Annotated in this window: 58 protein-coding genes and 1 pseudogene (2 of these 59 only partly in view); 35 read left to right on the top strand and 24 right to left on the bottom strand. The window is 71.2% G+C overall.

Annotation, left to right across the window (positions count from 1 at the left end; genetic code table 11):
* From FKR81_RS19505 to FKR81_RS19480, 6 genes are all read left to right on the top strand, one after another.
* On the top strand, positions 1-233 hold the final stretch of the coding sequence (locus tag FKR81_RS19505; protein ID WP_146353507.1) for a hypothetical protein. The gene continues 349 nt to the left of window position 1, outside the view; only the last 233 of its 582 coding nucleotides appear in the window; its start codon lies beyond the left edge, outside the window; it ends in the stop codon at positions 231-233.
* Positions 234-313: 80 nt separating this feature from the next.
* Positions 314-1,228 (top strand): CPBP family intramembrane glutamic endopeptidase, encoded by a 915-nt coding sequence (locus FKR81_RS19500; RefSeq protein ID WP_146353506.1) that lies wholly within the window; start codon positions 314-316, stop codon positions 1,226-1,228.
* 32 nt (positions 1,229-1,260) lie between these two features.
* Positions 1,261-1,971 (top strand): ABC transporter ATP-binding protein, encoded by a 711-nt coding sequence (locus FKR81_RS19495; RefSeq protein WP_146353541.1) that lies wholly within the window; start codon positions 1,261-1,263, stop codon positions 1,969-1,971.
* Positions 1,972-1,974: 3 nt separating this feature from the next.
* Positions 1,975-4,467, top strand: coding sequence for an ABC transporter permease (locus FKR81_RS19490; RefSeq protein WP_146353505.1), 2,493 nt, complete (start codon positions 1,975-1,977; stop codon positions 4,465-4,467).
* A gap of 31 nt (positions 4,468-4,498) precedes the next feature.
* Positions 4,499-5,665 carry a sensor histidine kinase gene (locus FKR81_RS19485; RefSeq protein ID WP_146353504.1) on the top strand — a complete coding sequence of 389 codons (1,167 nt, stop codon included), beginning with the start codon at positions 4,499-4,501 and terminating at the stop codon, positions 5,663-5,665.
* A gap of 3 nt (positions 5,666-5,668) precedes the next feature.
* Entirely contained in the window at positions 5,669-6,313 is a 645-nt protein-coding gene (locus FKR81_RS19480) for a response regulator (RefSeq protein ID WP_146353503.1), read from the top strand.
* On the opposite strand, the gene FKR81_RS19475 is transcribed toward FKR81_RS19480, so the two are convergent.
* The gene (locus FKR81_RS19475; protein WP_146353502.1) at positions 6,303-6,920 is read right to left on the bottom strand and encodes an LppU/SCO3897 family protein; all 618 of its coding nucleotides are present in this window, start codon (positions 6,918-6,920) and stop codon (positions 6,303-6,305) included. The two genes, FKR81_RS19480 and FKR81_RS19475, sit on opposite strands and share 11 nt — an antisense overlap.
* 164 nt (positions 6,921-7,084) lie before the next feature.
* Between FKR81_RS19475 and FKR81_RS19470 the strand changes: the two genes are divergently transcribed.
* Positions 7,085-8,674, top strand: a complete 1,590-nt coding sequence (locus tag FKR81_RS19470; RefSeq protein ID WP_146353501.1) for an MFS transporter — start codon at positions 7,085-7,087, stop codon at positions 8,672-8,674.
* A 21-nt stretch (positions 8,675-8,695) separates the two neighbouring features.
* Here FKR81_RS19470 and FKR81_RS19465 read toward each other — a convergent pair whose 3' ends face one another.
* Positions 8,696-9,598, bottom strand: coding sequence for an AraC family transcriptional regulator (locus FKR81_RS19465; protein WP_146353500.1), 903 nt, complete (start codon positions 9,596-9,598; stop codon positions 8,696-8,698).
* 153 nt (positions 9,599-9,751) lie between these two features.
* Between FKR81_RS19465 and FKR81_RS19460 the strand changes: the two genes are divergently transcribed.
* The 10 genes from FKR81_RS19460 (at position 9,752) to FKR81_RS19415 (ending at position 19,876) form a co-directional block, all read left to right on the top strand.
* Positions 9,752-10,834, top strand: a complete 1,083-nt coding sequence (locus tag FKR81_RS19460; protein ID WP_146353499.1) for an aldo/keto reductase — start codon at positions 9,752-9,754, stop codon at positions 10,832-10,834.
* A gap of 105 nt (positions 10,835-10,939) precedes the next feature.
* On the top strand, positions 10,940-12,016 hold the full coding sequence (locus tag FKR81_RS19455) for a hypothetical protein (protein WP_146353498.1): 1,077 nt from the start codon (positions 10,940-10,942) through the stop codon (positions 12,014-12,016).
* Position 12,017: 1 nt separating this feature from the next.
* A complete protein-coding gene (locus tag FKR81_RS19450; protein WP_146353497.1) occupies positions 12,018-13,160 on the top strand; it encodes a toxic anion resistance protein in 1,143 nt (380 codons plus the stop codon).
* On the top strand, positions 13,160-14,770 hold the full coding sequence (locus FKR81_RS19445; protein WP_146353539.1) for a VWA domain-containing protein: 1,611 nt from the start codon (positions 13,160-13,162) through the stop codon (positions 14,768-14,770). Before FKR81_RS19450 ends, FKR81_RS19445 begins: the two co-directional genes overlap by 1 nt.
* Positions 14,757-15,341, top strand: a complete 585-nt coding sequence (locus FKR81_RS19440; protein ID WP_235921640.1) for a hypothetical protein — start codon at positions 14,757-14,759, stop codon at positions 15,339-15,341. Before FKR81_RS19445 ends, FKR81_RS19440 begins: the two co-directional genes overlap by 14 nt.
* 272 nt (positions 15,342-15,613) lie before the next feature.
* Entirely contained in the window at positions 15,614-16,447 is an 834-nt protein-coding gene (locus FKR81_RS19435) for a hypothetical protein (RefSeq protein ID WP_146353496.1), read from the top strand.
* Between the two features lie 93 nt (positions 16,448-16,540).
* A complete protein-coding gene (locus FKR81_RS19430; protein ID WP_146353495.1) occupies positions 16,541-17,455 on the top strand; it encodes an ABC transporter ATP-binding protein in 915 nt (304 codons plus the stop codon).
* On the top strand, positions 17,452-18,189 hold the full coding sequence (locus tag FKR81_RS19425; protein ID WP_146353494.1) for an ABC transporter permease: 738 nt from the start codon (positions 17,452-17,454) through the stop codon (positions 18,187-18,189). The genes FKR81_RS19430 and FKR81_RS19425 overlap by 4 nt, the downstream gene beginning before the upstream one ends.
* A 17-nt stretch (positions 18,190-18,206) precedes the next feature.
* Positions 18,207-19,274: a sensor histidine kinase gene (locus FKR81_RS19420; RefSeq protein WP_146353493.1), complete on the top strand. Its 1,068-nt coding sequence runs from the start codon at positions 18,207-18,209 to the stop codon at positions 19,272-19,274.
* A complete protein-coding gene (locus FKR81_RS19415; protein ID WP_146353492.1) occupies positions 19,271-19,876 on the top strand; it encodes a response regulator transcription factor in 606 nt (201 codons plus the stop codon). The genes FKR81_RS19420 and FKR81_RS19415 overlap by 4 nt, the downstream gene beginning before the upstream one ends.
* A gap of 17 nt (positions 19,877-19,893) precedes the next feature.
* Here FKR81_RS19415 and FKR81_RS19410 read toward each other — a convergent pair whose 3' ends face one another.
* Positions 19,894-20,142, bottom strand: coding sequence for a hypothetical protein (locus tag FKR81_RS19410; RefSeq protein WP_146353491.1), 249 nt, complete (start codon positions 20,140-20,142; stop codon positions 19,894-19,896).
* Positions 20,143-20,313: 171 nt separating this feature from the next.
* On the opposite strand from FKR81_RS19410, the gene FKR81_RS19405 reads away from it, so the two are divergent.
* Both FKR81_RS19405 and FKR81_RS19400 read left to right on the top strand, forming a co-directional pair.
* A complete protein-coding gene (locus FKR81_RS19405; RefSeq protein ID WP_146353490.1) occupies positions 20,314-20,910 on the top strand; it encodes a hypothetical protein in 597 nt (198 codons plus the stop codon).
* A gap of 40 nt (positions 20,911-20,950) precedes the next feature.
* Positions 20,951-21,316, top strand: coding sequence for a DUF2203 domain-containing protein (locus FKR81_RS19400; protein ID WP_146353489.1), 366 nt, complete (start codon positions 20,951-20,953; stop codon positions 21,314-21,316).
* Positions 21,317-21,319: 3 nt separating this feature from the next.
* Here the strand turns inward: FKR81_RS19400 and FKR81_RS19395 are convergent, their stop codons facing one another.
* Positions 21,320-21,610 (bottom strand): hypothetical protein, encoded by a 291-nt coding sequence (locus tag FKR81_RS19395; RefSeq protein WP_146353488.1) that lies wholly within the window; start codon positions 21,608-21,610, stop codon positions 21,320-21,322.
* Positions 21,611-21,746: 136 nt separating this feature from the next.
* On the opposite strand from FKR81_RS19395, the gene FKR81_RS19390 reads away from it, so the two are divergent.
* The 4 genes from FKR81_RS19390 to FKR81_RS19375 all read left to right on the top strand — a co-directional run bounded on the left by FKR81_RS19390 (position 21,747) and on the right by FKR81_RS19375 (position 26,128).
* Entirely contained in the window at positions 21,747-22,994 is a 1,248-nt protein-coding gene (locus tag FKR81_RS19390; protein ID WP_146353487.1) for a TRAFAC clade GTPase domain-containing protein, read from the top strand.
* A 1-nt stretch (position 22,995) separates the two neighbouring features.
* Entirely contained in the window at positions 22,996-23,634 is a 639-nt protein-coding gene (locus FKR81_RS19385; RefSeq protein ID WP_146353486.1) for a hypothetical protein, read from the top strand.
* A gap of 76 nt (positions 23,635-23,710) precedes the next feature.
* Positions 23,711-25,426: a sensor histidine kinase gene (locus FKR81_RS19380; RefSeq protein WP_235921639.1), complete on the top strand. Its 1,716-nt coding sequence runs from the start codon at positions 23,711-23,713 to the stop codon at positions 25,424-25,426.
* Positions 25,427-25,429: 3 nt separating this feature from the next.
* Complete coding sequence (locus FKR81_RS19375; RefSeq protein ID WP_146353485.1) at positions 25,430-26,128, top strand: response regulator transcription factor; 699 nt, start codon at positions 25,430-25,432, stop codon at positions 26,126-26,128.
* On the opposite strand, the gene FKR81_RS19370 is transcribed toward FKR81_RS19375, so the two are convergent.
* From FKR81_RS19370 to FKR81_RS19360, 3 genes are all read right to left on the bottom strand, one after another.
* On the bottom strand, positions 26,108-26,482 hold the full coding sequence (locus FKR81_RS19370; RefSeq protein WP_222598327.1) for a response regulator transcription factor: 375 nt from the start codon (positions 26,480-26,482) through the stop codon (positions 26,108-26,110). The two genes, FKR81_RS19375 and FKR81_RS19370, sit on opposite strands and share 21 nt — an antisense overlap.
* Before the next feature lie 20 nt (positions 26,483-26,502).
* On the bottom strand, positions 26,503-27,708 hold the full coding sequence (locus FKR81_RS19365) for a cytochrome P450 (protein WP_146353484.1): 1,206 nt from the start codon (positions 27,706-27,708) through the stop codon (positions 26,503-26,505).
* Positions 27,709-27,853: 145 nt separating this feature from the next.
* Positions 27,854-28,486 (bottom strand): MOSC domain-containing protein, encoded by a 633-nt coding sequence (locus tag FKR81_RS19360; protein WP_146353483.1) that lies wholly within the window; start codon positions 28,484-28,486, stop codon positions 27,854-27,856.
* Positions 28,487-28,546: 60 nt separating this feature from the next.
* On the opposite strand from FKR81_RS19360, the gene FKR81_RS19355 reads away from it, so the two are divergent.
* From FKR81_RS19355 to FKR81_RS19340, 4 genes are read left to right on the top strand one after another with little or no spacing between them, the layout of a single operon-like run.
* The gene (locus FKR81_RS19355) at positions 28,547-29,659 is read left to right on the top strand and encodes an alkaline phosphatase family protein (RefSeq protein ID WP_146353482.1); all 1,113 of its coding nucleotides are present in this window, start codon (positions 28,547-28,549) and stop codon (positions 29,657-29,659) included.
* A 21-nt stretch (positions 29,660-29,680) separates the two neighbouring features.
* Positions 29,681-30,625 (top strand): prolyl aminopeptidase, encoded by a 945-nt coding sequence (gene pip / locus FKR81_RS19350; protein ID WP_146353481.1) that lies wholly within the window; start codon positions 29,681-29,683, stop codon positions 30,623-30,625.
* A gap of 42 nt (positions 30,626-30,667) precedes the next feature.
* Positions 30,668-31,021 (top strand): YciI family protein, encoded by a 354-nt coding sequence (locus FKR81_RS19345; RefSeq protein ID WP_146353480.1) that lies wholly within the window; start codon positions 30,668-30,670, stop codon positions 31,019-31,021.
* Positions 31,022-31,023: 2 nt separating this feature from the next.
* Complete coding sequence (locus tag FKR81_RS19340) at positions 31,024-32,202, top strand: RNA polymerase sigma factor (RefSeq protein WP_146353479.1); 1,179 nt, start codon at positions 31,024-31,026, stop codon at positions 32,200-32,202.
* On the opposite strand, the pseudogene ligD reads toward FKR81_RS19340, so the two are convergent.
* Positions 32,190-33,079: pseudogene (gene ligD, locus FKR81_RS19335) on the bottom strand (non-homologous end-joining DNA ligase). The gene FKR81_RS19340 and the pseudogene ligD sit on opposite strands and share 13 nt — an antisense overlap.
* Before the next feature lie 57 nt (positions 33,080-33,136).
* Positions 33,137-34,129: a YdcF family protein gene (locus FKR81_RS19330; RefSeq protein ID WP_146353478.1), complete on the bottom strand. Its 993-nt coding sequence runs from the start codon at positions 34,127-34,129 to the stop codon at positions 33,137-33,139.
* 62 nt (positions 34,130-34,191) lie between these two features.
* Between FKR81_RS19330 and FKR81_RS19325 the strand changes: the two genes are divergently transcribed.
* Positions 34,192-34,644: a hypothetical protein gene (locus tag FKR81_RS19325; protein ID WP_146353477.1), complete on the top strand. Its 453-nt coding sequence runs from the start codon at positions 34,192-34,194 to the stop codon at positions 34,642-34,644.
* Here the strand turns inward: FKR81_RS19325 and FKR81_RS19320 are convergent.
* Both FKR81_RS19320 and FKR81_RS19315 read right to left on the bottom strand, forming a co-directional pair.
* Entirely contained in the window at positions 34,636-35,511 is an 876-nt protein-coding gene (locus tag FKR81_RS19320; protein WP_146353476.1) for an NAD-dependent protein deacetylase, read from the bottom strand. The two genes, FKR81_RS19325 and FKR81_RS19320, sit on opposite strands and share 9 nt — an antisense overlap.
* Before the next feature lie 25 nt (positions 35,512-35,536).
* Positions 35,537-35,890, bottom strand: a complete 354-nt coding sequence (locus FKR81_RS19315; protein ID WP_146353475.1) for a hypothetical protein — start codon at positions 35,888-35,890, stop codon at positions 35,537-35,539.
* Between the two features lie 166 nt (positions 35,891-36,056).
* Here FKR81_RS19315 and FKR81_RS19310 point away from each other — a divergent pair, with 166 nt between their 5' ends.
* From FKR81_RS19310 to FKR81_RS19300, 3 genes are all read left to right on the top strand, one after another.
* Positions 36,057-36,284: a hypothetical protein gene (locus FKR81_RS19310; protein ID WP_146353474.1), complete on the top strand. Its 228-nt coding sequence runs from the start codon at positions 36,057-36,059 to the stop codon at positions 36,282-36,284.
* 114 nt (positions 36,285-36,398) lie between these two features.
* A complete protein-coding gene (locus FKR81_RS19305; protein WP_146353473.1) occupies positions 36,399-37,019 on the top strand; it encodes a hypothetical protein in 621 nt (206 codons plus the stop codon).
* A 44-nt stretch (positions 37,020-37,063) separates the two neighbouring features.
* A complete protein-coding gene (locus tag FKR81_RS19300) occupies positions 37,064-39,076 on the top strand; it encodes an ATP-dependent Clp protease ATP-binding subunit (protein ID WP_146353472.1) in 2,013 nt (670 codons plus the stop codon).
* A 7-nt stretch (positions 39,077-39,083) separates the two neighbouring features.
* Here FKR81_RS19300 and FKR81_RS19295 read toward each other — a convergent pair whose 3' ends face one another.
* From FKR81_RS19295 to FKR81_RS19270, 6 genes are read right to left on the bottom strand one after another with little or no spacing between them, the layout of a single operon-like run.
* The gene (locus FKR81_RS19295; protein WP_146353471.1) at positions 39,084-39,905 is read right to left on the bottom strand and encodes a GNAT family N-acetyltransferase; all 822 of its coding nucleotides are present in this window, start codon (positions 39,903-39,905) and stop codon (positions 39,084-39,086) included.
* Positions 39,906-39,922: 17 nt separating this feature from the next.
* Entirely contained in the window at positions 39,923-40,378 is a 456-nt protein-coding gene (locus FKR81_RS19290) for a group II truncated hemoglobin (RefSeq protein ID WP_146353470.1), read from the bottom strand.
* A gap of 13 nt (positions 40,379-40,391) precedes the next feature.
* A complete protein-coding gene (locus FKR81_RS19285; protein ID WP_146353469.1) occupies positions 40,392-41,522 on the bottom strand; it encodes an acyl-CoA dehydrogenase family protein in 1,131 nt (376 codons plus the stop codon).
* 1 nt (position 41,523) lies between these two features.
* A complete protein-coding gene (locus tag FKR81_RS19280) occupies positions 41,524-42,210 on the bottom strand; it encodes a thioesterase II family protein (RefSeq protein WP_146353468.1) in 687 nt (228 codons plus the stop codon).
* A 3-nt stretch (positions 42,211-42,213) separates the two neighbouring features.
* Positions 42,214-43,677: a GMC family oxidoreductase gene (locus tag FKR81_RS19275; protein WP_146353467.1), complete on the bottom strand. Its 1,464-nt coding sequence runs from the start codon at positions 43,675-43,677 to the stop codon at positions 42,214-42,216.
* Positions 43,674-46,841 (bottom strand): non-ribosomal peptide synthetase, encoded by a 3,168-nt coding sequence (locus FKR81_RS19270; RefSeq protein WP_146353466.1) that lies wholly within the window; start codon positions 46,839-46,841, stop codon positions 43,674-43,676. The genes FKR81_RS19275 and FKR81_RS19270 overlap by 4 nt, the downstream gene beginning before the upstream one ends.
* Before the next feature lie 138 nt (positions 46,842-46,979).
* Between FKR81_RS19270 and FKR81_RS19265 the strand changes: the two genes are divergently transcribed.
* Positions 46,980-47,531, top strand: a complete 552-nt coding sequence (locus FKR81_RS19265; protein WP_222598326.1) for a flavoprotein — start codon at positions 46,980-46,982, stop codon at positions 47,529-47,531.
* A gap of 45 nt (positions 47,532-47,576) precedes the next feature.
* On the opposite strand, the gene FKR81_RS19260 is transcribed toward FKR81_RS19265, so the two are convergent.
* Both FKR81_RS19260 and FKR81_RS19255 read right to left on the bottom strand, forming a co-directional pair.
* Entirely contained in the window at positions 47,577-48,461 is an 885-nt protein-coding gene (locus FKR81_RS19260) for a ParB/RepB/Spo0J family partition protein (RefSeq protein ID WP_222598325.1), read from the bottom strand.
* Between the two features lie 205 nt (positions 48,462-48,666).
* Positions 48,667-49,566, bottom strand: a complete 900-nt coding sequence (locus tag FKR81_RS19255) for an NAD(P)/FAD-dependent oxidoreductase (protein ID WP_146353464.1) — start codon at positions 49,564-49,566, stop codon at positions 48,667-48,669.
* An 83-nt stretch (positions 49,567-49,649) separates the two neighbouring features.
* Between FKR81_RS19255 and FKR81_RS19250 the strand changes: the two genes are divergently transcribed.
* Positions 49,650-50,315, top strand: a complete 666-nt coding sequence (locus FKR81_RS19250) for an ArsR/SmtB family transcription factor (RefSeq protein ID WP_146353463.1) — start codon at positions 49,650-49,652, stop codon at positions 50,313-50,315.
* A gap of 98 nt (positions 50,316-50,413) precedes the next feature.
* The gene (locus tag FKR81_RS19245) at positions 50,414-51,664 is read left to right on the top strand and encodes a cytochrome P450 (protein WP_146353462.1); all 1,251 of its coding nucleotides are present in this window, start codon (positions 50,414-50,416) and stop codon (positions 51,662-51,664) included.
* Here the strand turns inward: FKR81_RS19245 and FKR81_RS19240 are convergent.
* The 4 genes from FKR81_RS19240 to FKR81_RS19225 all read right to left on the bottom strand — a co-directional run bounded on the left by FKR81_RS19240 (position 51,648) and on the right by FKR81_RS19225 (position 54,939).
* Positions 51,648-52,244, bottom strand: coding sequence for a TetR/AcrR family transcriptional regulator (locus FKR81_RS19240; RefSeq protein ID WP_146353461.1), 597 nt, complete (start codon positions 52,242-52,244; stop codon positions 51,648-51,650). The genes FKR81_RS19245 and FKR81_RS19240 overlap by 17 nt on opposite strands.
* Before the next feature lie 53 nt (positions 52,245-52,297).
* Positions 52,298-53,872 carry an MDR family MFS transporter gene (locus FKR81_RS19235; protein ID WP_146353460.1) on the bottom strand — a complete coding sequence of 525 codons (1,575 nt, stop codon included), beginning with the start codon at positions 53,870-53,872 and terminating at the stop codon, positions 52,298-52,300.
* A gap of 11 nt (positions 53,873-53,883) precedes the next feature.
* Positions 53,884-54,498 (bottom strand): TetR/AcrR family transcriptional regulator, encoded by a 615-nt coding sequence (locus FKR81_RS19230; protein WP_186763053.1) that lies wholly within the window; start codon positions 54,496-54,498, stop codon positions 53,884-53,886.
* Between the two features lie 63 nt (positions 54,499-54,561).
* On the bottom strand, positions 54,562-54,939 hold the full coding sequence (locus FKR81_RS19225; protein ID WP_146353458.1) for an SPW repeat domain-containing protein: 378 nt from the start codon (positions 54,937-54,939) through the stop codon (positions 54,562-54,564).
* Positions 54,940-55,057: 118 nt separating this feature from the next.
* On the opposite strand from FKR81_RS19225, the gene FKR81_RS19220 reads away from it, so the two are divergent.
* Entirely contained in the window at positions 55,058-55,930 is an 873-nt protein-coding gene (locus FKR81_RS19220; RefSeq protein WP_146353457.1) for a universal stress protein, read from the top strand.
* Between the two features lies 1 nt (position 55,931).
* Here the strand turns inward: FKR81_RS19220 and FKR81_RS19215 are convergent, their stop codons facing one another.
* Positions 55,932-56,102, bottom strand: the 3' portion of a protein-coding gene (locus FKR81_RS19215; protein WP_146353456.1) for a hypothetical protein. The gene runs 195 nt beyond the window's last position; 171 of the gene's 366 nt are visible here — the last part of the coding sequence; its start codon lies beyond the right edge, outside the window; the stop codon is at positions 55,932-55,934.

Genomic DNA, 56,102 nt, shown 5'->3' with positions numbered 1-56,102 from the left:
GTGACGGCAGCCGGGCCAGCGGGTTGCGCTGGTACAACCACAACGTGCCGCAGTACCTGGAGTGCGCCATGGCGGGCGCGCTGGGCGGCTGGGATCCCGGCGACGGGATCCGCAAACCCCTGCCGGGACCGTCGGTCCAGCTCTACCCCGAGCCGCAGGGCGTGACCTCGGTGCCGGCGCTCACCTGGGCGGACATGGTCGATCTCCTCGAGTGCGGCCAGGAGTACGAGTAGCCGATGGTGGAGCTGGCTCCACCACGAGGACGCCCCTTGCCTCGACTGACTTGGGCAAGATCCGTTCCTAGCCTTCTCCCATGACTTCCACACCATCCGCGAACCGTTGGCAGGCCTGGGTTCTGCGCTACCCGCTGATCACGTTCTTCGGCCTCGCCTTCGGCATCAGCTGGCTCGCCTGGATGCCGTACATCCTGTCGTTCGACGGGCTCGGCGTCCTGCACTTCCGGTATCCGGACTTGATCATGGGCAACCAGCTGACCGCGATCCTCCCCGGCGCCTACCTCGGGCCGCTGACCGCGGCGTTCACCGTCACCGCCGTCACCGAGGGACGTGCGGGACTGCGCCGGTGGCGCAAACGGCTGTTCCAGGTCCGCGCCGGACTCGGGTGGTACGCGCTGGCGCTGCTCGGGGTTCCGGTCGCGGTCGTGCTGGGCACGCTGGCGATGGACGGCGCGCAGGAGGCGATGCGGTTCCCGTCCACGATGGCGCTCGCGGTCTACCTGCCGATGCTGGTGATCCAGTTCTTCACCACCGGCCTGGCCGAGGAGCCGGGCTGGCGCGACTTCGCGTTGACCCGCCTGCAGGAGCGCCACCACCCGCTCGTGGCGACCACCATCCTCGGCGCCGTGTGGATGGCCTGGCACCTGCCGCTGTTCCTCACCCCGTGGGCGGGCCCCGACGCCGGACCCGAGGCGATCGCGCGGTTCTTCGTGCTGACGATGTCGATCAGCTTCGTGATCACCCTGGTGTTCAACAGGACGCGGCAGAGCGTGCCGCTGATCATGCTGCTGCACGCGAACGCCAACAACTTCGCGTCGATCGCCTGGTCGGAGATCTTCCCCGGCGACCGGGCGGACTGGCAGTGGGGTCAGGCACTCGGGCTCTGCACGTTCGCGCTCGTGGTGATCGCGGTCAGCCGCGGCAGGCTGGGCCTCCCCCGAGCCACGGCCGCCACGACCACCGTCGAGCCGAAGGCCGGGGTCCACGCGTGACCACCACCCTCGTCGGCACCAGCGCGTTGCGCATGGACGCCGTGACCAAGACCTACGGCACCGGGGAGAGCGCGGTCACCGCGTTGCGCGAGGTGTCCATCGGGATCGCCCGCGCCACGTTCACCGCGGTCATGGGCCCGTCGGGATCGGGCAAGAGCACGTTCCTGCACTGCGCGGCGGGCCTCGACCGGCCGACGTCGGGCCGGGTCCGGCTCGGCGACGTCGAGCTGGCCGGGCTGAAGGAGGCCAAGCTGACCGCGGTGCGCCGCGAGCGGGTCGGGTTCGTCTTCCAGGCCTACAACCTGATGGCGGCGCTGACCGTCGAGCAGAACGTCGCGCTCGTGCCGCGCCTGTCGGGGCACGAGATCGACGGCGCGTGGCTGCGGGAGCTGCTCCACCGGGTCGGCATGGGCGACCGCGCCGACCGGCGTCCCTCGCAGCTGTCCGGCGGGCAGCAGCAGCGGGTCGCGATCGCCCGCGCGCTGATCAACCGGCCCGAGGTGGTGCTCGCCGACGAGCCGACCGGTGCGCTCGACAGCCGCACCGGCCGCCAGGTGCTCGAGCTGTTCCGGCAGCTCGTCGGCGAACTGGGGCAGACCGTGCTGATGGTGACCCACGACCCGGTCGCCGCCTCGTACGCGGACTCGGTCGTGTTCCTCGCCGACGGCCGGATCGCGGGCGAGCTGCGCGCTCCCACGGCCGCGCAGGTGTCCGACCGGCTGACCCACCTCGGGGAGGCGTGAACCGTGTTCTCCCTCGCCTTGAGCACGATCAGGGCCCGCCGCGGCGGGTTCGCGGCGGCGTTCGTCGCGCTGTTCCTCGGTGCCGCGGTGATCACCGCCAGCGGTGTCCTGCTGGAGTCCGGCCTGCGGTCCGGTGTCACCGCGGAGCGCTACGCCGCGGCTTCGGTGGTGGTCGGCGGCAAGCAGGAGCTCGACGAGGCGCAGGGCCCGTCCACCCCGTTCGCCGAACGGGTTCCGGTGCCCGCCGGCCTCGCGGACCGGGTCGCACGGGTGCCCGGAGTCCGGGCCGCGGTCGAAGACCGCAGCATCGAAGTGGACGTGGTGCCGCCCAACGGTGACGTACCGGTCTACGCACACGGCTGGTCGTCCGCGGGCCTGGCGCCGTTCGAGCTGACCTCGGGCAGGCGGCCGGAAGCGCCCGGCGAGGCCGTGCTCGACGCGGCGCTCGCGGCACGGGCCGGACTGTCCACAGGGGACACCACGCGGATCGCGGTCGGCTCCGTTCCCGCGGAGCACCGGGTGGTCGGGCTCGTCTCGGCGCCGTCGCTGCGCAGGCAGTCCGCCGTCTTCGTCACCGACGACGTGGCCGCGCGGTGGTCCGGCCGGATCACCGCGGTCGGGGTGTTCGCCGAACCGGGCGTGGACGCCGACGAGCTCGCGCGCCGGATCACCGCCGAGGTCGGCCTGCCCGCCCACACCGGGCACGACATCGGGGACGTCGAGTTCCTGGACGTGGGCCAGGCTCGGGGTTTCCTGACCGCGCTGTCCGGGTCGCTCATGGGCACCATCGCGATGGTCGTGCTGTTCGTCGTCGCCTCCACGCTGGGACTGTCGATCCAGCAGCGGCGCCGGGAACTGGCGGTGCTGCGGGCGATCGCGGCCACCCCGAGGCAGATCCACCGGATGATCGGCGCCGAGGTGCTCCTGGTGGCGGTGACCGGAGCCGCGCTGGGCAGCCTGCCGGGTTTCGCCGCGGCCGGACTCCTGCGCGACGCGTTCGCGGCTGCGGGTGTGTTGCCACCCGACCTCGAGCTCGCGTACAGCCCGCTTCCCGCCGTGGCCGCACTGCTGTTGTGCGTGCTCGGCAGCCGGGCGGCGGGGTACTTCGCGGCGCGGCGGCTGGCCGGTGCCAACCCCGTCGACGCGCTCGGTGAGGCGGCCGTCGAACCCGCGGAGCTCGGCACCACCCGGCGGGTCGCGGGCGTGGTTCTCCTGGTGCTCGGCGCCGTGGTGGGCATCGCGATGCCGTTGCTGGTGCAGGGCCGCGCGGCACTCGGCGGTGCGGCGGGTTCGGTGCTGCTGCTGATGGTCGGTACCGCGCTGCTCGGCCCGCACCTCATGCGGATCGCCACCGCACTCGCCGCACCGGTGCTGGGCCGCGGCCGGATCAGCGGTTTCCTCGCGGTGGCCAACACGAGGGCGAACGCACGCAGGCTCAGCGGGGCGGTCATCCCGCTCGCGCTCGCCGTCGCGATGGCCGCGGTGCAGCTCTTCAGCATCTCCACCGCGGATGCCGCGGCCGCCGACCAGGCCAGTGCGGGGGTGCGTGCCGACTTCGTGCTGTCGGGCGGTCCGTCCGGTCTGGCACCCGAGGTCGTGGCCGCCGTGCGGCAGGTGCCGGGTGTGCGGTCCGCGCTGCCGGTGGTGCGCACGCAGATGCTGCTGGAGTACCGGATGTTCGCCGAGGTCGAGGCAGAACCCTTTGCCGCACAAGGAATCGAGCCCGAGCACGTGGGCACGGCGATGGACCTCGCGGTCACGTCCGGTTCCCTGGACGAGCTGCGCGGCGACACGGTCGCGCTGAGCAAGTCGGCCGCGGGCATCGCCGGAGCCGGGGTCGGCGACACCGTGCACGTGCACCTGGGGGACGGGGTGGAGAAGGACCTCCGGGTGGTCGCGACCTACGCCAACGGGCTCGGGTTCGGCGACGTCACCGCGCCGCGCGACCTGATCGCCGGGCACACCACGAACGGGTTCGACGACGCGATCCTGGCCTCCGCTTCCGACGGAGCGGGGCTGCGGGAGCTGTCCGCGCGGTATCCGGGCCTCTCGGTGCTCGACAGGTCCGCGTTCGCCGCCGCCCAGCGGGAGCAGCAACGGCAGCAGTCGTCAACCAACCTCATCGGCAACGGCTTCCTGTTGCTGTACCTGGTGATCGCCGTGATGAACACGCTGGTGATGGCCACCGGCGCGCGCACGCGGGAGTTCGCGATGCTGCGGTTGATCGGCACGAACCGCAGGCACGTGCGGCGGATGATGACGCTGGAGGCGGGCATCGTGGTCGCCGCCGCGACCGCGATCGGCACCGCGGTGGCGGTCGTGCCGCTGATCGGGCTGAGCCTCGCGACCACCGGGCGCGCGCTGCCCGCCGTCGACCCGCTGACGTACGGCGCTATCGTGCTGGCCACCGCCGTGATCGGGTTCTCCGCGATCGTGCTCGCCACCCGCTCGGCCATGCGCGGACGCCCCGTCGACGCCGTCGGCTCGGGCGCCTGACGTGAGACCGCCTGCCACCCGAGGAGCCACCGTGACCGACCGACCGCGGCTCAGTGCGTGGCGGTTCCTCGCCTGGACCGCGGTCGTGGGACTCCAGGCGCTGGCCGTGTCGATCGGGCTGCTCCTGTGCGTGGCGTTCGTCGTCACGCTGCCGCTGCTCCCCCGCGTCCTGCGGTTCGGCCGCGGGCTCGCGGCGGGCGAACGCGACCGCGTCGGCCGCTTCCTCGCCACCCCGATCCCGCCGCCACCGGCCACCGAGGACCCGACCTGGCGCGACCTGCGCTGGCTCGTGCTGCAGACGACCGTCGGCGGGCTGGCGGGATCGGTGCCGATCGGGTCGGTCGCCGGCGTGCTGCAGAACGTGGTGGTGGCCGCGGTCTGGCCGCTGTTCCCCGGCTCGACCTCGACGCTGAACATCCCGGTGGAGTCGTGGGGTGGAGCGGCGCTCGCGGTCGTCACCGCCGCCGGCTACGGCCTGCTGGGCGTGCTCGCCGTACCGCCACTCGCCCGGTGGTACGCCAACCTCAGCGCCGACCGGCTCGGGCCGCGCAAGAAGACGCTCGTGGCCCGCCTCGCCGAGGTCACCGCGACGCGCGCGGCCGCGCTCGAGGCGCACGGCACCGAACTGCGGCGCATCGAGCGCAGCCTCCACGACGGCACGCAGAACCGGCTGGTGGCGGTCGTGATGCAGCTGGGCATGGTGGAACGCGTGTTGAGCCGCGACCCGAGCGCGGCGCTGCCCATGGTGCGGGGCGCGCAGGACGCCGCCACCGACGCGCTCGCCGAACTGCGCCGGGTGGTGCGCGACATCTACCCGCCGGTGCTCGCCGACCGGGGCCTGTCCGGCGCGGTGGCGTCGCTGGTGGCGCACTGCCCGATCCCCTGCACGCTCGACGAAAGGCCGCTGCCCCGCGCACCGGCGGCGGTGGAGGCCGCGGCGTACTTCGTCGTGGCCGAGGCGCTGACCAACGCCGTGAAGCACAGCGGGGCCGACCAGATCACCGTGAGCCTGCGCGACGAGGACGGGGCGATCGTCGTCGAGGTGACCGACAACGGCCGCGGCGGCGCCGACGAGGCGCACGGCACCGGGTTGCTCGGCATCCACCACCGGGTCGCCGCGTTCGACGGCACCACCAGCATCGACAGCCCTCCCGGCGGACCCACCGTCATGCGGGTCGACATCCCTGCGGGACCATGAACCGTGCGCATCGTGATCGCCGAGGACGACGCCCTGCTGCGGGAGGGCCTCACACACCTGCTGCGTGCGGAAGGCATGGAGGTCACCTCAGCCGTCGACAACCCCGATGACCTGCTCGGCGCCATCGAGTCCGACCGCCCGGACGTCGCGGTGGTGGACATCCGGATGCCGCCGACGTTCCGCGACGAGGGCCTGCGCGCCGCCGTCGAGGCGCGCAGGCGGTGGCCCGGCCTCGCGGTGCTCGTGCTGTCGGCGCACGTCGAGGAGAGCTACGCGACCGAGCTGCTGGCCGACGGCGCCGGTGGTGTCGGATACCTGCTCAAGGAACGGGTCGGCAAGGTCGCCGACTTCCTCGACGCGCTGCACCGGGTGACCGCGGGCGGCACCGCGATGGACCCCGAGGTGGTCGCGCAGCTGCTCGTGCGACGGCGCGCCGACGACCCGCTGCGCGGCCTGACCCCGCGCGAGCGGGAGGTGCTGGGCCTGATGGCGGAGGGCCACTCCAACGCCACGATCGGCAGCATGCTGGTCGTCAGCGACGGCGCCGTCCACAAGCACATCGGCAACATCTTCAGCAAGCTCGGACTGCCCACGACCGACGCGGGCCACCGGCGGGTGCTCGCGGTGCTCGCCTACCTCAAGGCGTGAGGGCCGAGCTCAGCCCGCCGTCGCCTTGGCGAGGCAGATCGTCGTCCTGACCTCGGGGTAGGCCAGCGCGAGCTCGACGTCCGGCCCGCACACCGACTTGTCCGCGGTGTCCTTGACGACCTTCGCCCCGGAACGCGCCGAGCATCTTGCAGTCGGCCTTCGGGACCTCGGCGCTCAGGAAGGTGCCGAAGAGGCTGCCGTAGCACTCACCGTCGACGAGCACGGGGATCAGGCAGAGCTTCGTGCTGCCCTTGGTGTACTCGGAGTACTCGTCGCCGCACGAGTCGGTGGTCTTGCGCAGCTCCCGGCCGACGACGTAGTTCTCCTTGCCCGAACCGCAGTCCACCTTCTCGTACTTCGTGTCGATGGTGGCGCCGCTCACCACCGCGCAGTCACCGGCGACGGCGTGGCCCGCGTCGGTGAACCCGCCCTGCGACTCCCTGATCACGACCCACACGATGATGGCCGCGAAGACGGCGCAGACCACGACGAGCTTGACGAGCAACGGGTTGCGGGGCTGCCTGGCGACCAGCGCCGGATCGATCGGCGGCGCCTTCGGCAAACCGGACGACCTGGGTTCGTCGACGGGCGGTGGGGGCGTGGTCATGGCGGGCCTTCACTGTTCGGCGTGCACGGTGGTCGCCTGGTTGCCGGAACAGTCCCCCCAGACTCCGGATCACTGTAAGCGATGGGCCGATCGGACCAGTACCACTCGGACGAGCGTCACATCACGAGCGTCCGCAGTGGACGGCCCCGGCAGACTCCTCAGGCATGACTGTTCCGTCGGCGTGGGCGCCGCTGCGGCGTCCGGCGTACCGCGCGTTGTGGCTGGCCCAGTTCGCGTCCAACATCGGCACCTGGGCGCAGACGGTCGGCGCCCAGTGGCTGATGGGTGACCTGGGCGGGTCGGCGCTGCAGGTCGCGCTGGTGCAGACCGCGACGACGCTGCCGGTGTTCCTGCTGGTCGTCCCGTCCGGTGCGCTGGGCGACATACTCGACCGGCGGCGCGTGCTGATGTCCGGTCAGGCGCTGATGCTGGCCGGTGCGGCGGGACTGGTGCTGCTGACCGCGAGCGGCGCCGCGGCCCCGGTGTCGCTGCTCGCGTTGATCGCGTTGATGGGTGTCGGACAGGCGTTGTCGATGCCGTCGTTCCAGGCGATCCAGCCGGAACTGGTGTCGCGCGAGGAGATTCCGCAGGCCGCGCTGCTCAACGGCGTGAACATGAACGTCGGCAGGGCGATCGGGCCCGCGCTCGGTGGCCTGCTGATCTCGCTGGCCGGGCCGGAGGCGACGTTCGCGTTCAACACCGCGTCGTTCCTCGGGGTGATGGTGGTGCTGTGGCGCTGGAAGCGGCCGGCGGAGCACCGCCCGCTGGGCACCGAGCACGTGCTCACCGCGGTGCGCTCGGGTGCCCGGTACGTGCGCAGCTCGCCGCTGTTCTTCCGGGTGCTGGTGCGCTGCATGCTCTTCATCGTGTTCGGCAGCGGGCTGTGGGCGCTGCTGCCCGCGATCGCGCGCGGCCCGCTGGGTCTGGGCGCGACCGGGTACGGCGTGCTGCTCGGGTGTGTCGGTGCCGGGGCGATCTGCGGTGCGTTCGTGGTGCCCGCCCTGCTGCGGCGGACCGGGAAGAACCTGCTGGTCACGATCGCGACCTGCGTCTACGGCGGTGCGACGGCTCTTGCGGGTGTCACCACCGCGTTCCCGCTGGCCGTGCTGGCGATGCTGCTCGCCGGCGCGGCGTGGATCGCGGTGCTGTCGACGCTGAACGCGACCGCGCAGGTGCTGCTGCCCGCGTGGACCCGCGCCCGTGCGTTGGCGTACTACCAACTGGTGCTGATGGGCGGGCAGGCGCTCGGCGCGATCGTGTGGGGCACCATCGCGGACGTGTGGGGCCTGCGGGCCGCGATGCTGGTTCCCGCGGCGGGCATGGTGCTCGTGCTCGCCTATGCGGCCCGCGGTCTGGCGCTCTCCGACCGGCGGCTGGACGTGAGTCCCGCGACGTACTGGGAGGAGCCGCCCGAGATCGACGGCGACGCGGCCACCGGGCCGGTGCTCATCACCGTCGAGTGGCGGGTGGACCGCGCCAACAGCGAGCCGTTCATCGAGGCCATGCGCCGGGTCGGCCGGTCGCGGCGCCGCACGGGCGCGACGCAGTGGGGACTGTTCCGCGACTCCGCCGACCCCGACCTGTTCCTGGAGACGTTCACCGTCGCGACCTGGCACGAACACCTGCGGCAGCACCAGGAACGCGGCACGGTGAACGACCAGCAGGTCCAGGACGCCGCGCGGTCGCTCGTCATCGACGGCACCACACCGCTGGTGCGGCACCTGATCTGGGCCGAGAGCCAGGAGCGCGACTAGTCGTGCTGACCCCGCTCCGGTTCAGGGCAGGTGCCGGGCCTCCTGCGGGGCGGTGTCCGTGCGCAGGCGCAGTGCGTCCTGCCCCGGCGGGGCGCCGAAGAGCCTGCGGTACTCGCGGTTGAACTGCGAAGGGCTGTCGTAGCCGACGAGATGGCCGACGCCCGCGACGTCGTCCGCGGTGGCGATCAGGAACGAGCGGGCCTCCTGCAGGCGGATTCGTTTCTGGAACTGCAAGGGGCTCATGGCCGTGACGGCCCGGAAGTGCCGGTGGAACGCGGACGGGCTCATCCCGGCCAACCGGGCGAGGTCCTCGATGCGCATCGGTTCGGCGTAGTTGTCGCGGATCCACCTGATCGCGCGGCTGACGTGGGCGAGACCGCTGTCGGCAAGGCCGATCTGGCGGATCATGCCGCCGTGCGGTCCGGTGAGCAGCCGCCAGAGGATCTCCCGCTCGATCAGCGGGGCCAGCACTGCGGCGTCCGCGGGGTGCTCGAGCAGCCGCAGCATCCGGGCCACCGCGTCGAGCAGGTCGGCGCCCGCCTTGCCGGTGCTCAGGGCGGGTGGGCTGGTCGTGCCGCGGGACCGCGGTCCGGCGGAGGACTCCAGCAGCAGCGAGGCGATGGCCGCCGGGCGCAGCACCAGACCCGTGCCCAGTGCTGGAGTTCGCGGGCTCGCGCCGATGAAGTGACCGGTGACGGGCAGGTCGGCGGTGACCACGAGGTAGTCCCCCGCCCGGTATGTGAAGACCTCGTCGCCGAGCAGCAGCCGCTTGCCGCCCTGTGCCATGACGACGAACAGCGGCTCGGTCAGCGAGTAGTCCGGTTCCACCGTCTCGACCCTGGACAGCAGCAGCCCACTGATCGACGTCCCGAGGTCCGGTCGGGCGTGGGTCGTGATGAGGCGGCGGATCTCGTCCAGGAGCACACCTCACGGAAGCATCCGCGGTACGCCTACGCAAGCCCGATCAGGGCGAAGTCGAGAGGATTGGGCAAGAGGTCGCGTGGATCGGTCTACCGAGCTCACCCGGCTCCCGCTTCGATGGAACTACCGATCCGACAAGCACTTTGGAGCCACGACATGTCACTCGACCACTACGTCACCCTCGGACGATCCGGCCTGCGGGTCAGCCCGTTCGCGCTCGGCGCGATGACCTTCGGAGAGGATCCTGGTAGCGCCGGCTGCAGCGTCGAGGAGTCGGAGAAGATCCTCGCCACCTACCTGGACCGCGGCGGGAACTTCGTCGACACCGCGAACTTCTACGCCAACGGCCACTCGGAGAAGATCCTCGGCGACTGGTTCGCCGCGCACCCCGGACGCCGCGACCGCGTGGTGCTCGCGTCGAAGTTCTTCACCAACCTGTTCCCCGGTGACCCCAACGGTGGCGGCGCGGGCCGGTCGTCGATCATCGCCCAGCTCGACGAGTCCCTGCGCCGCATGCGCACCGACCACATCGACCTGTACTGGCTGCACAACTGGGACCGGCACACCCCGATCGAGGAAACCCTGCGCACACTGGACGACCTGGTCCGCGCCGGGAAGATCCGCTACGTCGGGTTCTCCAACACGCCGGCGTGGGTCACCGCGCAGGCGCAGACCACGGCGCTGCTGAAGGGCTGGACCCCGCTGATCGCGTTGCAGGTCGAGTACTCGCTGCTGGCGCGCACGGTCGAGGGCGAGCTCGCGCCGCTGGCACAGGACCAGGGCATGGCGCTGGTCCCGTGGAGCCCGCTGAAGAACGGCTTCCTGTCCGGCAAGTACCGGCGCGACGGGAAGGTCACCGACTCCGCCCGCGCCGCCTTCGTCGGCGGTCCCAGCGACGACGAGTTCACGGTCATCGACACCGTCGCGGCCGTCGCCGACGAGCTCGGCACGACGTCCGCGGCCGTGTCGCTGGCCTGGCTGCGCGCCCGCGAAGGCACCGTCGTGCCGATCCTGGGCGCCCGGCGCGTCGAGCACCTCGACAGCAACCTCGCCGCACTCGACGTCACCCTCACCGCGGAGCACCTGCGGGTGCTGGACGAGGTGTCGGCGCCGACGCTGAACTACCCGGCACCGTTGCACGGCGCGTTGCGGGCGATGCTGCAGTTCGCCGGAACCACCGTCGACGGCGAGGCATCCGGCGTCTACCCGCCGCTGTTGCAGAGCGCCGTCCGCTACTAGGCCCGTTCACCGAGAGTTCACCTCACGATTGCCACGACTCGCCACGCGCGCGCATCTCAGTGTCGGAGGATCTGCTCCCGACCACAGGTCCCCGAGGTGGCACAAGTGAAGAGAACGTTCGGCATCGCACTGGCGGTCCTGCTACTGGCGGGCGTCGTGACCGCCATCGTGCTGGGCCGCGGCACCGGGGACGAGCCTGCTCGGCTGACCACCGTGCGCGGTGTGATCGGATCGGAGAAGCTGGCCTTCTTCGCCGACCAGCGGGTGAAGGACGTGTTCGCCCGCAACGGGTTGAAGGTCGAGGTGGATCCCGCGGGTTCGCGGCAGATCGCGACTGCCGTCGAGCTCGACCGGTACGACTTCGCCTTCCCCTCCAGCGCTCCCGCCGCGGAACGCATCCAGCGCGACCGCAAGGCCGCGCGCACCTACGCGCCGTTCTCGTCGCCGATGGTGATCGCCACGTTCGACCCGATCGTCGAGCTGCTGACGAAGGCGGGCGTGGTGCGGCAGGGTTCCGGCTACCAGGTCTTCGACGTGCAGAAGTACCTGGAGCTGGCGGCGGCGGGCACGCGCTGGGACCAGCTGCCGGGCAACACCGCCTACCCGGCGCGGAAGAACCTGCTCGTGACGACGACCGATCCGCGCGACTCGAACTCGGCCGCGATGTACCTCGCGATCACGTCGTTCGTCGCCAACGGCGGCGTGGTGACCACGCCCGACGCGGAGGCGAAGGTGCTGCCCGCGGTCAGCAAGCTGTTCCTGGACCAGGGTTTCACGCAGAGCAGCAGCGAAGGACCGTTCGAGGACTACCTGTCCGCGGGCATGGGCAAGTCGCCGCTCGTGCTGGTCTACGAAGCCCAGTTCGTCGACCGGGTGGTGCGGGCGGACGCCACGATCCGGCCGGACATGAAGCTGCTCTACCCGGCGCCGACCGTGTTGTCCAAGCACACCCTCGTGCCGCTGAAGGAGACCGGCGACAAGGTCGGGCAGCTGCTCTCCACCGATCCGGAGCTCGGCAGGCTGGCGGCGACGTTCGGCTTCCGCACCTCGGATCCCAAGCACTTCAACGAGATCGTGCGGGACAAGCAGGTGGCGGTGCCGCAGACGATCGTGGACGTCGTCGAACCACCCGCGCACGAAACCCTGGAACGGATGCTCGAAGCGATCGCGAAGCAGTACTGAAATGGACTTCGTTCTCACCCCACCGGAGCCGGTGGAACCGGTGCCCGCCGACCGCGCCGCCGGGCTCATCCCGATCGACGACGCCGCGCGCTCGTCGCTCGCCGAGCGCGCCACCGCGTTCGCCGAGCTGCTGTCCACCGTGGACAACCGGTCACCGGAGTTCGGCCGCATCGTCGACGAGGCGCTGGTGCTCGGCGAGGCGGACATGCGGGTCGCCGCCCAGGTGGCCGGCAGGCTGCTGGACCGCACGCTGGCCGCGGTCGCGACACCCGGTGCGGGCCAGCAGGTCTCCGCGGGCCTGAACGACCTGCGCCGCTCGGTGCGCGAGCTCGACCCGAAGGACCTGAGCAAGCTGACCGGCCGCAAGATCCTCGGCCTGATCCCGGCGGGCAACGCCGCCCGCGGCCTGCTGGCCAGGATGCGTGCCGCCGACGAGCCGCTCAACCGGATCGTGCTGCGGCTGCGCGCCAGCCAGGACGAGCTGCGCAGGGACAACGCGGCGATCAAGGGCGAGCGGCAGCGGCTCTGGGACGTCATGACCCGGTTGTCGTCCGACGCCCAGCTCGCCGCGGCGATGGACGAGGCGGTCGGCCGGCAGGCGCAGATCTTCGACCTGTCCGATCCGCAGCGCGCCACCGCGTTGCGGGCCGACGTGCTCTTCCCGATCCGGCAGCGGCACGCCGACCTGCTGACCCAGCTCGCCGTGTGCGCGCAGGGGTACCTGGCGCTGGACGTGGTGCGGCGCAACAACGACGAGCTGGTCAAGGGCGTCGAGCGCGCGGTGAGCACCACGGTCAGCGCGTTGCGGATCGGCATCGCGGTCGCCGCCGCGCTCGCCGGCCAGCGCGAGGTGATCGACCAGGTCGACGCCGTGCGCGGGCTGACCGACGACCTGCTCAAGTCCAACGCGACGCTGATGTCGTTGCAGGGCAACGACATCCAGCGGATCTCGGCGACACCCGCGGTGGGTGTCGACGCGGTGCGCACGTCGTTCGACCAGATCTACGCCGCGATCGACGCGATCGACACCTTCCGAGCCCGCGCCGCGGACAGCATGTCCAGCACGGTGTCCGCGCTGGACACCGAGATCCGCCGCGCCCACGACCACCTGAGCCGCGTGCGCGGCAACGAGGAGCCCGCATGATCCGCCGACTCGGCCCGCTCGTGCTCGCGGCCGCACTGGTGGCCGGTTGTTCCGACTCGGCCGATCCCGCCAAGCCGGTCGGTGACGCCGAACCGGGTGTGCTGCGGGTGCTCGCGGGCAGCGAGCTCGCCGACCTGCAGCCGGTGCTGGACGAGGCTGCCCGCGCGACCGGCGTGAGCGTGAAGTTCAGCTACACCGGCACGATCGAGGGCGCGGACTCGGTCGCCCGCGGCGCCGCCGAGAGCGGGTTCGACGCGGTGTGGTTCTCGTCGAACCGCTACCTGGAGCTGGTGCCGGACGCGGCGAAGCGGCTCGGCACCCCGACCAAGATCATGAGCTCGCCGGTCGTGCTCGGCCTGCCCGCCGCCAAGGTCAGGGAGCTCGGCTGGGACGGCAAGCGGGTCGGCTGGGCGGACATCGCCGCGGCCGCCGGGCAGCGGAAGTTCACCTACGGCATGACCGATCCGTCGGCGTCCAACTCGGGTTTCTCCGCGCTGGTCGGCGTCGCGTCGGCGTTGTCGGGCAGCGGTTCCGCGCTGGACGCGGCCAAGATCTCCGCGGTCTCCCCGCAGCTCAAGGAGTTCTTCTCGGCGCAGACGCTGTCCGCGGGCTCGTCGGGCTGGTTGTCCGAGGCGTTCCAGCGCCGCGCCCGCGGTGAGGATCCCGGCGCGAAGGTCGACGGGCTGATCAACTACGAGTCGGTGTTGTTGTCGCTCAACGCCTCGCTGCCCGAGCCGCTGACGCTGGTGTACCCGAGCGACGGCGTGGTGACCGCCGACTACCCGCTGACGCTGCTGAACTCGGCGGGATCGCCCGCCCGCGAGGCGCATCAGAAGCTCTCGGACCACCTGCGCGGCCCCGAGGTCCAGCAGCGGATCATGGAGACGACCCGCAGGCGCCCGGCGGTTCCGCAGGTGCAGCTCGGGCCTGAGTTCGCCGTGCGCGACCTGGTGGAGCTGCCGTTCCCCGGCAGCCAGTCCGCTGTGGACGGTCTGGTCACCACGTACTTCGACCAGCTGCGCAGGCCGTCGCGCACGCTGTACGTGCTGGACGTGTCCGGGTCGATGGCGGGTGACCGCATCGAGGGTCTCCGCCAGGCCGTCACGGGCCTGACCGGCGCGGACGACACGCTGTCCGGGAAGTTCAGCCGGTTCCACGGCCGCGAGCAGGTGACGCTGCTGCCGTTCAACTCGGCTCCCCAGTCCGCAACGGAGTTCGTCATCCCGGCCGACGACCCTGCTCCGGAGCTCGCGAGGATCAAGACCTTGGCCGGCGGACTGGTGGACGGCGGCGGTACCGCGATCTACGCGAGCCTCCAGGAGGGATACGCGGTGCTGCGCAAGCAGTCCGCGTCCGACCCGGACCGCTTCACGTCGATCGTGCTGATGACCGACGGCGACAACACCGAGGGCCAGGACTTCGACGACTTCCGCTCGTTCCACGAGGGACTCCCTGCGGCCGAGCGCGGCATCCCGATCTTCCCGGTGCTGTTCGGCGAGAGCACCGTCGACGAGATGGAGCAGGTGGCGCGGATGAGCGGAGGTAAGGTCTTCGACGCGCGCAGCCGCTCGCTTTCCGCCGCGTTCAAGGAGATCCGTGGCTACCAGTGACGCCGTGCTCCGCTACCTCGGGTCGTGGAAGAACCTCGCGGGCTGCGTCGGCGGCCTCGTCGGCCTCGCACTGCACCTGTTCGGCGTCGCGGGCTCGTACTGGCTCTTCGTCGTCGCGGGCCTGTACGGGTTCGGCGCGCTGATCGCCCCACCGGCCAAGGTCACGCTCGTGACCGATCCGGACCAGGAGGCGGCGTTCCTGCGCACCGAGCTCTTCTCGTTGCTGACCAAGGTCCGCGGCTTCGGCGGCCGCGTGCCCGCCGACGTGCTGCCGAAGCTGGAGCGCATCGCCGAGGTGCTGAACGGCATGCTCGCCCAGCCGCGCAGGCTCCGGAGCGACCCGGACGCACTGCACGCGGTGACCAGGCTCGTGGGCACCGACCTGCCGCTGTCCGTGCAGACCTACCTGAACCTGCCGTGGTGGTACGCCGCCGCCCGCGGCGCCGACGGCCAGCTGACCCGGCAGCTCGACCTGCTCCTCGCCGACGCCGAACGCACGGCGTCGGCATTCCACGAAGCCGACGCGCAGCGCCAGTCCGACCACACCCGCTACCTGGAGGAACGGGACTGAGCTTCCCCACGGCTGTTCGATAGCCACCGAGTGAACCGGGTTTTCGCAAATTGCCCACCTGGTCATTCGCCCCGACCTAGCATCGCCCGCATGGGCCGGTTGCGCGTGGCGCAGCCGGCCCTTTTCGTGCGGTTTCCGCCTCGCTACGCCGGTTGGGCGACTTTTCGGCCAACCTGGCGCTCTGCCCTAACGCGAACCGATCACGGTGCCGATGACGAGTCAACGCGCCGCGCTGTTCGCGGTCGGCCTCATCCGCGGATGGAGGGCCAGACATGGCTCAGAGCAAGGAAGACAGCATCCGGCAGACCTACCTCGGTCTGCGACTGGCCATGATCGTGCTGGTCGCACTGCTGTTCCTGTCGATCGTCGTGCAAGCCGTGACCAGCCGGTGCCTGCAGGACTCCGTCAGCGCGTACTACTACACACCGGTCCGGGCGGTGTTCATCGGCACTCTGTGCGCGATCGGCGCCTGCCTCATCATCTACCGCGGCAACACCGATCGCGAGAACGTGCTGCTCGACTACTCGGGCTTCCTGGCGTTCATCGTCGCGTTCGTGCCCACCGAGGTGAACGAGAGCTGCCCGCCCAGCTACCGCCCCGGCGCCGAACTGCCCGCCGCGATCGGGAACAACGTCGGCGTCGCGTTCGTCATGGGGTTCGTCGCCGCGGGGGCGGCGTTGCTGCTGAAGTGGCTGCGCCCGGCGTCCGACAGCAAGCTCAGCCCCAAGGCCAAGGTCCTGATCGGGCTGGCGCTCGGTCTGCTGACCGCGGGGCTGCTGTTCTTCCTCCTGGCACGCGACGCTTTCGAGGACATCGGGCACGGCGCCGCCGCCATCGCGTTCTTCGTCGGCATCATCGCCGTTGTCGTCCTGAACGCCATGAGGTACGCGAAGGACAACGAGCTGAACTGGTACTCCTTCAAGAACAAGTACTTCGACGTCGCGGTCGCGATGGCGGTGACGCTGGTCGTCTGCGGTGTCGCCGCCGCGGTCGGGTTCGGCCCGTGGCTGTTCTTCCTCCAGGTGCTGCTGATCGGAGAGTTCGTGGTGTTCTGGAGCTTCCAGACGAACGAGCTGCGCGGCAAGGTCACTGGCGAACAGGCCTGAACCGATGTCACGCGCCCCGTCATGACATCTGTCATGGCGGGGTCGTGACGGCTGGAACCTCCACCCCGGCACCCCCGGCGACAGCATTGGGGCATGACACAGGCAACAGCTGTCCGCACCGGCGCCGCCGTCGCGCTGAGCGGTCTGCACAAGAGGTTCGGAGAGGTGCGTGCGGTCGACGGGATCGACCTCGTGATCTCGCCCGGCGAGGTGGTCGCGCTGCTCGGCCCGAACGGCGCCGGCAAGTCGACGACCGTCGACATGCTGCTCGGGCTGTCCACACCGGACAGTGGTGAGATCAGCGTGTTCGGGCGCACGCCGCGGGAAGCGGTGAAGGCGGGGGCCGTCAGCGCGATGCTGCAGAGCGGGGCGCTGCTCGAGGACGCGACGGTCGCCGAAGCGGTCGAGATGATCGCGGCGCTGCACCGCGAGCCGATGCCGGTGCAGCGGGCGTTGGAGCTGGCCGGGATCGCGGATCTGGCGAAGCGCAAGTGCACGAAGATCTCGGGTGGGCAGACGCAGCGGGTGCGGTTCGCGCTCGCGCTGGTGTCCGATCCCGACCTGCTCGTGCTCGACGAGCCGACCGTGGCGATGGACGTCGAGACGCGGCGGCAGTTCTGGCAGACGATGCGCGCCTACACCGACACCGGGCGCACGGTGCTGTTCGCGACGCACTACCTCGAGGAGGCCGAGGAGTACGCGGACCGGGTCGTGCTGATGAGGACGGGCCGGATCGTGGCGGACGGGTCCGTCGCGCAGGTCAGGGCGACGGTGTCCGGGCGCACGCTGCGCGCGGTCGTGCCGGGTGTGTCCCGGCACGTGCTCGCCGGGCTTCCCGGGGTGCGCGCCGCCGAGACGAGGGGCGACCAGGTGACGCTGACCTGCTCGGACTCCGACGCCGCCCTGCGCGGGCTGCTGGCGCTGCAGCCTGCCACCCACGACATCGAGATCAACGCGCTGGGGCTCGAGGACGCGTTCCTCGCGCTCACCGGAGAGGACGTGCGATGAACACCCGTTTCCTGGCACTGGAGCTGCGCCGCGCGGTGCGCAACGGCCGGTACCTGATCTTCACCGTGGTGCTGCCGACGGTGATGTTCTTGCTCTTCATCAACCTCTACGGCGGGGCAGGGCAGAGGTTCCAGAACGGGCTGTCCGTCACGACGTCGCTGATGATGAACATGGCGCTGTTCGGTGTGATCGCCGGGCCGCTGGCGATCGGCGCGCGCATCGCGGTCGAACGCGGGTCGGGGTGGCAGCGGCAGCTGCGGCTCACTCCCCTGTCCGGGGCCGGCTACCTGTTCACCAAGGGCGCCTTGGGGATGCTGGTCGCGTTGCCGGGGATCGTGCTGGTCAGCATCGTCGGCGCGGTCAAGGGCGTCGAGCTCGGCGCCGGGCAGTGGCTCGGTGTGCTCGGCACGCTGTGGCTGGGCGCGGTGCCGTTCGTGCTGTTCGGCATCGTCGTCGGGCTCCTGGCGAGCGCCGACGGCATGCAGGCGATCACCGGTCTGGCGTCCATGCTGTTCGGTCTGCTCGGCGGCATCTGGATCCCCGCCGACGTGGCGCCCGAGTGGCTGCAGTCGGTCATGAAGGTGCTGCCGACGTACTGGATCAAGCAACTCACCGAAGCGCCGCTCGTGTCCGGGGTCGACGTGAAGACGGCGCTGCTCGTGATCGGCGCGTGGGTCGTCGGGCTGTCGGTCGTCGCGGCGCGCCGGTTCCGCGCGGACAGCGCCAGGGCGTAGGAACTAGGTTGGGCCGCATGCGGGAGAAGTCGCGCTGGTGGATGTTCGGGTCGCTGTTCATCCTCGTCTACGTCCCCGGCGTCATCTGGGAAGTGGTCCCCGGCGATCGTCCGTTGTGGACGAAGGTGGCGGCGATCGTCCTGCTCGTGGCCTACTCCGCGGCCTGGATCGCGAGCCCACGCGTGCTCTGGGGCGACCACAGCGACAACGTGCGGACCGCCGCGTGTCTCGGGCTGATCGTGCTGGGACTGCTGGTGGTGGTACTGCTCGGGTTGTCCTACGCCGGCCTGATGGTCTACGCGATGGCCACGACCGCGATGGCGTTGCCGACGGGCCGGGTGCTGGCCGTCGACGGCACGGTCCTCACCGGACTCGCGGTCGCCATGTTCGTCACGCACGACTTCCCGCGCGACGGCGGGCAGCTGGGGACGTTGCTGTCGGTGTCGCTCGGCATGGCCGCGATGGGGCGGATGATCCGGGCGAACAAGGCGCTCGAGGCGGCGCAGCAGGAGATCGCGACGATGGCGGTGACCGAGGAGCGCAACCGGCTGGCCCGCGACCTGCACGACATCCTCGGCCACAGCCTGACGACGATCGCGCTGAAGTCCGGTGTGGCGCGCAGGTTGCTGGAGAGCGACGAGACCGGGCGGGCGACGGACGAGATCCGCGAGATCGAGAACCTCACCCGCCAGGCGCTCAGCGACGTGCGGACGACCGTGTCCGGCTACCGGGAGGTGTCGCTGTCCGCCGAGGTCGTCGGAGCGCGGGCGGCGTTGCGGGCGGCGGGTGTCGAGGCCGATCTGCCGCACGCGGTGGACAACGTGCGACCCGAGCTCCAGGGGGTGTTCGGGTACGTGCTGCGCGAGGGGATCACGAACGTCCTGCGGCACGCCGCCGCCTCCCGTTGCGAGGTGCGGCTGGGCGACACGTGGCTGGAGGTGCGCGACGACGGCCGCGGCGTGGGCGTCGGCGCACCCGGCACGGGGTTGCAGGGGCTGGCGGAGCGCCTCGCCGAGGTGGGTGGCACGGTGATCGCGGGGCCGCTCACCGGAGGCGGCTACCGGCTGCGGGCGGAGGTCGCGTGATCAAGGTGCTGCTGGCGGACGACCAGGCGCTCGTGCGCGGCGCGTTCGCCGCGATGCTGGGCCTGGAGCCCGACATCGAGGTGGTCGCCGAGGTCAGCGCGGGCGACGAGGTCGTCGACGCCGCCCGCCGCACCTCACCGGACGTGGCGCTGCTCGACGTGCAGATGCCCGGCAAGGACGGGTTGTCCGCGGCCGCCGAGCTGCACGCGGCGCTGCCGTCGTGCCGGGTGATCGTGTGCACCACGTTCGGCAGGCCCGGCTACCTGGCGCGGGCGATGGCGGCGGGCGCGGCCGGGTTCGTCGTGAAGGACGCCTCACCGGAACAGCTCGTCGACGCGGTGCGCCGGGTGCACGCGGGCCTGCGGGTGGTGGATCCGACGCTCGCCGCCGAGTCGCTCGCCGTGGGGCGCTCGCCGCTGACCGACCGGGAGCGGGACGTGCTGGCGCTGGCGCGTGACGGCGGGACGGTGGCCGACCTGGCGAAGGCGCTGCACCTGTCCGAGGGGACGGTGCGCAACCACCTGTCCGCCGCGATCGGGAAGACCGGTGCGCGCACGCGTGCCGAAGCGGTGCGGCTGGCAGAGGACTCCGGCTGGCTGTGACGGCCACGGGCCGGGCGTCACATCAGGCCGAAGTAACCTGCCGCGACGGCCGCGACGGCGATCAGCCCGGCCACGACCTTCCAGCGCGGATGGCGGTCGGCCTGCGTCTCCCACTGGAACGCCATGGCCCAGGCGATGCAGATGCAGGTGATCGCGGAGAACAGCGCGAAGAAGTTGGTCTCGTGCCGCTCGGTCACGACACCGTTGATGCGCACCGTCGACGTGGTGCCGATGAACACGATCCACGGCAGCACTAAGAGCACCACCGCGGCGATGGATAACTTGACCTGTCGATTGAGTCGATTCATGGGTGTGGGACGGGGTGAGGCGGGCTCGGGTTCCCGCTGTGCCGCTGGGTTGGGCCGTTCAGAGCGTGCCGCTGTAACGAGTGCGGCCATTCGGTCGAAAGGGTGGGAAACCGACCACATGGGGACATAGTGATCAACAGGCTCGTGATCGCCGCCGCTCTGCTCGCGCTCGCCGGGTGCACGGCACAGCCCGCCGCCGCGCCGTCGTCCTCCGCCGTTCCATCGACGACGGGGTCGGCGACGGCGTCGGCGAGCACCGCGGAGACGACCTCGGAGCCGGCGCCTCCCCCGACCGAGGCCGAACCGACGGAGGGCCGCACCGATCTTCCTCAGGCGAGCGCCGCCGGGCTGAGCTGCGCGAAGGCCCCGGCGAGCCTCGTCGGCGAGACGCTGGGGCTCACGCTCGCGGCGCCGAAGGAGACGATCAACGAGAACGTGGCCGTGTGCCAGTACACGGGTGGGCCGAGCGTCACGACGGTCCGCTTCCAGGCGGGCACGGACACCGCGCGGTTCGCGCAGGGCAAGTCGCGGCTCGCCGAGCACGGGCAGACGGCCGTCGACCTGCCCGGTTTCCAGGACGAGGCGTACACCAGCACCAGGAAGTCCGGGTCGGCCGAGCAGAACACGGTGACGGCGCGCAAGGGGTCCGTGGAGATCCTGGTGACGTCGAGCGCGGGGCTCGACGCCGAGCGGAAGCTGGTCGCCGAGCTGTTCGCGAAGCTCTAGTCCTGTGTGGACGGCACCGGCGATGAGGCATGCTGTGCCGGTGGGACTTTTCACGGTGTCCGAGGCGCGCGCCGAGCTGGCCCGGTTGCAGCCGGTGCTCGACGAGCTGGTCAGCCTGCGCGCGGACGCGGCCGAGCTGGCCGCGGCGTTGCAGGGTGGCGGCAGCACGGAGCTGGGCGGGCTGCCCGAGTGGAAGGCGGCGCAGGCCCGGCTCGACGAGCTGATGGAATCGGTCCAGGCGACCGGCGCCGAGCTGAAGGGGTTCGCGCCGCTGCTGGTCGACTTCCCCGCCGACCTGGACGGGGTGCCGGTGCTGCTGTGCTGGCTGGAGGGTGACGCCGAGCTGGCGTGGTACCACCGCACCGAGCTCGGCTTCGCGGGCCGCAGGCGGATACCGGCCGAGTAGACCTCAGTCGATCTTCACCATGCGGACGATCTGCTCCCTGATGGTGTTGCGCGCCCGTTCCGCGGTGCCGGAGTCGCCCGCCCACGCGGTGACGGCCATCCAGGTCTGGTTGCCGGACACCGGCACGCACGTCACCTGCACGACCAGGTCGTCGCGGCCGCCGATCACCACGTAGTCGCCGTCACCGACGCCGTTGTAGATCTTCAGCGAGTAGTCGACGACGGCGTTCCCGCTCATCGACAGGCACGTGCGGTGGTCGTAGTTCTTGTGGAAGGTTCCCCAATGCGCAGCCATGATCTCGTCCTTTCCCCTCTGGCATCACCGAAGAACTCTCGGCCTCCGCCTACGTGCTGCGCATCAGGGCTAGCACTGATGCGCCCACCCGGAGCGGCCCGCGACGATTGATCCAGTCGAACCGGGGAGGTTTCCGATGGGCGTCGTCGCCGTGCTGGTCGTCATCGCGCTGTGCGTGCTGCTGGTCATGAAGCTGCGCAAGAAGAAGAGAACACGGCGCCCTGCGCCGGCCGCCGACCCGCCGGTCCCCCGCTTCCGCGTGGTGACGGTGGGGCTGCAGGGATCGGGCAAGACGTTGCTGCTGACCGGCATCTACCGCAGGCTCCAGGCACCCGCGGACCGCGGCTTCTTCCTCAAGGTGCCGTACACGCAGCTGATCGAGCTCAACCGGTGGTACCGGGCGGTCGCGAGCTCCGAGGACGACTGGCCGAGCGGCACGTCGCGCGGGGAGATGCGGGAGTTCGACTTCAGCGTGATGACGAACGTCGGCGGCACGCCGACGACCGTGCTCGACATCGGGTACCTGGAGTACCCCGGCGAGCTGCTGACCGACCCGGACGCGCCGGGATCGACGTTGCAGCAACAACTGCTGGGCGCGGTCGCGAACGCCGACGCGTTGATCGCGCTCATCGACGGGATGCAGCTGCTGCAGGCGCATCGCGGTGACCGGCGCGGGCTGTCGATCCTGCAGACCACGCTGGACGCCATGGTGCACTGCATGCTGACGGCCCGTGCGCCGATCGTCTTCGTCATCACCAAGTGGGACCTGCTCGACCAGTTGCACGCCGACGAGAACACCCGGCTCAAGATCGTGCGCAACCTGCTGATGGGCGTGGACGGGTTCCGCGACCTGGTCAACGCGCACAGCGAGCGCCGGATCGTGCGGCTGGTGCCGGTCACCGCGGTCGGGCACGACTTCGCGGTGCTCGACGGCAGCGTCATCCGCAAGAAGCCGGACGGGCGGTTCCAGCCGGCGAACGTCGAGCTGGCGCTGTCCGCGGTGGTGCCGGACATCCTGCACCAGGTCGAGCTCTCGCTGGACGCCCACACCCGGCAGGTGATCATGGCCGAAGCCCAGCGCCGCACGAAGATGGGCCCGGCGGAGGCGTTGCGCACGCTCAGCGTGTTCGTCGCGGAACGGGCGGGCCGGATCCTCGCGGGCGCCGTCGGCGGCGGGCTGATCACCCACGCCGGGCTGACGCTGCTGCTGGAGACGCGCACTCCGCCGGGGCCGGAGCACGCGCAGCGGCTGGCCGCGCTCAGCGAGGCCGACCGCAGGGCCGAGGAGTTCATCCTGGCCCGCCGCAGGGTGGTGGCGTCGCTGCAGCACCAGGTCGCGATGCTCGAGACGCGACTCCCCGCGTCGCGGCTGCGCGGGGACTGACGTGGACGCGCAAGGCTGGCCGTTCCTCGTCGCGCGGGGACGCAGGCGCGGGTACTCGGTGCTGCTCGCGCCGCCGCCCCTGATGAGCTCCTACGGCCTGCTGGAGGACGTCGCCCGCCCGACCAGCGGCATCGCGGTCGCGACGGTGCGCGGGCTGTGCGTGGTGTGGTCCGAGCACGCCGTCACACCCGACGACATCGGCGCCGAGCCGCGCGACGAGCACAGCAGGCCGTTGCGGCTGCTGCACGGGTTCGTCACCGAGCAGACCGTCACGGCACCGTCCGAAGTGGACATGAGCAGGTCGCTCACGGCCGCGCTGGACACCTACCGGCGGTTCCTCGACGACGAGGAGCGGTTCACCGTCGAGCGGTCGGCGTCGTTCCCCGCGCACTCGGACATCGGATCACCGGCGGCGATAGGCAAACCGGATCCACGACCGCGCAGGTACACCGTGCCCGCGCTCGCTGCCGGTGCGGTGCTCGTCGGCGCGGTGATCTTCGCGACGAGCGGGAACGACCCCGAGCCACCGAAAACCCCGTCCTGCCCGACCACGACCGCACCCACCACGCACACACCGGTCAAGCCGACGACGACAACGGGCAAGCCGGCCACGACGTCGTTGCAACCTTCGTGCACATGACCCTTCGCAGGCGAAACGGTTGCCACCCCTCCGACGACTCCACGGGTGAAGGCGACCGACCGGCACCGAGGTGGACATGGATGAGGCCCGCCGTGGTGACGGCGGCTGGGCACCGCTGCTCGTCGTGATGATGGCGGCGACGGGAGCGGTGATCGGCGCGGTCGCGGTCACCCTCAAGGTGGCCGACGGCTCGCACCCGTGGTCCGACACCGTGCTCAGCGGCGTGAGCGGGTCGCTGTTCCTGCTCGCCGGGCTGGTCGCGCACCTGCGCAGACCGGCCAACCGCACCGGGTTGCTGATGATGGTCGTCGGCGTCGCGTTCTTCGCCGAGGACCTGCAGCTGTCCACCGACCCCGCGGTGTTCACCGCCGGGCTGCTGTTCGCGCACGCGTCGACGCCCGCGATCACGCACCTCGTGCTCGCGTTCCCGGACGGCGGGCTGCGCTCCCGCCCAGCCAAGATCCTCGCGATCTCGACGTACGTCGTCGTCTACGGCTACGCGCTGCTCAACGCGCTCGTGCACGACTGGACCGTCATCGGACGGCCGGAGAACCTGCTGCTGGTTGCCGACCACCCGGACATCGCCCGGTTGCTGGAGGACGTGCTGAACGTCGTCGGCGCACTCATCGCGGCCGCGGTCGTGGTGATGCTCGCGCAGCGGTTCCGCACCGCGCCACCGACGATCCGCGCCGCGCTCGCGCCCGTGCTGCTGATCGCGCTGATCGGCGGCATCGCGTCGCTCGCGGGCAACACGGTCGGCTCACTGCACCCGCTCTACCCGGTGCTCGCGCCGATCTACCGCATCGCCTTCTGCGCCTGGCCGCTCGCGTTCCTCGTCGGCGCGCTGTGGACGCGGCCGCGCCGCGCGGTCATCGCCGACCTGCTGATCGCCGCACGCCGCCCGGACTCGCTCGAGGGACTGCGCGACACGCTGGCCGTCGCGTTGCGCGACCCGTCGCTCCAGCTCGGCAGGTGGCAGCCCGACCAGCAGGAGTTCGTCGACGCGGACGGCAGGCCGGTCGGAGCGGGAACCGTGCTGGACGACCGCGACGGCAGGCCGCTCGGCGCGTTGTCGCGCCGCGAGGTGCCGTGGGAGGACGCCCGCACCGCCGAGGCGGTGGCCGCGCTCGCCGCACTCGTCCTCGACAACCAGCGCCTCGCCGCCGAGGCGGGCGCCCGGCTCGCCGAGGTGCGCGCGTCACGGGCCCGCCTCGTCACCGCGGCCGACGACGAACGCCGCCGGGTCGAACGCGACCTGCACGACGGCGCACAGCAACGACTGGTCGTCGTCGCGCTCGGCATCCAGCTCGCCCGCGAACGCGCCGACGACCCGGAACTCGCCGCACTGCTCGCCGACACCGCGGAGGGCGTCACCGCGGCGATCACCGAACTCCGCGAGCTGGCAAGGGGAATCCACCCCGCGCTGCTCGCCGAGTCCGGCCTCGGACCCGCCATCGCCGAGCTGGCCACGCGCAGCCCGCTGCCGGTCGAGCTGAGCGTCGACGACCTGCCGCGCCTGCCCGCGACGGTCGAGGCGACCGCGTACTTCGTGGTCGCGGAGGCGTTGACGAACGTGCTCAAGCACGCACGAGCGACCGCGGCGAGAGTCCAGCTCTCGTTGCGGGGCAACGCACTGAGCGTCGAAGTGACCGACGACGGCGTCGGCGGAGCACAGGTGAGGGATGGTTCCGGGCTCGCCGGGCTGCGCGACCGGGTGCGCGCGCTGGACGGCGAGCTGACCGTGCGCGACGCGGCGGGAACCGCGGTCGTCGCCGAGATCCCGAGGGGATGATCCGTGGTGGAGCTGACCGTGGTCCTGGCCGACGACGCCGTCCTGGTGCGAGAAGCGTTGGCCGGACTGCTGGCGCGCAACGGTTTCCACGTCGTCGGCCAGGCCGGCGACGCCGACGAGCTGCACGCCGCGGTCGACGAGCACAAACCGGACGTCGTGGTCGTCGACGTCCGCATGCCGCCCGAGCACCGGCTGGAGGGCATGCGCGCGGCCGTCGAGATCCGCGAACGCCACCCCGCGACGGGCGTGCTGGTGCTCTCCCAGCACGTCGAGTCGCACTACCTGCCCGCACTGCTCGGCGGCGACCCGTCCGGCGTCGGCTACCTGCTCAAGGAACGCGTGGCGAGCGCCGAGGCGTTCATCGACGCCGTCCGCGAGGTCGCGCAGGGCGGCTGCGTCGTCGACCAGCAGGTGGTGGCGCAGCTGATGCGCACCCGGCGGCGCGACGACCCCGTCGACACCCTCAGCGACCGCGAGCGCGAGATCCTGTCGCTGATGGCGCAGGGCCGCTCGAACCAGGCCATCTGCACCCAGCTCGTGCTCACCAAGAAGACCGTGGAATCCCACGTGCGCAACATCTTCACCCGGCTCGACCTGCTGCCCGAGCCGGACGACAACCGCCGCGTCCGCGCCGTGCTCACCTACCTGCGGCCGTGGAGCGAGCAGGCCTACCGCGCCGGACTACCCGAGGAGACGCCGTAGCTCGCCTGCCGACAACCGCTCCTTCGGCAGGAACCCGAGCGCCGGAGTGCCCGCGGCGCGCTCGCCGTAGTCACGCGACGAGCACAGCACGACCGCGATGCCCGCCTCGTCGAGCCTGCGGCACACCGCGAACCCGTCGAGATCGGGCAGCCGCACGTCCAGCAGCACGACGTCCGGCCGCAGCTCCACCGCCAGCTCGACCGCACCGGCCCCGGTCTCCGCCTCCCCCACCACGTCCATCCCGCCCGCGCGCAGCACCTTGCCCGCCCACAGCCGGAACGGCCCGTGGTCGTCCACGATCAGCACGCGCACCGCCACCACGTCACCATCCCTCTCGACGTGGTGGCTTCTCATCAGTGCTAGCCCTGACGCCGTCAGAACTTCACGCGCAGCGCGACCAGGTCCTCGGTGAGCGGGAACCGGATGGCCCGCTCCTCCGGCTCGGCCAGCGCCAGCCCCGGCACGCGTTCGAGCAGCACGCGGAAGCACTCCGACGCCTCGACACGGGCCAGCGCGGCACCCAGGCAGTAGTAGGTGCCCATGCCGAACCCGATCTGCTGCCCGGCGTTGCCGCGCGCGACGTCGAACCGGTCCGGGTCGGTGTACACCTCGGGGTCGCGGTTGGCCGCACCGAGCGCCAGGTAGAAGCTGGTGCCCTCGGGGAAGACCTGACCGGCGATCTCGACCTGCCGCGCCGTGACGCGCGGGATGATCGAGGCCGGACCGGCCACCCGCATCATCTCCTCGACCGCGGACGGCATCAGCGCGGGATCGGCCTTCAGCCGCTCGAACTCCTCCGGGTTCGCGAACAGCAGCGACAGCCCGTTGCCGATCAGCCGCGCGGTGGTCTCGTGCCCGGCGAACAGCAGCAACACGCAGTTCGCGACGATCTCCGCCTCGCTGACCAGCCCGTCGCGTTCCGCCGCCGCGAACATGCTCAGCAGGTCGTCGGTGGGCTCGGCGCGGCGCTGCTCGAGCAGCGTGAGCATGTAGTCCTGCATCTCCAGCACGGCCTGCTGCGCGGCGAGGAGCTCGTCGAACGTGGAGATCGCGAACAGCGCGGTGATGTGCTTCGACCACCGCTGCAGCTGCTCGCGCTGGTCGAGCGGCATGCCCAGCATCTCGGCGATCACGATGGCGGGCAACGGGTACGCGAGGTCGGCGACGACCTCCATGCCGCCGTCCGCCCGGTCGATCAGCTCGTTGGCGATCTGGTTGATCCGCGGCCGAAGTCCCTCGACCGTGCGCGGCGTGAAGTAGCGCTTCAGCAACAGCTGGAACCGCTTGTGATCTTCGGGAACGGTGTGGCCGACCCAGAGCGTGATCGAGTCGTAGACCGGGCGCAGCCGCTCCTGCTGCTCCTCGGTGAGCGCCTTGAGGTTCTGGGTGAGGCTGGTCGGGGCGAACGCGCTGTCGCGCAACGCCGACGCGACGTCAGCGCGGCGCACCAGCAGGTGTGCCTGGAGAGCCGGCACCCACGTCACCGGGGTGTCGGTGAGCAGCTGACGAAACAGCTCCTGCGGGTCCGGTGCCGGGTGGGCGGGTGTGCCGATGTCCAGTGCCGGCAACTGCGTTGTCATACAACCGATGATGCCAGGAGAGGACTCTTCGCATCTTGACAGAACGCCAGTGCGCCCGTTCGGACGCACCGGCGTTGGTACGACCACGCCCTCACGCGCGCTGGCGGAGCACTTCGACGCACCCCGTCCCCGGAACCGCCAAGGTTCACCGGCCCTTCAACCGCGCCGCCACGAACCCGCGCAGGTCACCCGCGAGCGCGTCCAGCTCCAGCAGGCGCGGCAACATCTCCGGCTGCTTCATCATCGCGCTGAACACGTCCGCCACCGACATCCCGTGCCCCGGTCGCGACAGCACCCGCACCTCGTCACCGGTCGACACCGAACCCGGCGTGATCACCCTCAGGTACGCACCCGTGCGGCCCGCGTCCGTGAACGTCTTCACCCACTTCTCGCGGCCGAGCCACGCCGCGAACGTCCGGCACGGCGTGCGCGGGGCGCACACCTCCAGCACGGCCGACCCGATCCCCCACCGCTCGCCGATCTCGGCGCCGTTCACGTCCACGCCCGAGGTCGTCAGGTTCTCCCCGAACACGCCGTTGCCGAACGACGGGTCCCAGAAGTCCAGATCCTCCCGCGCGTACGCGTAGACCGCTTTGTCCGGTCCACCGTGGACCTCCGGTTCCCCGATCGAGTCCCCGGCGACACCGGACAGCCCCGCCTCCGGTGCGGCGAGCGCGACCGGTCCGTCCACCGGGCGCTTGTCGATACCGGTGCGCCCGGTGGACGTCGCGGAGAGCGGGCGGAAGACACCGACGTTGACCGACAGCAGAGACCCCATGCGCTCACGGTAGGACTCGCCCGAACAGGCCGCGCGCCGATTTTTCGATATGTTCCACCGATGGACGGTCCGACGCTCGCCGATGTGGTCCCGTCGCTGCTCGCCGGGCTCGGTGTGCCGGGCACGACGAACACGCTCGGCCTGCCCGCGTCGGACAAGGTGTGCCTCTTGCTCGTCGACGGGCTCGGCTGGGAGCTGCTGCGCCAGCACGCCGACGACGCCCCGTTCCTGTCCTCTCTGGACTCGGCGCCGATCAACGCGGGCTTCCCGGCCACGACCGCGACGAGCATCGCCGCGCTCGGCACCGGACTGCGCTCCGGTGAGCACGGGATGGTCGGCTACACGTTCGCCGTGTCACCGGACGTGCTGCTCAACGCGCTCGGCTGGAACCACCACGGCACCGATCTCGACCTGCGCGGCCTGTTCGTGCCCGAGGAGGTCCAGCCGCGGCGCACCGTGTTCGAGCGCGCCGAGGAAGCCGGTGTCGCCGTGCGCGTCGTGACGGCGTACGACCAGGCCGGCAGCGGGCTCACCCGCGCGGCGTTGCGCGGCGGGCGGTTCGACGGCGTGTTCGCGCTCGGCGACCTGGTGCGGCGCGCGTTGAGCGCGCTGCAACCGGACCGCGCGTTCTGCTACGCCTACCACGCGGACCTGGACAAGCTCGGCCACATCTACGGGCCGGGCTCCGAGGCGTGGCGCATGCAGCTCGTGTTCGTCGACCGGCTGGCCCGCACCATCGCCGAACGCATGCCGCCGGACGCGCTGCTCGTGGTCACGGCCGACCACGGCATGGTCACCGTCGGCGCGGACGACCGGATCGACTTCGACGCCGAACCCGCGCTGCAGGAAGGGGTTCGGCTGCTGGGCGGCGAGGCGCGCGTGCGGCACGTCTACACCGACGTCCCGCTTGACGTGCTCGACACGTGGCAGGGCGTGCTCGGGGACCGGGCCGAGCTGGTGCTGCGCGAGGACGCGATCACGCGCGGCTGGTTCGGGCCGACGGTGGCCGACTACGCGCACGACCGGATCGGCGACGTCGTGGTGGCCATGCGCGGCAACCACGCCGTGGTGCGCAGCGTCGCGGAACGGCGGCTGAGCCGGTTCTCGGGGCATCACGGCTCGTTCTCGTCAGCCGAGCAACTGGTCCCGGTGCTTTCGTTTAGTCAACACTGAAGTAATAGTGGGGATACTCACATGATCGAGCCGTACGACCACGGGCTGCTCGACGTCGGTGACGGCAACCGGGTGTACTGGGAGACCTGCGGCAACCCGGACGGCAAACCCGCGCTGTTCGTGCACGGCGGGCCGGGCACGGGCTGCAACCCGAACATGCGCGCCGCGTTCGACGAGCAGCGCTTCCGCGGTGTGCTGTTCGACCAGCGCGGCTCGGGGCGCAGCACACCGCACGCGTCCGACCCGGCCGTTGACATGAGCGTCAACACCACGTGGCACCTGGTCGAGGACATGGAACGGCTGCGTGAGCACCTCGGCATCGACAAGTGGTTGCTGTACGGCGGTTCCTGGGGCTGCACGCTGATCCTCGCGTACGCGCAGCGGCACCCCGAGCGCGTGTCGGAGATCGTCATGTCCGCGGTCACCAGCGGCAGGCGCACCGAGAGCGACTGGTTGTACCGGGGCGCGGCGCGGTTCTTCCCCGAGGAGTACGCGCGGTTCCGCGCTCTCGTGCCCACCGGTGACGTCATCGCCGGGTACGCCTCGCTGACGAGCTCGCCGGACGACGAGGTGCGACTGCGGGCCGTGCACGAGTGGTGCCGGTGGGAGGACACCGTCGTGTCGCTCGAACCGGCCGCGAAACCGAACATGTACAGCGACAAGGACCCCGACGGGCTGGTCGCGTTCGCCCGGATCACCTCCCACTACTGCGCGAACGGTGCGTGGCTGGAGGAAGGTCAGCTGATCCGCGACGCACACCTGCTCGCGGGCATCCCCGGCGTGCTCGTGCACGGCAGGCTGGACCTGAGCTGCCCGTTCGACACCGCGTGGGAGCTGGCGCAGCGGTGGCCGGACGCCGAGCTGGTGCCGTTGCGCAACACCGGCCACCAGGTCACCGACGAGCGGCGGCTGGCCATGCGGACGGCGATGGAGAAATTCTCCGCGGACGTGTCGATCCGGCCGTGAGCCGTTCGTGTAGAGGGTGAAAGACGAACCGAGGAGGCAGCCATGCAGTACCTGCTCAACGTGATCGAGCCCGCCCACGAACCCGGCGACATCCCCACCGGGTTCGAGATGGAGCAGGTGATGAAGAACGTCGACGCGCTGAACCAGGACATGAAGGACGCGGGCGTGTGGGTGTTCGGGAGCCCGCTCGCCCACCCCGCCACCTCGACCGTCGTGCGGGTCGCCGACGGTGAGGTGCTGCTGACCGACGGCCCGTTCGCCGAGGGCAAGGAGCACATCGGCGGGTTCACGATCATCGAGGTGCCCGACCTCGACGCCGCACTGAAGTGGGCGGGCAAGGCGGCTGCGGCGATCACGCTTCCCATCGAGGTGCGGCCGTTCGAGGGCGTGCACTGAGCGTGTCCCCGGACGTCGCGCAGGTCTTCCGCGCCGAGTACGGCCGGGCGGTCGCAGTCCTGATCCGCGTCTTCGGCGACATCGACGTCGCCGAGGAGGCGGTTCAGGACGCGTTCGCCGTCGCCGTGGAGCGGTGGCCCGTCGACGGACCGCCGCCGTCACCGGCGGGCTGGATCATCACGGCCGCCCGGCGCCGGGGCATCGACCGGTTGCGCCGCGAGTCCACTCGGGACGATCGGCAGGCACAGGCGCTTCTGCTGCACGCACAGGAAGAGGACGTGGAGGAGGGTCCGGTGCGCGACGAACGGCTTCGGCTCATCTTCACCTGCTGCCACCCCTCGCTGTCCACAGCCGCGCAGGTCGCGCTGACGCTGCGACTGCTCGGCGGACTGACCACGCCCGAGATCGCGCAGGCGTTCCTGGTACCGGAGTCGACGATGGCGCAACGGATCGTGCGCGCCAAGAACAAGATCCGCGCGGCGGGCATCCCCTACCGCGTGCCGTCCGACGCGGACCTGCCCGCCCGTCTGCGGGCCGTGCTCGCGGTGCTGTACCTGATCTACAACGAGGGCTACAGCGCGCTGCGCGAGGACCTGTGCGCGGAGGCGGTCCGACTGACCCGCGCGCTGGCGTCGTTGATGCCGGACGAGCCCGAGGTGTTCGGTCTGCTCGCGCTGATGCTGCTGACGTCGTCGCGGCAGCGGGCCCGCACCGCGCCGGACGGGTCGCTGGTGCTGCTGGCCGACCAGGACCGCTCGAAGTGGGACCGGGAGCTGATCGCCGAGGGGCAGGGCATCGTGCGCCGGTGCCTGCGGCGCGACCAGCCGGGCCCGTACCAGATCCAGGCCGCGATCAACGCGGTCCACAGCGACTCGAGTGACTGGCGGCAGATCGTCCAGCTGTACGACCAGCTGCTGCTGTTCACGCCGACGCCGGTCGTCGCGCTGAACCGGGCGATCGCCGTCGCGGAGGTCGAGGGCCCCGGCGTCGGGCTGGGGTTGGTCGACGCGCTGGACCTCCCCCGCTACCACCTGTTCCACGCCGTGCGCGCGGACCTGCTGACCCGCCTGGGACGTCCGGACGAGGCCGCGGCCGCCTACGCAGAGGCGATCGCGCTCAGCACCAACTCCGCCGACCGCGACCTGTTGCGCCGCAAGCTCTCCGCCGTTCAGCCGTCGTAGGACTTGTCGGATCTCAGTCCGCGCCACGAGGAATGCCGCAGGCGGCCGTCTCCGGTCCACTGGCGGAACTCGACCTCGCCACCAGCCGCGGCGTCACCCACCGCACGTTGCGCTCACCGGGGGTCTCGGTGAACGGGCTGCGGCCGGCCGGGGTGAGCCGGTGCTGCAGGTCGCGCAGCATCGCGTCGGTGAACCCGGTGCCGACCTTGCCCACGTACCGCAGTCCATCGGCGTCGGGAACGCCGAGGAGCAGCGAGCCGATCGTGCCCGCGCGGCGGCCCTCCCCCGGCAGCCAGCCGCCGATGACGACCTCCTGCGTCTGCACCAGCGGCACCTTGACCCACGCCCTGGACCGCTTGCCCGGCTCGTACTGCGCGTGGACCCGCTTGGCGATCACGCCTTCGAGCTGGTGCTCCTTCGCGCTGGCCAGCACCAGCTCGCCGTCGGTGTCGGTGAAGCTGGGCGGAACCCGCACCTCGGGGAAGTCGATTCCCAGTGACTCCAACGCTTTCCGGCGTTCGGCGTACGGCAGGTGGACCAGCGAGTCGCCTTTGAGGTGCAGCAGGTCGAACACGTAGTAGGCGACCGGGACCTTGCGGATCGCGTCCTGCGCGGGCCGTGCCACGTGCATCCGCAGTTGGAGGCGTTCGAAGCTCGGCCTGCCCTGGTCCAGTGCGACGATCTCACCGTCGAGCACGACGTCCGGTAGTCGCCCGGTGGCGCGGAGTTCCGGGTAGGTGTTGGTGATGGCGCGGTCGTTGCGGCTGACGACCTCGACCAGTCCATTCTGGACGTAGGTGATGGCGCGGACACCGTCCCACTTGAACTCGAAAGCCCAACCGTCGGTGTCCGGGAGCTCGCCCGGCGTGGCCAGCATGGGGCGGATCAGGTCCACAATGGCCAGTGTCGGCCAAGTCCCCCGATCCCGCTCGGGCTAGGCGTGCGCGAGCACCAGACCTGCCGCGAACAGCAGCGACGCGGCGGTCCCGTGCACGAACGGGTTGCGGGCGAGCAGCGCCGCGAACTCGCGCAGGAACGCACTCGGCACGAAGTACCACGCGGTCGGCGAGCCGACGACCTCCAGCCGCAGCCGCAGCTTCCGCGACAGCACCGCGGTGCGGAACACGTGGTAGTTGTTGGTGACCGCGACCAGCCGCCCGGTCAGGCCGCGCTCGTCGAGCAGCTCCCTGGTGTAGCGCAGGTTCTCCTCGGTCGTGCGCGCCTGGTCCTCCAGCACGATCCGGGACTCGGGCACGTCCCGCTCGACGAGGTACTCGCGCATGGCGAACGCCTCCGACACGTCCTCGTCCTCACCCCGCCCGCCGGACACCACGATGAGCGGCTCCCGGTCGTCGGCGACCTCCCGCTCGTACAGCTCGCGGGCGCGGTCGAGCCTGCTCGCCAGCAGCGGCGGCACCTGGTCGCCCATCAGCCCGGCGCCGAGCACGAGGATCCCGTCGAACCCGCTGCGCCGCCCGGTGCGGCCGTAGAGCACCGAGTACAGCAGCAGGCTGACGAACAGGAACGCCACGTACCCGCACACCAGGAACAGGCCGATGGCCGATCCGCGCAGCCACGCGTTCTCCCGCCCGATCGCCCAGACGAAGAACACCATCGCGCCGAGCAGCGCGAGTCCGGCCAGCAGCGACAGCAGGTTGCCGATGCTGCGTCCCTCGCGGCGCAGCATCACCACGCCGTTGGCCACCAGCGCCCACGGCAGCAGCGCCACCGCGAGCACCGCCACCAGCGCGCCGACGACCGACGCGATGCCGAGCCACCAGACGTCCCTGCTGCCCGCCGCCAGCAACGGCAGCAACATGAGCAGCGTCAGTCCCAGCCAGATCGCGTTGCTCAGCCTGCGGCGGTCGCGGATCATCCCGACCACGAAGAAGGTGGCGGGCACGACGACGAGCATCCCGATCAGCACGGGACCAGCGTTCCACACGGTGATCCGGTCCGTTGACCGTTCCGGCGCCGTAGGCTGGACATGTGCTGGAGGCCAAGAGAGTCAGCTTGTTCCGCAACCGCTACGAGCTCGCGGCGGACGGGATGCCGCTCGCGTCGTGGGACGGCAGGTTCTGGAGCACCGGCGGCACCCTCGAGCTCGACGGCCGCCGCTTCGACGTGAAGGCCAGCCCCATGGGCAGGCGCTACCAGATGACCGACGAGACCGGCGCCGTCGTCGCGGAGGCGGACCGGGTGGGCCGCAAGGACTGGACGGTCACCGCGGACGGCCGGACCTACCGGTTCCAGCGCGCCGCGTGGTGGTCGACGGCGCAGCAGCTCCTCAGCGACGGACAGCCCGTCGGGTCGGTGCGGCGGGTGGGCCCGTTGAGCAGCAACGCGGTGGCAGAGCTGCCCACGCTGCCGCTGCCGACGCAGGTGTTCGTCGTCGCCGTCGTGCTGACCCTGTGGGCACAACAGGACGCGTCCTCAGGCTGACAACCGGCGCGTCAGCTCGGTCAGCGCGCTGCCCAGCGGCAGGTCGACGCGCACGGACGCGTAGGCGTCGCCGCGCGTCTCGCCCCGGTTGACGATCACCACCGGCACCCCGGCCTCCGCCGCGTGCCGCACGAACCGCAACCCCGACATGACCGTCAACGACGAGCCGAGCACCAGCAGCGCGCCGGCCGCCCCGACGAGGCCACGGCACTGCGCGACGCGCCCCGGTGGCACGTTCTCGCCGAAGAACACGACGTCCGGCTTCAGCGTTCCGCCGCAGTCGCGGCACTCGACGACGCGGAACGTGCGCACGAGCGCGTCCGGCACCTCGACGTCGCCGTCCGGGTTGATCCGGCCGCCGCCGCCCTCGAAACCGGGGTTGGCGGCACGGAGCCTGCGGTCGAGCTCCTCGCGCGGGCTGGTGCGCCGGCAGTCCAGGCACAGCACCCGGTCGAGGCTGCCGTGCAGCTCCACCGGGTCGGAGGTGCCCGCTGCCTGGTGCAGCCCGTCGACGTTCTGGGTGATCACGCCGGCCAGGAAACCCTTGTCCCCCAAGGCGGTGACGGCGCGGTGGCCGTCGTTGGGGCGTGCGCGGGCGATCGTGCGCCAGCCGAGGTGGCTGCGGGCCCAGTAGCGGCGCCTGCCGTCCGGGCTCGACCGGAACTCCTCGTAGGTCATCGGCGTGTGCCTGCGCAGGCTGCCGGTCGCGCCGCGGTAGTCCGGGATGCCCGACTCGGTGGACAGCCCGGCGCCGCTCAGCACGACCACGCGACCGCCCGCGACGATCGGGACCACCTCGGCGAGGTCCGTCGTGCGCGGCAGCGGTGGGCCGGTCGGCGACCAGCTGAGGGTGGGTCGGGTCCGCACCACTCGAGGTTACGCAGACTCGAGGTCAGGCGGTGGTGAGGCCGGCCGCGTAGGCCGTTCCCGAGCCGTTCCAGATGGTGCCGTTCCACCACACGACCCGCACGCCCGACACCGTCAGGTGGTGGACGACCGGCCGTTCGATCGCACCGGACAGCACGACCACGACCCGGTTCGCCTGTTCGGCGAGCTCCGTGACCGCGGCGTCGGTCAGCCTGCCGTCCACGACGACGACCGTGTGGCTGGCGCCGTCACCGGCGGCCGTGAACCCCAGCTCGTCCGCTGCCCGGCGCAGGGCGAAACCCCGGCTCTTCAGGAACTCGCCGTAGCGGTGCGCGACCTCCTGGGCGGTCAGCGCGGACGGACGTGTCTCGTCGGTCACCGGAGCCCCCTCGATGATCTCTCCCGGGCTCACCTTAGTGAACAAGGCATGTGCGCTGGCAAGACCGTCTCGATTGGACGTCCCAGCAGGACTCACGACCATCGGGCTCCCCCGCGCGGCTGATCGGTCCGGGCTCGGGCGTTCCCACCGGGAGTACGGTCAGCGCATGCCGGATGAAGCGGGCGGGCCCGTGCTCGACACCACGTTGGCCGAGTGGCTCAAAGCCCGTGAGGAGACGCGGCGGCACCTCGCCACGGCGGGGCCACCGCTCGACGCCGACTGGGTGCAACTGCTCGCCGACCTGCTGGCCACCGAGCGGTCCTGGCAGTCCCAGTACACCGACCTGGTCGCATTGGGCAGCCGGGACGGCAGGTTCCCGCGCTCCAACCGGTGAGCGAGCACACCGTCCGCGTAGGGTGAGGGCATCGAAGAGCCGGCGGCACGCAGCGGCACCACCGACCTGGGCGCGGCTCCGGTCGGCGGCAGGATCCGCGCGGGCGTTGTCGTCGTGTCGGTCGTACTCGTGCTGCTCGCCATCGCGCTGGCGGTGCCGCTCGGCCTCACCGAGTCCGGTGCGGCAGTGCTCGGTGTGCTCGGCTGGCTGGTCGCGCTGGCCGCGCGGGTGCCGACGATCGCGTCGGCGGGCAGGCTGCGGGATCCGCAGCGCGGCCGGACGATCCTCGCGGCCAGCTCGGGCGTGACGGACGAGCTGGTGCGGCTGGGCCTGGTCCTGATCGGCGTCAGCGGGTTCGCGCCCGCGTTGTGGGCCGGCTTCGGGTGGGCGCTGGCGGAGCTGGTGTTCACCGGGGCCACCCGGCTCGCGCAGTTCCGGTGGCCCATGAAGCGGGACGCGGCCGAGCTGCTGCGGTCGCAGGGCGGGGTCGCCAGCACGCACCCGGCGCACAGCGGTGTGCGCGGCACGACGGCCGCGGCGCTGCACCTCGGCGCCACCCTGCTCGTCGCCGCCGGGCCGTGGTGGGTGCTCGCCACCGCCGTGGCGCACGTCGCGGTGAACCTGTCGTTCGTCCGCTGGGCGCGGCACCGGCTGGCGCTGGTCGAGCTGTTCGGCGCGGCGGTGAGCGTCGTCCTGTTGCTGGGCGGGCTGATCGTCTTCGACCGGCTCTTCTGATCCGCGCCGAAAGGCGGAGGATCGAGTACAGGAGGCGGTTTGCGATGGCGGACGACTGGGTGTTCGGTTTCGGATCCAACTCGCTCGAGGACCTCGTCGGCGAGCTCTTCGGAAAGCTGGGACAGCCCCGATCCACGACCCGGCGGACCGACCACTTCGGCAGGGACCTCACGGCCGCCGCCAGGGACGGGCTGCTCGATCCCGTGGTCGGCCGCGACGACGTCGTCGACGAGGTGCTCGAGGTGCTGTCGCGGCGGACGAAGAACAACCCCGTCCTGATCGGCGATCCCGGCGTGGGCAAGACCGCCATCGTCGAGGGCATCGCCACCCGGATGGCGCGCGGCGAGGTACCCGCCACCCTCAGCGGACGGCGGCTCATCTCACTGGATCTGGCGGGCATGGTCGCCGGGTCGAAGTACCGCGGCGAGTTCGAGGAACGCCTGCGCGGCGTCATCGACGAGGTGGTGGCGACCGACCGGATGGTCGTGCTGTTCATCGACGAGCTGCACACCGTCGTGGGCGCGGGCAGCGCCGAGGGCGCGACGATGGACGCCGCGAACATGCTCAAGCCCGCGCTGACCGACGGCAGGCTCCAGGTCATCGGGGCGACCACGGTCGAGGACTACCGGCGGCACATCGCCAGGGATGCCGCGCTGGAGCGGCGTTTCCAGCCGGTCGTGGTCGCCGAGCCGTCGACCGAGGAGACCATCGCCATCCTCCGCGGCCTGCGCGACCGGTACGAGGCGCACCACGGCGTGCGCTACACCGACGAGGCGCTCGTCTCCGCCGTGGAGCTGTCCGCCCGCTACGTCACCGACCGGTTCCTGCCGGACAAGGCGATCGACCTCGTCGACCGCGCGGGGGCGCGAGTCCGGCTGCGGGAGAAGTCCGCGGCACCGGACCCGGATCGCCTGGAGCAGCGGGTGAAACGCCTCGAGCGGGACAGGTTCGCCGCCGAGGGCGAGGACGTGCACCGGCTCGACGACGAACTCGACCGCGCGGTCGCCGAGCTGGCGGCGGCCCGTGCCGCGGTGGCCGACGCACCGGAGGTCGGTCCGCACGACGTCGCCGACGTCGTGTCCCGCAGCACCGGCATCCCGGTCGCCCAGCTGACCGAGGCCGAGCGGCACCGGCTGCTGCACCTGGAGGACCACCTGCACCGGCGGATCGTCGGACAGGACGAGGCGGTCGAGGCGGTGGCCGACGCGGTCCGCCAGGGCCGGGCCGGCCTCAAGCACCCCCACCGGCCGATCGGGTCCTTCCTCTTCCTCGGCCCGACCGGGGTGGGCAAGACCGAGGTCGCGCGAGCACTCGCCGAGGCGCTCTACGGCTCGCAGGACCGGCTCATCCGGTTCGACATGAGCGAGTTCGCCCAGCAGCACGCGGTGACCCGGCTGACCGGCGCGCCACCGGGATACGTCGGCTACGAGGACGCGGGCCAGCTCACCGGCGCGGTCCGCCGCACGCCGTACTCGGTGCTGCTGCTGGACGAGATCGAGAAGGCGCACGGCGACGTCTTCAACACACTGCTGCAGGTGCTGGACGCCGGGCGGCTCACGGACGCGCAGGGGCGCACCACCGACTTCGCCAACACGGTGATCATCATGACCAGCAACATCGGCGCCGACCAGCTGCTCGCCGCGGCCACGTCCGGTGTTCCGGTGGAGCACCTGCGCGAGCGGCTGATGGCCGCCGTCCGCCGCTACTTCCGCCCCGAGTTCCTCAACCGCCTCGACGAGGTGCTCCTGTTCCGCGGACTGGACGCGGGCCAGCTGCGCCAGATCACCGAGCTCCTCCTCGACTCCACCCGCCAGCGCCTGCGCGAACAGGACGTCACGCTGGACGTGGACGAGCAGGCCGTCGACTGGTTGGCGGCGCGCGGCTACGCACCCGAGCACGGCGCCCGCCCGTTGCGCCGCACCATCGGCAGGGAGCTGGACCGGCTGCTGTCGCGCGCACTGCTCTCCGGTGAGCTGCACGGTGGCCAGCACGTCACCGTCACCGCCGCGGACTCCGGACTGGTCCTCACCATCACCGACCGCCCGGAGTCCGGGTAGCCACGGGTCAGCCGAGCTCCAGGCTGGCGGTCGCGAACACCCGCTCCGCCCGCACCCGAGGCTCAGCCCCGGTGTACATGCGCAGGACGCGGAACTCCTCCTTGAGGCCACGCGCCTCCAGGAACGCACCACCGTGCTCCGGCGCGAACACGGACACCTCGTCCACGTCCGAGGTGAGCGCGTCGAACAGCACCGCCGCGTCCTCGGCCGTGGACGCGACCAGCGGGCCGATGCAGTGCCGCAGCGGCGCGGGCCGGACCACGCCGTACCCGGTGACCGAGCCGTCGACGACGCGCACGTAGGCCTCGTGGCCGGGCGCGAACAGCCAGTGGCTCAGGAACTTCCGCCGGTGCGCGGGAAACGCGGTGCTGTCGTACAGCGCGATCGCGTCCAGGTGCTCGCGGCCCGCGCGCACCACTCCGTCACCGACGGAACCCGACGCGCGGCCGATGTAGTGCACGGTGTCGTGGACGCCGATGAGCCCGTGGTTGCGCGAGTAGCCGTCCGCGAGGTGCGGCATGCCGTCGGCGCCGACGAGCCGATCACCTGCGTGTGCGCGGGACGTGCGCGTCAGCACGTGGCTGAACCCGTGGCCGCGGAACTCGGGGTCGATGAGGTTGTTGCCCCAGAACGAGTACGACGCGGAGTGGTTGACCATCGAGACGGCGCCGACCGGGCGGTTGCCGACGCGGCCGATGAAGAAGCCGTCCGGGTCGGTGGCGTGGAAGCACGCAGCGTCCTGGTAACCGATGTTCCAGCCCTCGTTGTTCGCCCACGCCACGGCGTGCTGCCAGTCGGCGAGCGTGGCGACGCTGACCTTCAGGTCCATCTCGGATCCTCTCGTGTTCACTCGGCGCCGGGGGCCGCCTGGCCCCAGCCCCACTGCTTGAGCGAGTCGCGTTCCTTCGGTGTCGCACCGGGTTTCGAGTTCGCCATCGCACGGCGTGAGCCGAACTCCAGGTAGCCGACGAACGCGGCGCGGAACTCCGGGTCGGCCGGGAAGCCGGCCTCGTCGGCGGAGCTGAGCATCAGCTCGACCCAGCGCGCCCGCTGCTCGGGCTGGATGTCGCGGCCGCGGTGCTTGTTCAGCAGGCGCCGGTGGCCGCCGTGCTCCTCGGTGTAGGTCCTGGGACCGCCGAAGACCTCGCCGAGCATCACCGCGACGTCGTGCGGGTGCTCGGCCTTCATGTACCGGAAGAGCGGTGCGAGCAGGTCGTCCTCGACGACCTTGGCGTAGAACACCTCGGTGAGCCGTTCGAACGCCGCCGCGCCGCCCGCCCACTCGTAGACGGTGGGAACCATCGCGTGCCTCCCTTCACAGGCCGAGCGACCGGCCGATCAGTTCCTTCATGATTTCCGTGGTGCCGCCGTAGATCGTCTGCACGCGGCTGTTGGTCCACTCCCCGGCGATCGGGCTCTCCTTGAGGTAGCCGTAGCCGCCGTGCAGCTGCAGGCACCGGTCTGCGACCTGGACCTGCAGCTCGGTGGTCCACCACTTGAGCTTCGCCGCGTCGGTGCCGGTGAGGCGCCGGGCGTTGTGCTCGGCGATGCAGTGGTTGAGGAACACCCGCGCGAGCGTGACCTCGGTGTCCACAGTGGCCAGCAGGAACCTGTTGTGCTGGAAGCTGCCGATGGCCTGCCCGAACGCCTTGCGGTCACGCGCGTACGCGAGTGCGTCGGCCAGCATCTTCTCCGCGGTCGCGACGGCCACCGCGGAGATGCACAGCCGTTCCCGCGGCAGGCCGCCCATCAGGTAGCCCAGTCCGGCGTTCTCCTTGCCGACGAGGTTCGTGGCCGGGACGCGGCAGTCGGCGAAGAACAGCTCGCTCGTGTCGCACGCCTGCCAGCCGAGCTTCTCCAGCCTCCTGCCGCGCGAGAAGCCGGGCGTGCCGCGTTCGACGACGAACAGGCTCATGCCCTGGGCCGCCGTCTTCGCCGCGACGACCACCAGGTCGGCGTTCTCTCCGTTGGTGATGAACGTCTTCTGCCCGTTGAGGACGTAGTCGTTCCCGTCGCGCACGGCCGTCATGCGCATGCCGGACAGGTCCGAGCCCGCGTCCGGTTCGCTCAGCGCGATGGCGGCGATGAGCTTGCCCGAGCACAGGCCGGGCAGCCACCGCGCCCGCTGGTCGGCCGTGGTGCGGGTGGCCAGGTACGACGAGAGGATGTCGTTGTGCGCCACGAAACCCGGCACGGTGACGCGGGCGCGGACCAGCTCCTCGATGAACACCGCGGTGTAGCGGAAGTCCGGCTCACCTCCCCCGCCGTGCTCGACGGGCACGTCGATGCCGAGCAGCCCCGCCTCGCCGGCCTTGGCCCACAGGTCGTGCCCGATGATGCCCGCGTGCTCCCACTCGGCGTGGTGCGGAACGGCCTCGCGGGCGAGGAACGTGCGGCACAGCGCCCGGAAGTCCTCGTGCGATGCGGTGTACGGGTTGTTGTCCACGTCAGCTCCCCCCGAACGCGATCGAGATCATGTCCGCCGGTGCGCGGACGGCCGCGAAGTGACCGCCCGGCACCTCCACCCGCCTGACCGGCCCGGTGGTGTGCTCGGCCCACGCCCACATCTGCTCCGGCGACAGGTGCGCGTCGTCCCGCGCGGCGACCATGGTCAGCGGAAAGCCGACGCGCAGGCCGATGTCGCGCGGGAACTGCCGCCGCACCGCGTAGTCGTCGCGCATCAGCCCGACCAGGAAGCCGGCCATCGCGGGTGACGACAGCAGCTCCGGCGCCGTGCCGCCGTCCGCGGCGATCTTGTCCAGCAGGTCGGCGTCGCTCATCCCCGCCGTGTCGTCGACGGGTGGCTGGAGCCGCGGTGGCAGTGCCGCCGACACGACGGCGCACAACGGTGGTGTGCCGGCGATCCGCTCGACCTCGGCGGCGACGGCGAGGCTGAGCATCGCGCCGAAGCTGTGGCCGAACGTCGCGAACGGCACGCGGCCCGCGGACTCGAGATCGGCGGCCACATACTCGGCCGTCGACGCGACGACCTCCGGGTAGTCGAGCACCTTGGGTTCACGTGCCCGCAGTCCCCTGCCGGGCCGGTCGACGCCGACCACCTGCACACCGGGTGCCTGCCACGGCCGGTAGACGGACGTCGTCGCGCCCGCGTGCGGAAAGCAGTAGAGCCGCACCGCTCACTCCCCCATCCGCTCGGCGAGCATGATCGTCGTCAGGTTGGTCGGCGCGCTCGGCATCGTCGGGAACACCGACGCGTCGATCACCCGCAGCCCGTCCAGCCCGTGCACCCGGCACCGCTGGTCGACAACGGCCATCGGGTCGGTCTCCGGCCCCATCCGCGCGGTGCCGACGGCGTGCCAGCCGGGGCTCATCACGTTGCGCACCGCGCCGCGCAGCAGGGTGTCGTCGGCGACCATCGCGTCGGTCCACAGCTGGACGTCCTCCAGCCGTGCGGCGAACGCGGGTGAGCGCAGGATCCGCCACGCCTTCCGCACGCCGTGCGCGAGGCGTTCCACGTCGTCCGGCTCGGTGCCGAAACCCAGCTCGATCACCGGCTTCCCGTCCGGCTCCTCGAGGTGGACGCGGCCGCGCGACTCGGGACGCAGCAACATGACCGAGATGCCGACGACCATGTCCCAGCCCAGCCGGTTCGCGAAGCCGGGGATGGTCGAGCTCTCGACGTTGTTCAGCAGCCACACCTGCACGTCCGCGCCGTCGTCGCGCACGCCGCTCGACATGCGGGCCGCGACCTGCCGCCACGGCGCACCCGGAGCGCACACCCCGTCGCGCGGCTTCGCCCAGATCACGATCGACGGGTGGTCGACGAGGTTCTCGCCGACGCCCGCCAGCTCGCGCACGGGGCGAACTCCCAGCCGTGCCAGCACGTCCGCCGGTCCGACGCCCGAGCGTTGCAGGATCACCGGCGAGCCGATGGCGCCCGCGCTGAGCACGACCTCGCGGGCGCGCACCGTCTCGACGGCCCCGTCGCGGCGCACCTCGACCCCCACCGCGCGCCGGCCGTCGAACAGCACGCGGGTGACCGCGCATCCGGTCCACAGCTCGACATCAGCGTCGGTCAGGTACATCGCGCGGACGTCCCTGCGCTCCCGGCCGACCGTGTTGGCGGGCACCGGACCGACGCCCAACTCGGTGCCGTCGTTGAGGTCCGGCACGTCCGGCAGCCCCATCCGCGTGCACTCGTCGTGGAACGCGACCTCCAGCTCGTGCAGGTCGTCCGGCCGCCGGATCGGCAGCCGCACCCGGTCGTAGAACGGCTGCACGGCCTCCCAGGACCAGTCCGGGTTGCCGAGCTTCACCCAGTCGTCGAAGTCCCTGGGCAGCGCCCGCATCGCGACCGCGCCGTTCACCGCGGACGAGCCGCCGACGACCTTGCCGACGCGGTACGGGAACCGGCCCCACAGTGCCCGCGAGCTGTGCCGGGTCTTCGTGCGCAGGTTCGCGAGGTGGTCCCAGTTGAAGCCGTCGAGGTGGAGTTTCGTGCCGTCCAGCAACGGGTTCGGGTCGGGCTGGTCGGGACCGGCCTCGATGAGCAGCACGCGTTTCGCCGCGCCGAGACGGCTCGCCACGACCGCGCCCGCCGAGCCTGCCCCGACCACCACGACGTCGTACTCGGTGCTCATGACCCGGCGGCCGATCGGACGACGTCCGCGAACTCCGCGATGGTGGCGTTCATGAACAGCCCCTCGATCACCTGCTGCTCGGCGGTCGAGTCGAGCCCGAACTCCGCGCGCAGGTGGCTGAGGATGCCGACGGCGTGCAACGAGTCGCCGCCGATGTCGAAGAACCCGTCCTCGACACCGAGATCGCCGTGGCCGAGCTGGGCCGCCCAGATCCGCAGCAGCCGTTCCTCGACGTCGCTGCGCGGCGACACCCGCTCCTCGTCCTCGCCGCCGTCGCTCCACGGCGCGGGCAGCGCGCCGTGGTTGATCTTGCCGTTGGTGGTGAGCGGCAGCGCGTCGATCGTGACGTAGTGGTTGGGCACCATGTAGCTCGGCAGGACCTCGGCGAGTGCCTTGCGCACCAACGTCGTGTCGACCTCGTCGTCGAGCACGAGGTACGCGGCGAGCTGGCGGTGGCCGGTCTGCGGGTGCGCCGGTGCCGCGACGAGCGCCTGCCGGACGCCCGGCTGACGGTCGAGCGCGGCCTCGATCTCGCCCAGCTCGACGCGGTAACCGTTGATCTTCACCTGGAAGTCGGTGCGGCCGAGGATCTCGATGTCGCCGCCGGGCAGGTATCGGCCGAGGTCGCCGGTCTTGTACAGCCGCTCTCCCCCGACGTCGACGAACCGCTCCGCGGTGCGCTGCTCGTCGGCCCAGTAGCCGAGCGCGACCCCCGTGCCGCCGATGTAGATCTCGCCGGTCACCCAGGCCGGGCACGGGTCGAGCCGGTCGTTCAGCACGTGCAGCGTCTGGTTCCACAGCGGTTTGCCGTACGGGATGCTCGGCCACTCCGGCGGCACCTCGCCGATCGGGAAGAACACCGACCAGATCGAGCACTCCGTCGCGCCGCCGAGGCTGATCACGTCCATCTCCGGGAACCGGGCGTGGATCTGGCCGGGCAGGCTCGTCGGGATCCAGTCACCGCTGAGCAGTGCGAGCCGGACGGTGTCCGGCGCGTCGTCGCCGAGCGACTCGACCCACAGCCGCATCGGCGCGGGCACGCTGTTCCAGATCGTCACGCCGTGGCGGGCGACCAGCTCGGTCCAGTGGTCGACGTCGTTGACCCGGCCCGGCGACGGGACCACCACGGTGCCGCCCGCGCCGAGCACGCCGAAGACGTCGTACACCGACAGGTCGAAACCCGTTGGGGCCAGAGCGAGAACGCGATCGGTCGGACCGACGCCGAACCGCTCGTTGATGTCCTGCACCGTGTTGCCCGCCGCGTGGTGGGCGATCATGACGCCCTTGGGCTCACCGGTCGAGCCGGACGTGAAGATCACGTACGCTAGGTCGTCCTCGGTTTGGCTGCTCCGCAAGGGTTCCGCACTGAGGTGCGCGACGTCGTCGAGCGTCACGACGGCGATGTCATCCGGCCACGTCAGCTCGTCGCGCAGCGCCGGTTCGGTGATCACGGCCTTCGCCGCGCACCGCTTCAGCAGCGCCAGCCGCCGCTGCTCCGGCAGGTCCGGGTCGATCGACACGTACGCGGAGCCGGAGTGCAGGACGCCGAGCAGCGCGGAGTACAGCTGGGCGCCGGGCCGCATCGACACCGCGACCAGCGTGTTCGGCTCGCCGTCCAGGCCGCGTGCCAAGCGGTGCGCGTCCTCGGTGAGCTGCCGGTAGGTGACCTCCACGTCGTCCGCGATGACCGCGACCGCGTCGGGCGTGCGTGCGGCGGCCCGTGCGACCAGGTCGTGCAGCCGGACCTTCGGCAGGTCCTTCGCGGTCGCGTTGGCCTCGCGCCGCTCGGCGGCGTCCGCGTCGGGCAGGCGCACCAGGCTGCCGGTCAGCTCCCACGCGTCCTCGTCGTCGACCAGCCGGTCGAGCACCGCCCGGTACTCGGCGAACATCGCGTCGAGCACGCCGTCGGGGAAGAGCCCGTCGACGGAGTTCCAGTTGACGGTGAGACCGCAGTCCGCCTCGACGACCTGGTTCTCCAGCCAGATCTGCGGTGTCTGGCTCTCGGTGCGCACCAGCTCGCCGAACACGCGCAGCGCGTTGGCGTTCAGCTCGCTGCCGAGCACGCTCGAGTAGACGACCGGCATCGAGACACCACGGCCGTCGCCCCGCCTGCGGGCCAGCTCTCGCAGCACCTCGATGCCACCGAACGCGGAGTGGTCGAGGTCGTCGCGCAGCCTGCTCTGCACCGCGGCGACGCGGTCCTCGAAGGTCTCGGCCGTGTTGTCGTGGGCGGCGAAGAGGGTCAGCGACAGGAAGTCGCCGATCACGTCCTCGGCGCGCGGGTCGAGCGAGGTCACCGTGACGGTGAAGTCCGGCCGCTTCGACCACGTCCGCAGCACCTCGCAGTACGCGGTGAGCAGCACGGCGTTCGGGCTCAGGCCGCGGCCCTTCGCGGCGGCGGTGAGCGCGGCCCAGTGCTCCTTGTCGACGGTCGTGCTCAACCGGTGGAAGCTCGGCGTGCCGAGCCGTTCGGGGGGGGTGGCGAGCGGCAGGTCGGGGGCGGGCGGCAGGTCGTCGACGCGGGAGAGCCAGTAGCGCTCCTCGCGGGAGGTGTCCTGTGCCCGTTGCGCGGCAACGTGGTCGCGGAACGACGTGGTGAGCGGCGCGGGCGCACAGCTGGCGTCGTCGTAGTGGTTGCGCCACTCGTTCAGCATCAGGAACAGACCGCGGACGTCGATGAACATCAGATCGACGCTGAGGTGCAGGCGGACCTGGTCGGGCGCGAGCAGCGTGGCGCGGACGTCGAACGGCGGCCACTGGTCGACCGGCCGCACCTCGGCGACCAGCTCCGCGCGGACCTGCTCCAGCGCGGCCGTCTGCTCCGCGTAGCAACGACCGCGCAGGTCGGTGACCTCGATGTCGTAGGCGGGGACGCGGCCGAGCACCCGCTGGCGGCCGTCGTCGATCACCGCGCGCAGCATGTCGTGCCGGTCGACGACCTTCCGCAGCGCGGCGGTGAGCCGGGGAACGTCCAACTCCGGGCAGTCGAACTCGAAGTACGAGTGGGCGGCCACGCCGCCGAGCTCGAGCCCGCGGTGCCGCCCGACGAGGTAGGCGTGCTGGACGTCGGTCAGCTCGAACGGCTCGCCCGCCGGCTTCTCCGCTGGGCCCGAACCCGCCGGACAATTCAGGAAATTCATCAACTGCCCAAAGGGATCATCCATGGCCCCGACCTTTCAGGAATGCTTTCAACAAACAGGCACGACGATCACTCGCCCCTCGAACGAATCGTCGATCGCCCACTGATGGCATCAGCAGCGCTCAGTCTTGTCAACTGAACGCACATGCATTTCCATTCGTGCATGAGCACATCACCTCGCATCCTGATCGGCGCAACCGGATCGGTCGCCATCACGGCCTTACCGACGTACATCAACGAGATGCGCAGCCATTTGGGTGGCACGTACACGGTCCTTATGACGCACACCGCTGCTCAGTTCTTGCCACCGACCACCGTCGCGATTTCGGCCGAACGAGTGGTGAGCGGTGAGTCACCTGAGGACTGGCCGACCGACAAGCCGTCGCGGCTCGTGGCGGACCACGACGTGCTGGTCGTCCTGCCCGCGACGGCGAACGTCCTCGCGGCCGCCGCGGCCGGGGCGGCGCCGAACCGGCTGGCGACGATCGTGCTGGCCGCCACGTTCCCGGTCGTCTACTTCGCGTCGATGGGCGCGGCGATGTGGGCCAAGCCCGCGGTGCGGCGCAACGTCGCCCAGATCCGCGCGGACGGCGGCCACGTGCCGGAGCCGGTGTGGCACGACAGCTACGACCCCGGCTCCGGCACCGTCACGCACCACCCGACGATGCCGTCACCGGCGGAGGTCGCCAAGATCGTCGGCGACCTGCTGAGCTGAAATGCCGTTAGGGCACCCTCGCGGCGTTAAGGCCGCGAGGGTGCCCTAACGGCACTCGAACTTGTCCGCGATCTCCTGCCACGTCTGCGCGCACGCGTGCGCCAGCTCGGCGACGACGCGCCTGCAGTGCGCGGGCACGGAGTCGAGCAGCTGCTCGCGTTCCCGCTCGCCGAGCGCGTGCAGGCTGAGCAGCCGGATGAGCGAACGGCCGGTCTCGGTGAACCGCAGCGACGGGTCGCGTTTGAGCCGCACGAGCAGCGACATCACGTCTTCGGTCCGCATCTGCACCGGTTCGGCGGGGCGGCGGTCCCGCTGCTGCCGGGGCACCGGGTCCTCACCGCGCGCGAGCCGGTCGCGCACGTCGCGCACCGTCCCCAGCGAGATCCCGGCCTCGCCGGCGATCTGCCGCAGCGACGCGTCCGGTTTCTCCCTCATCAGCGCACAGGCCCGCAGGCGGCCGTCGGAGCTGCTCAGCGGGCGGGCCCTGCCGTCACGGCCGATCCGGGTGCGCAACTGCGCGTCCTCGCCAGTTGCGCACCGGCGGATCGAGCCGATCGTCTTCGCGGTGAGCCCGGTGGCCTCGGCGATCGCCCGGTCCGACCACTGCGGGTGCGAGGCGATGATGCGCAGCGCGGCCGCCCGGCGGTCCGCGACCGACAACGGCAGGCCGTGCGCGACGTTCGCCTTGACGGCGAGGACGAACGCGTCCGCGGCGGCGCCGTCGTAGAACCGCACGAGCACCGCCCGCTCGCCGCGCAGCGTCGCCGCTTGGAGCCGGTGCATCCCGTCGATCACGCGCATGGTCGGCCGGTGCACGAGCAACGGCGGCAGCTCGGCGTCCGATTCGGCGAGAGTGCGCGCGTGCGCACAACTCTCGCCCGACAACCGCGGTGAGTCAGAAGGCCGCAGTTCGCTTATCGGCACCAGCACGCATTTATCCGAAGGAAGCGAGGACGCATTCTCATCGTGATCCGGATCGTCCGGCCGGCTGAACTCAACGCACCGAAGCAATTCAGGTCCCCCGAATCAATCCGAATCCCCCTCACAGGATACGAGTTGCCGTCTTAGGGGAGCCACTAACAGATAGCCGGGTAATATTTCCCGTTGCCTTGGAAAAGTGGCTGCAATAGCCGTCTCAGCTGGCGTTCTGCACAGCCCGCCGGGTGAGGTCCTGCACGAGATCGGCGTGGATGGACATCGCGGCGGCCGCACCGGCGCCCGCGGCCATGAGCACCTGGGCCCTGGAGTTGACGACGTTGCCCGCCGCCCACACGCCGGGCACGCTCGTCGCGCCGTTGCCGTCCGCGACCGCGAAGCCCCGTTCGTCGGTCGCGAGCCCGAGTCCGCCGAGCAGGCCGGGCACGAACCGGGGGAAGACGAACACCGCGTCGACGGGCACCTCGTCGTCCGCGGTCCGCACGGCGCGCACGGCGTCCTCGACGACGAGCTCCTTGACCTCGCCCGGCACGATCCGGATGTCCCACGCGGCGAGCTGGGCGCGTTCGGCGTCGGTCAGCTCGTAGGTGTGCTCGAAGAACGAGGTGCCGGCCGACCACTGCCGCACGAGCAGCGCCTGGTGCACGGCGGCGGGCGAGGTGGCGAGCACGCCGAGCGCCTGGTCGCGCACCTCGTAGCCGTGGCAGTACGGGCACTGCAGCACGTCGCGCCCCCAGCGTTCCGCGACACCGGGCACGCCGGGCAGCTCGTCGCGCATGCCGGTGGTCACCAGGAGCCGCGGCGCGGTCAGCACGCGGCCGCTCGCCAGCCGGACTTCGAAGCCGGGCAGCACTTCCGTCACCGCGTCGTCGACCAGCTCACCGCCGTACGCGGCGACCTCGTCCCGTCCGGCCGCGACCAGCTCGCCGGGCGGCATGCCGTCACGCGAGAGGAAGCCGTGCATGTGCGCGGCGGGCGCGTTGCGCGGCGTGCCCGCGTCGACCACGGTCACCCGCAGCCGCGCCCTGGCCAGCAGCAGCGCGCCGCTCAACCCGGCAGCCCCGCCACCGATCACCACGACGTCGCGCACGTCACCCATGCCGTCCCCTCTCGGATTGACTTTCCCGCCTTCCAGTTACACTATTCCACAGATCTTTGGAACTATCGCCTAGGAGGCGACAGGTGCCCGAAAGGCGACTGAGGCCCGCGCTGTACGAACTGATCGCACTGGTGGGCAAGGCACTGGGCAACGGCAAGCGGCTGGAGCTGGTCGACCTGCTCGTCCAGCGCCCGTACGCCGTGGTCGAACTGGCGCAGGCGGCCGGGCTGAACGTCACCACCACGTCCGCGCACCTGCAGACCCTCAAGCACGCGGGCCTGGTCTCCACGACCCGCGACGGCACGACCATCCGCTACCGCATCGCGTCCGACGCCGTCGCCGCCCTGTACGGCCAGCTGCTCACCGTCGCGTCGACCCAGATGGCCGAGGTCGACGCGGCCGCCCGTCGCTACCTCGGCCCCGACGACACCGAGGAGATCAGCCGCGACGAGTTGCTGCGCCGGGTCAGCGCGGGACAGGCGATCGTCGTGGACGTGCGGCCGTCGTCCGAGTACGAGGCCGCGCACATCCCGAAGGCCGTGTCGATCCCGATGGACGAGCTGGAGTCGCGTCTGTCCGAACTGCCGCCGGACCAGGAGATCGTCGTCTACTGCCGGGGCGTCTACTGCTCGTTCTCGCACGACGCCGTGCGACTGCTCAACGCGCACGGGTTCCACGCCACGCGGCTGGCCGACGGCATCCTCGAGTGGCAGCTCGCGGGCCAGCCGCTGTCGTCCCCGATCCGCTGACCGGAAAAGAAAGTGCACGTCGTGCAAGTTTGAGTACTGTGGGGTCGACGACGCCGAGCTACGACCCGACTACTCCGGGTCGGGAACAGGACTGCCCGATGACCGCGGCTTCCCGGCAACGCCCCACCACCGACAGCATGCGCACGCAGCTGCCGCCCGAGCTGGTCGACCGCACGGGCTGCCCGTTCGACCCGGCAGCGGGCGTGACCGACCTCAGCGCACGCGGCCCCGTCCACCAGGTCACCGCCACGAACGGCGAGGTCGTGTGGCTGGTGACCGGGCACGACGAAGCGCGTGCCGTGCTCAGCGATCCGAGGATGAGCGCCGACCGGTTCCGCAACCCGCGGCTGCTGGCGCGGGTGCCCCAGGAGATGCGTGAGCAACTGCTCTCCCCCAAGGCCCGCGCGGGCGGGTTCATCGCCATGGACGCGCCCGAGCACACCCGGTACCGCAGGCTGCTGACCGGGCAGTTCACCGTGCGGCGCATGCGGATGCTCACGCCGCGCATCCACGAGATCGTCACCGACCGGCTCGACGCGATGATCGCCGCCGGGCCGCCCGCCGACCTGGTGCGCGACTTCGCGCTGCCGGTGCCGTCGCTGGTGATCTGCGAGCTGCTCGGTGTTCCTTACGACGACCGGGACTCGTTCCAGCACCGGACCGCGCAGCTGCTGAACCTCGAGACCCCGCTGGAGCAGCTGATCGAGGCCCGCGACGAGCTGCGCGCGTACATGATCGGACTGGTGCGCTCGAAGCGCGAGCATCCCGCGGACGACCTGCTGTCCGGGCTCATCCAGGACGGCGACCTCGACGACGACGAGCTCGCCGGTGTCGCGAACCTGCTGCTGGTCGCGGGGCACGAGACGACCGCGAACATGTTGGGGCTGGGCACTTTCGCGCTGCTCGAGCACCCCGACCAGCTGGCGAAGCTGCGTGCGGACCCGTCACTCGCCGAGGGTGCGGTCGAGGAGCTGCTGCGCTACCTGTCGATCATCCACATGGGACCGTTCCGGTTCGCCACCGCCGAGGTCGAGCTGGGCGGGGTCGTGATCCCCGCCGACAGCACGGTGATCATCTCGGTGCCCGCCGTCAACCGGGACGCCGAGCAGTTCCCCGATCCGGGCGCGCTGGCGGTCGACCGGCCGCGCGGGCACCACCTGTCGTTCGGGCACGGGATCCACCAGTGCCTCGGGCAGCAGCTGGCGAGGGTCGAGATGGCCGTCGGCTTCACCGAGCTGCTGCGGCGGTTGCCGGGGCTGCGACTGGACGTTCCGGCCCGCCAGGTGCCCACGCGCGACACGATGGTGGTCTTCGGCGTGCATTCCCTGCCGGTCAGCTGGGACGCGTGAAACCCGCGCCGAGCTGGGCGATCAACCGGTCGATCAGCTCGGCGGAGTTGTAGCGCGACATCGCGTCCGGCACGTCCACCCACCACTGGAGGATGGCGCGCAGCGAGGCCATGGTGGCGGCGGCGGACATCTGCGGGTAGGGGTCGGCGGAGGCGTCGACCCCGGACCGCGCGGCGATCGCCGCCGCCAGCTCCTGCTCGCGCACCGCGTAGGCGGCCATCAGGTGCGGCAGCAGGGAAGGCGTGCGGCGCAACGTCCTCAGCTGGTGCAGCCGGGACAGCTCGATGTGCTCGGGGATGACCTCGTGCAACGCCGCGCCGAGCGCGACCAGCACGGCCTCGCCGGCCGGTCGCGCGGCGAAGGCCGAGACGAAGGCGCCCGCCGTGGCCATGTCACCGGCGACGACGGCCTCCTCCTTGGAGGCGAAGTAGTTGAAGAACGTCCGCAGCGACACGCCCGCGGCGGTGGCGACCTGCTCGACGGTCACCGCGTCGACGCCGTGCTCGACGCACAGCGTGAGCGCGGCGTCCGCCAGCGCGGCACGTGTTGCCGCCTTCTTGCGTTCCCGCAGGCCCGTCATGCGGCACACAGTAGTGCGGTGACCGTCGAACAGACGATCACCGCACCGGGGTGTCAGTGCGTGGCGGCCATCTCAGCTGCCAGCCGCTCGTCACCGCTCTGCGTCTTGAGCGGCTTCTCCTTGATGAACAGCACCGCGAGCAGTGCGAGCACCGCGAACGGGGCACCGACCAGGAAGATCTCGGCGGTCGCGGTCGCGTAGATCTCGGACACGATCGCCTTGACCGGCGCGGGCAGCGCCGACAGGTCGGGCACCGAGTCCCCACCGGACGAGGTGGCCAGCGGGCCGAACTTCTCGGTCATCAGCGACGTGACCTTGTTGGCCAGCACCGCACCCAGCGCGCTGACGCCGATCGCGCCGCCGAGGCTGCGGAAGAACGTCAGCGTCGAGGTCGTCGCGCCGAGGTCCTTGGCGGGCACGTCGTTCTGCGCCGCCAGCACCAGGTTCTGCATCAGCAGGCCGACGCCGATGCCCAGCACGACCATGTGCACGCTGACCACGAACACCGTGGTCTGCGCGGTGATCGTGCTCAGCAGCAGCATGCCGCCGACCATGATCGCGCTACCGGCCACGAGGAACGCCTTCCAGCGGCCGTACCTGGTGATCAGCTGACCGGCGACGGTCGACGACACCAGCAGGCCGAAGATCAGCGGCAGGCTCAGCAGACCGGCCTGGGTCGGCGTCTTGCCGAGACCGATCTGGAAGTACTGCGACAGGAACACCGTGCCGCCGAACATCGCGACACCGACGAGCGCGCTCGCGACCGTGGCCAGCGAGACCGTGCGGTTGCGGAAGATCGACAGCGGCACGATCGGGTCGGCCGCGCGGGACTCGACCCACACCGCCAGCGCCAGCAGCACGACACCGGTCAGCACCAGCGCGGCCGTCCAGCCCGACCACCAGTCGAACTTGTTGCCCGCCAGCGTCGACCACACCAGCAGCGTGGACACGCCACCGACGATCAGCGCGGCACCGAGGTAGTCGATCTTCACGTTCTCCTTGCGCACCAACGGGAGGTGCAGCGTGCGCTGGAGCAGGTAGATCGCGGCGAGCGAGAACGGGACGCCGATGAAGAAGCACCAGCGCCAGCCGAGCCAGGAGGTGTCGACCAGCAGGCCGCCGATGAGCGGGCCCGCGACCGTGCCGACGCCGAACACGGCGCCGAAGATGCCGGAGTACCGACCGAGCTCGCGCGGCGGGATCATCGCGGCCATCACGATCGTCGCGAGCGCCGTCATGCCGCCCGCGCCGAGGCCCTGCACAACGCGGCTCGCGATGAGCACCTCGACGTTCGGGGAGAACCCGGCGATGAGCGAGCCGATCACGAACAGGCCGAGCGACGCCTGGATGAGGAACTTGCGGCTGTACAGGTCCGCGAGCTTGCCCCACAGCGGCACGGTCGCGGTCATCGCCAGCAGCTCGGTCGTGACGACCCAGGTGTAGACGGACTGCGAGCCGTTCAGGTCGGCGATGATCCGCGGCAGCGCGTTCGACACGATGGTCGACGCCAGGATCGACACGAACATGCCGAGCATCAGGCCGGACATCGCCTGGATGACGTCACGCCGCGAGCGCACCTCGGGCGGCGTTTCTGGTGAAGCTTCTGCCGGAGCGGTGTTGACCGTCATGGTCCCCCCAATCAGTTCTGCGGAACGGTGGTCAGGCCGGCGGCGAGGAGGTCGAGCGCCTCGCCGAGCAGGTCCGCGAGCGGCGGCGGATCGTCCACCACGGCCCAGCGGGCCATCGCGACCCGGAACGCCGCGCCCGTCGCGGCGGTGAGCAACATCGGAAAGGTGTCGGTCACGGCCAGGCCGGACCGTTCGGCGAGTGCGGCGACGAGGTGCCGTTCAGCTTCCTCACCGCTCGCGAACACCCGCGCCAGCAGCTCCGGGTGCTGCCCGATGACCTGCTTGCGCAGCAGCCAGACGTCCCGGTCCTCGGCCAGCTCGTCGGACACCTCGGCGAGCAGCGCGACCTTGAGCGCGGCGATCGGCGAGAGGTCGGCGGGCTGGGCGAGCACCCGGTCGCGCAGGCGCGGCCCGGCTTCCGGATCGGACCCGGTGACGGCCTCGTCCTTGCTGGCGAAGTAGTTGAAGAACGTGCGGGTCGAGACGTCGGCGGCGCTGCTGATCTCCTCGACCGTGACCTGGTCCAGTCCCTTCCGCGCGGCGAGCCGCAGGGTCGCGCCGACCAGCGCCGCACGGGTGCGGCGCTTCTTGCGGTCGCGCAGGCTTTCCCCCTGCTGGATGGTCACGTGTCCACGGTAGGTGGAATTGTGCACGCCGTGCAAGTTTGCACGATGTGAACTGAGACGCACTCAGGAGGCCGTGGACCTCGTGTGCCGACGCTGCCGGTTCATCAGCGCGGTGACCACGCACGTGACCACCAGTCCGGTCCCGATGACCACCTGGTTGACGACGGCACCCGTGGCGGCGGCGTCGTCGCGCCACAGGACCGGCGCGGCCGCCAGCCAGAGCGACAGGACGAACGTGATCGCGCCGAGCCACGGCACTTCCAGCGGCGCCAGTGCCCGGAGCATCCCGACGATCATGACCACGACGGCGACCGCCATCGCGGGCCAGTACGGGCGGAAGCCGATGTCGGCCGCGTCGAAGTGCAACACGGCCGGAGCGATGATCAGCCACACACCCGAGAGGAACGTGATGACGCCGGCCTTGCTCTCCACCGCGCGCACGCCGCAATACTTGCCCTGTGCAACAGCGGGAGGCAACGTTGCATAGTCGGCCTATTCACCGCGAAGTGTGCTGAATCCGGCTGCCGGGTACCCGTCGCCGGACGAGCGGAGGTGACGTGTGACCAGCGCTGAGCAGGGTCCGGTGGTGGCCGGTTTCGACGGTTCCGCGCAGGCACGGCGCGCGATCGGATGGGCCGCAAGGGAAGCGATGAGCCTGGGACGGCGGCTGCTGATCGTGACCGCGCTGCCCACACCGGTCCCGGACCTGGTGTTCACGCCGGTCTCCGCGCCGGTGCCCGACGTGTTCAGCGAGGACGTCGTCCGCGAGCAGGCCGAGAAGGAGCTCGCCGCCGTCGCCGCCGACTGCGGGCAGCGGTGGCCGGACCTCGAGGTGGCCACCCGGCTCGAACAGGGGCGGCTGGCGGAGGTGGTCGACGACGGCGCCGGGCTGCTGGTCGTCGGCGCGTCCGGGCGCTCGGCGCTCACCAGGGCGTTGCTCGGCTCCACGTCGGCCGACGTGGTGCACCACCACGAGCGGACCGTGGTCGTGCGCGGTGAGAACACCGCCGGGAAGGTCGTCGTCGGGGTCGACGGATCCGAACGCGGCGGTCACGCGGTCGCCTTCGCGTTCGACTTCGCGGCCCGGCACGGCCGCGAGCTCGTCGCCGTGCACGCGTGGGCGGACCTGCCGCTCGACTCGCTGTCGCCGGTGCGCACGTGGGATTACGACTGGGAACAGCTCAAGGCCGGCTCGGAGGCCGTGCTCGAGGAGGCACTCGCCCCCCACCGCAAGGCGCACCCCGACGTGGACGTGCGCCAGCTCGTGTCGTTCGACGGCCCGGCGCACGCGTTGATCGAGGAGGCGGCGGACGCCGCGCTGCTGGTGCTCGGCAGCCACGGGAGGGGCGCGGTGCGCAGGGCGTTGCTCGGGTCGGTCAGCCACGCCGTGCTGTACCACGCCCACTGCTCGGTGGCCGTGATCCGCGGCTGACTCAGCCCGGTTCGGCGTTCTTGACCTCGAACGGGACACCCTGCTGGCACGTCGTCTGCTCACCGGGCCGGGGCACGCCCTGCACGACCACGTCCGCGCCGGCCGTCACCACGTTCCGGTCGCCGCCGAGCAGCAGGTACTCCTGGCCGCCGGTGACCAGGATCAGGCACCC

This window comes from Lentzea tibetensis (assembly GCF_007845675.1).
Lineage (GTDB): Bacteria > Actinomycetota > Actinomycetes > Mycobacteriales > Pseudonocardiaceae > Lentzea > Lentzea tibetensis.
This window is presented reverse-complemented; position numbering and strand designations above follow the sequence as displayed.

What these genes read in the sequence shown, in the direction of transcription:
- FKR81_RS19500 (WP_146353506.1), top strand. Translation starts at nt 314, where the DNA reads ATGACTTCCACACCATCCGCGAACCGTTGGCAGGCCTGGGTTCTGCGC.
- FKR81_RS19495 (WP_146353541.1), top strand. Translation starts at nt 1,261, where the DNA reads ATGGACGCCGTGACCAAGACCTACGGCACCGGGGAGAGCGCGGTCACC.
- FKR81_RS19475 (WP_146353502.1), bottom strand. Translation starts at nt 6,920, where the DNA reads ATGACCACGCCCCCACCGCCCGTCGACGAACCCAGGTCGTCCGGTTTG.
- FKR81_RS19470 (WP_146353501.1), top strand. Translation starts at nt 7,085, where the DNA reads ATGACTGTTCCGTCGGCGTGGGCGCCGCTGCGGCGTCCGGCGTACCGC.
- FKR81_RS19460 (WP_146353499.1), top strand. Translation starts at nt 9,752, where the DNA reads ATGTCACTCGACCACTACGTCACCCTCGGACGATCCGGCCTGCGGGTC.
- FKR81_RS19450 (WP_146353497.1), top strand. Translation starts at nt 12,018, where the DNA reads ATGGACTTCGTTCTCACCCCACCGGAGCCGGTGGAACCGGTGCCCGCC.
- FKR81_RS19435 (WP_146353496.1), top strand. Translation starts at nt 15,614, where the DNA reads ATGGCTCAGAGCAAGGAAGACAGCATCCGGCAGACCTACCTCGGTCTG.
- FKR81_RS19430 (WP_146353495.1), top strand. Translation starts at nt 16,541, where the DNA reads ATGACACAGGCAACAGCTGTCCGCACCGGCGCCGCCGTCGCGCTGAGC.
- FKR81_RS19425 (WP_146353494.1), top strand. Translation starts at nt 17,452, where the DNA reads ATGAACACCCGTTTCCTGGCACTGGAGCTGCGCCGCGCGGTGCGCAAC.
- FKR81_RS19420 (WP_146353493.1), top strand. Translation starts at nt 18,207, where the DNA reads ATGCGGGAGAAGTCGCGCTGGTGGATGTTCGGGTCGCTGTTCATCCTC.
- FKR81_RS19395 (WP_146353488.1), bottom strand. Translation starts at nt 21,610, where the DNA reads ATGGCTGCGCATTGGGGAACCTTCCACAAGAACTACGACCACCGCACG.
- FKR81_RS19390 (WP_146353487.1), top strand. Translation starts at nt 21,747, where the DNA reads ATGGGCGTCGTCGCCGTGCTGGTCGTCATCGCGCTGTGCGTGCTGCTG.
- FKR81_RS19380 (WP_235921639.1), top strand. Translation starts at nt 23,711, where the DNA reads ATGGATGAGGCCCGCCGTGGTGACGGCGGCTGGGCACCGCTGCTCGTC.
- FKR81_RS19370 (WP_222598327.1), bottom strand. Translation starts at nt 26,482, where the DNA reads ATGAGAAGCCACCACGTCGAGAGGGATGGTGACGTGGTGGCGGTGCGC.
- FKR81_RS19365 (WP_146353484.1), bottom strand. Translation starts at nt 27,708, where the DNA reads ATGACAACGCAGTTGCCGGCACTGGACATCGGCACACCCGCCCACCCG.
- FKR81_RS19360 (WP_146353483.1), bottom strand. Translation starts at nt 28,486, where the DNA reads ATGGGGTCTCTGCTGTCGGTCAACGTCGGTGTCTTCCGCCCGCTCTCC.
- FKR81_RS19355 (WP_146353482.1), top strand. Translation starts at nt 28,547, where the DNA reads ATGGACGGTCCGACGCTCGCCGATGTGGTCCCGTCGCTGCTCGCCGGG.
- pip (WP_146353481.1), top strand. Translation starts at nt 29,681, where the DNA reads ATGATCGAGCCGTACGACCACGGGCTGCTCGACGTCGGTGACGGCAAC.
- FKR81_RS19345 (WP_146353480.1), top strand. Translation starts at nt 30,668, where the DNA reads ATGCAGTACCTGCTCAACGTGATCGAGCCCGCCCACGAACCCGGCGAC.
- FKR81_RS19310 (WP_146353474.1), top strand. Translation starts at nt 36,057, where the DNA reads ATGCCGGATGAAGCGGGCGGGCCCGTGCTCGACACCACGTTGGCCGAG.
- FKR81_RS19300 (WP_146353472.1), top strand. Translation starts at nt 37,064, where the DNA reads ATGGCGGACGACTGGGTGTTCGGTTTCGGATCCAACTCGCTCGAGGAC.
- FKR81_RS19295 (WP_146353471.1), bottom strand. Translation starts at nt 39,905, where the DNA reads ATGGACCTGAAGGTCAGCGTCGCCACGCTCGCCGACTGGCAGCACGCC.
- FKR81_RS19290 (WP_146353470.1), bottom strand. Translation starts at nt 40,378, where the DNA reads ATGGTTCCCACCGTCTACGAGTGGGCGGGCGGCGCGGCGGCGTTCGAA.
- FKR81_RS19275 (WP_146353467.1), bottom strand. Translation starts at nt 43,677, where the DNA reads ATGAGCACCGAGTACGACGTCGTGGTGGTCGGGGCAGGCTCGGCGGGC.
- FKR81_RS19270 (WP_146353466.1), bottom strand. Translation starts at nt 46,841, where the DNA reads ATGGATGATCCCTTTGGGCAGTTGATGAATTTCCTGAATTGTCCGGCG.
- FKR81_RS19265 (WP_222598326.1), top strand. Translation starts at nt 46,980, where the DNA reads ATGAGCACATCACCTCGCATCCTGATCGGCGCAACCGGATCGGTCGCC.
- FKR81_RS19255 (WP_146353464.1), bottom strand. Translation starts at nt 49,566, where the DNA reads ATGGGTGACGTGCGCGACGTCGTGGTGATCGGTGGCGGGGCTGCCGGG.
- FKR81_RS19245 (WP_146353462.1), top strand. Translation starts at nt 50,414, where the DNA reads ATGACCGCGGCTTCCCGGCAACGCCCCACCACCGACAGCATGCGCACG.
- FKR81_RS19240 (WP_146353461.1), bottom strand. Translation starts at nt 52,244, where the DNA reads ATGACGGGCCTGCGGGAACGCAAGAAGGCGGCAACACGTGCCGCGCTG.
- FKR81_RS19235 (WP_146353460.1), bottom strand. Translation starts at nt 53,872, where the DNA reads ATGACGGTCAACACCGCTCCGGCAGAAGCTTCACCAGAAACGCCGCCC.